Source organism: Parabacteroides sp. ASF519, assembly GCF_000364265.2.
GTDB lineage: Bacteria > Bacteroidota > Bacteroidia > Bacteroidales > Tannerellaceae > Parabacteroides > Parabacteroides goldsteinii.
Window position 1 is genome coordinate 2537544 of the sequence record NZ_AQFV02000006.1, and the last position, 57671, is coordinate 2595214.

At 46.1% G+C, this 57671-nt stretch carries 39 protein-coding genes, 1 tRNA gene and 3 pseudogenes (2 of these 43 cut by a window edge); 24 read left to right on the top strand and 19 right to left on the bottom strand.

All coding sequences use genetic code 11. The features are described from left to right. From C825_RS09835 to C825_RS09845, 3 genes are all read left to right on the top strand, one after another. Window positions 1-1522, top strand: the 3' portion of a protein-coding gene (locus tag C825_RS09835; RefSeq protein ID WP_010802351.1) for a T9SS type A sorting domain-containing protein. 3971 nt of this gene lie to the left of the window's left edge; the window shows 1522 of its 5493 coding nt (coding positions 3972-5493); its start codon lies off the left edge, out of view; its stop codon occupies window positions 1520-1522. A gap of 169 nt (window positions 1523-1691) precedes the next feature. After that, window positions 1692-4043, top strand: a complete 2352-nt coding sequence (gene tamL, locus C825_RS09840) for a translocation and assembly module lipoprotein TamL (protein WP_007657531.1) — start codon at window positions 1692-1694, stop codon at window positions 4041-4043. Between the two features lie 67 nt (window positions 4044-4110). Continuing rightward, window positions 4111-4184, top strand: a tRNA-Arg gene (locus tag C825_RS09845). 47 nt (window positions 4185-4231) lie between these two features. Here C825_RS09845 and C825_RS09850 read toward each other — a convergent pair. The 10 genes and pseudogenes from C825_RS09850 to C825_RS09900 all read right to left on the bottom strand — a co-directional run bounded on the left by C825_RS09850 (window position 4232) and on the right by C825_RS09900 (window position 16650). Continuing rightward, window positions 4232-5113, bottom strand: a complete 882-nt coding sequence (locus C825_RS09850; protein WP_010802352.1) for an aryl-sulfate sulfotransferase — start codon at window positions 5111-5113, stop codon at window positions 4232-4234. Window positions 5114-5126: 13 nt separating this feature from the next. Next, window positions 5127-6928: pseudogene (locus tag C825_RS27845) on the bottom strand (c-type cytochrome). Next, window positions 6928-9417, bottom strand: coding sequence for an HzsA-related protein (locus tag C825_RS09865; protein ID WP_010802354.1), 2490 nt, complete (start codon window positions 9415-9417; stop codon window positions 6928-6930). The pseudogene C825_RS27845 and the gene C825_RS09865 overlap by 1 nt, the downstream one beginning before the upstream one ends. 157 nt (window positions 9418-9574) lie before the next feature. Further along, window positions 9575-10270 carry a deoxyribose-phosphate aldolase gene (gene deoC, locus C825_RS09870; RefSeq protein ID WP_010802355.1) on the bottom strand — a complete coding sequence of 232 codons (696 nt, stop codon included), beginning with the start codon at window positions 10268-10270 and terminating at the stop codon, window positions 9575-9577. A 12-nt stretch (window positions 10271-10282) separates the two neighbouring features. After that, window positions 10283-11317, bottom strand: a complete 1035-nt coding sequence (locus C825_RS09875; RefSeq protein WP_086004296.1) for a zinc-dependent alcohol dehydrogenase — start codon at window positions 11315-11317, stop codon at window positions 10283-10285. A gap of 20 nt (window positions 11318-11337) precedes the next feature. Beyond that, on the bottom strand, window positions 11338-12861 hold the full coding sequence (xylB, locus tag C825_RS09880; RefSeq protein WP_010802357.1) for a xylulokinase: 1524 nt from the start codon (window positions 12859-12861) through the stop codon (window positions 11338-11340). Window positions 12862-12877: 16 nt separating this feature from the next. Beyond that, window positions 12878-13357, bottom strand: a complete 480-nt coding sequence (locus C825_RS09885) for a Lin0368 family putative glycerol transporter subunit (RefSeq protein WP_007657547.1) — start codon at window positions 13355-13357, stop codon at window positions 12878-12880. Next, window positions 13354-13737: a Lin0368 family putative glycerol transporter subunit gene (locus C825_RS09890; protein ID WP_010802358.1), complete on the bottom strand. Its 384-nt coding sequence runs from the start codon at window positions 13735-13737 to the stop codon at window positions 13354-13356. The genes C825_RS09885 and C825_RS09890 overlap by 4 nt, the downstream gene beginning before the upstream one ends. A gap of 21 nt (window positions 13738-13758) precedes the next feature. Then, complete coding sequence (locus C825_RS09895) at window positions 13759-14808, bottom strand: SMP-30/gluconolactonase/LRE family protein (protein ID WP_010802359.1); 1050 nt, start codon at window positions 14806-14808, stop codon at window positions 13759-13761. Window positions 14809-15003: 195 nt separating this feature from the next. After that, the gene (locus C825_RS09900; protein WP_010802360.1) at window positions 15004-16650 is read right to left on the bottom strand and encodes an alpha-L-rhamnosidase-related protein; all 1647 of its coding nucleotides are present in this window, start codon (window positions 16648-16650) and stop codon (window positions 15004-15006) included. 200 nt (window positions 16651-16850) lie between these two features. On the opposite strand from C825_RS09900, the gene C825_RS09905 reads away from it, so the two are divergent. Beyond that, window positions 16851-17408 carry a glycosyl hydrolase gene (locus tag C825_RS09905; RefSeq protein WP_232434133.1) on the top strand — a complete coding sequence of 186 codons (558 nt, stop codon included), beginning with the start codon at window positions 16851-16853 and terminating at the stop codon, window positions 17406-17408. Next, on the top strand, window positions 17374-18051 hold the full coding sequence (locus tag C825_RS09910) for a hypothetical protein (RefSeq protein WP_010802362.1): 678 nt from the start codon (window positions 17374-17376) through the stop codon (window positions 18049-18051). The genes C825_RS09905 and C825_RS09910 overlap by 35 nt, the downstream gene beginning before the upstream one ends. Before the next feature lie 244 nt (window positions 18052-18295). Here the strand turns inward: C825_RS09910 and C825_RS09915 are convergent, their stop codons facing one another. After that, window positions 18296-18571, bottom strand: a complete 276-nt coding sequence (locus C825_RS09915) for an HU family DNA-binding protein (RefSeq protein WP_007657564.1) — start codon at window positions 18569-18571, stop codon at window positions 18296-18298. Window positions 18572-19305: 734 nt separating this feature from the next. Here C825_RS09915 and C825_RS09920 point away from each other — a divergent pair. From C825_RS09920 to C825_RS09990, 16 genes and pseudogenes are all read left to right on the top strand, one after another. Further along, a complete protein-coding gene (locus C825_RS09920) occupies window positions 19306-20790 on the top strand; it encodes a TolC family protein (RefSeq protein WP_007657565.1) in 1485 nt (494 codons plus the stop codon). Between the two features lie 43 nt (window positions 20791-20833). Further along, window positions 20834-21203 (top strand): annotated as a pseudogene (locus C825_RS27850) (response regulator); the annotation flags it as partial. A 125-nt stretch (window positions 21204-21328) separates the two neighbouring features. After that, window positions 21329-21966, top strand: a pseudogene (locus C825_RS27855) (sigma 54-interacting transcriptional regulator); the annotation flags it as partial. A gap of 96 nt (window positions 21967-22062) precedes the next feature. After that, window positions 22063-22212, top strand: a complete 150-nt coding sequence (locus tag C825_RS09930) for a helix-turn-helix domain-containing protein (RefSeq protein ID WP_250690631.1) — start codon at window positions 22063-22065, stop codon at window positions 22210-22212. Window positions 22213-22223: 11 nt separating this feature from the next. Continuing rightward, window positions 22224-23525 (top strand): sensor histidine kinase, encoded by a 1302-nt coding sequence (locus tag C825_RS09935; RefSeq protein WP_010802365.1) that lies wholly within the window; start codon window positions 22224-22226, stop codon window positions 23523-23525. Window positions 23526-23590: 65 nt separating this feature from the next. Beyond that, window positions 23591-24829 carry a site-specific integrase gene (locus tag C825_RS09940; protein WP_010802366.1) on the top strand — a complete coding sequence of 413 codons (1239 nt, stop codon included), beginning with the start codon at window positions 23591-23593 and terminating at the stop codon, window positions 24827-24829. 522 nt (window positions 24830-25351) lie between these two features. Continuing rightward, window positions 25352-25918 carry a DUF3575 domain-containing protein gene (locus C825_RS09945; RefSeq protein ID WP_044214856.1) on the top strand — a complete coding sequence of 189 codons (567 nt, stop codon included), beginning with the start codon at window positions 25352-25354 and terminating at the stop codon, window positions 25916-25918. Between the two features lie 13 nt (window positions 25919-25931). Beyond that, entirely contained in the window at window positions 25932-27542 is a 1611-nt protein-coding gene (locus C825_RS09950) for a DUF3868 domain-containing protein (protein WP_010802368.1), read from the top strand. Beyond that, complete coding sequence (locus C825_RS09955) at window positions 27535-28494, top strand: FimB/Mfa2 family fimbrial subunit (RefSeq protein WP_010802369.1); 960 nt, start codon at window positions 27535-27537, stop codon at window positions 28492-28494. The genes C825_RS09950 and C825_RS09955 overlap by 8 nt, the downstream gene beginning before the upstream one ends. Window positions 28495-28661: 167 nt before the next feature. Next, window positions 28662-29510, top strand: a complete 849-nt coding sequence (locus tag C825_RS09960) for a KilA-N domain-containing protein (protein ID WP_010802370.1) — start codon at window positions 28662-28664, stop codon at window positions 29508-29510. Between the two features lie 159 nt (window positions 29511-29669). Further along, complete coding sequence (locus C825_RS09965; RefSeq protein ID WP_010802371.1) at window positions 29670-32468, top strand: hypothetical protein; 2799 nt, start codon at window positions 29670-29672, stop codon at window positions 32466-32468. A gap of 25 nt (window positions 32469-32493) precedes the next feature. Further along, the gene (locus C825_RS09970; RefSeq protein WP_010802372.1) at window positions 32494-34377 is read left to right on the top strand and encodes a hypothetical protein; all 1884 of its coding nucleotides are present in this window, start codon (window positions 32494-32496) and stop codon (window positions 34375-34377) included. Beyond that, a complete protein-coding gene (locus C825_RS09975; protein ID WP_007659123.1) occupies window positions 34377-34700 on the top strand; it encodes an HU family DNA-binding protein in 324 nt (107 codons plus the stop codon). The genes C825_RS09970 and C825_RS09975 overlap by 1 nt, the downstream gene beginning before the upstream one ends. Continuing rightward, a complete protein-coding gene (locus C825_RS09980; protein ID WP_010802373.1) occupies window positions 34687-37623 on the top strand; it encodes a fimbrial protein in 2937 nt (978 codons plus the stop codon). Before C825_RS09975 ends, C825_RS09980 begins: the two co-directional genes overlap by 14 nt. 25 nt (window positions 37624-37648) lie before the next feature. Further along, window positions 37649-38422 carry a DNA-binding domain-containing protein gene (locus tag C825_RS09985; RefSeq protein ID WP_007659121.1) on the top strand — a complete coding sequence of 258 codons (774 nt, stop codon included), beginning with the start codon at window positions 37649-37651 and terminating at the stop codon, window positions 38420-38422. A 186-nt stretch (window positions 38423-38608) separates the two neighbouring features. Then, complete coding sequence (locus C825_RS09990; protein ID WP_010802374.1) at window positions 38609-39925, top strand: PD-(D/E)XK nuclease domain-containing ATP-binding protein; 1317 nt, start codon at window positions 38609-38611, stop codon at window positions 39923-39925. 16 nt (window positions 39926-39941) lie between these two features. Here the strand turns inward: C825_RS09990 and C825_RS09995 are convergent, their stop codons facing one another. Next, window positions 39942-40829, bottom strand: coding sequence for a beta-propeller domain-containing protein (locus C825_RS09995; protein ID WP_010802375.1), 888 nt, complete (start codon window positions 40827-40829; stop codon window positions 39942-39944). Next, complete coding sequence (locus C825_RS10000) at window positions 40826-44152, bottom strand: SUMF1/EgtB/PvdO family nonheme iron enzyme (protein WP_010802376.1); 3327 nt, start codon at window positions 44150-44152, stop codon at window positions 40826-40828. The genes C825_RS09995 and C825_RS10000 overlap by 4 nt, the downstream gene beginning before the upstream one ends. Before the next feature lie 164 nt (window positions 44153-44316). Between C825_RS10000 and C825_RS10005 the strand changes: the two genes are divergently transcribed. Then, window positions 44317-45219 (top strand): AraC family transcriptional regulator, encoded by a 903-nt coding sequence (locus C825_RS10005; protein WP_007659116.1) that lies wholly within the window; start codon window positions 44317-44319, stop codon window positions 45217-45219. Window positions 45220-45295: 76 nt separating this feature from the next. Here the strand turns inward: C825_RS10005 and C825_RS10010 are convergent, their stop codons facing one another. The 4 genes from C825_RS10010 to C825_RS10025 all read right to left on the bottom strand — a co-directional run bounded on the left by C825_RS10010 (window position 45296) and on the right by C825_RS10025 (window position 52339). After that, window positions 45296-47713, bottom strand: a complete 2418-nt coding sequence (locus C825_RS10010) for a hypothetical protein (RefSeq protein WP_010802377.1) — start codon at window positions 47711-47713, stop codon at window positions 45296-45298. A gap of 12 nt (window positions 47714-47725) precedes the next feature. After that, window positions 47726-50527: a glycoside hydrolase family 2 gene (locus C825_RS10015; protein ID WP_010802378.1), complete on the bottom strand. Its 2802-nt coding sequence runs from the start codon at window positions 50525-50527 to the stop codon at window positions 47726-47728. A gap of 280 nt (window positions 50528-50807) precedes the next feature. Then, window positions 50808-51905 (bottom strand): phosphotransferase enzyme family protein, encoded by a 1098-nt coding sequence (locus tag C825_RS10020; protein WP_010802379.1) that lies wholly within the window; start codon window positions 51903-51905, stop codon window positions 50808-50810. Between the two features lie 179 nt (window positions 51906-52084). Beyond that, on the bottom strand, window positions 52085-52339 hold the full coding sequence (locus C825_RS10025) for a type B 50S ribosomal protein L31 (protein ID WP_007659112.1): 255 nt from the start codon (window positions 52337-52339) through the stop codon (window positions 52085-52087). Between the two features lie 220 nt (window positions 52340-52559). Between C825_RS10025 and C825_RS10030 the strand changes: the two genes are divergently transcribed. Then, a complete protein-coding gene (locus C825_RS10030) occupies window positions 52560-53558 on the top strand; it encodes a class II fructose-bisphosphate aldolase (RefSeq protein WP_044214855.1) in 999 nt (332 codons plus the stop codon). A 161-nt stretch (window positions 53559-53719) separates the two neighbouring features. Next, complete coding sequence (locus C825_RS10035) at window positions 53720-54262, top strand: RNA polymerase sigma factor (protein WP_010802380.1); 543 nt, start codon at window positions 53720-53722, stop codon at window positions 54260-54262. Between the two features lie 80 nt (window positions 54263-54342). Here C825_RS10035 and C825_RS10040 read toward each other — a convergent pair whose 3' ends face one another. Together C825_RS10040 and C825_RS10045 are read right to left on the bottom strand one after the other, a co-directional pair. Further along, entirely contained in the window at window positions 54343-56301 is a 1959-nt protein-coding gene (locus C825_RS10040) for a RagB/SusD family nutrient uptake outer membrane protein (RefSeq protein WP_010802381.1), read from the bottom strand. Window positions 56302-56330: 29 nt separating this feature from the next. Beyond that, window positions 56331-57671, bottom strand: partial view of a TonB-dependent receptor gene (locus C825_RS10045; protein ID WP_154292099.1) — the end only. It continues 1857 nt past the right edge of the window; 1341 of the gene's 3198 nt are visible here — the last part of the coding sequence; its start codon lies beyond the right edge, outside the window — the gene reads right to left on this strand; it ends in the stop codon at window positions 56331-56333.

Genomic DNA, 57671 nt, shown 5'->3' on the forward strand with positions numbered 1-57671 from the left:
TATCAAACCCGAGTCGGAAATCCTGCATACGGAATACCTGACCTACAACAAAGCTCATGTAGACTACGAAATGGATCCGAACCGTTGGTATATGCTTGCTTCACCTTTGAAAGGTGTTGTTTCGGGAGATATGTATTTGCCGACAGAAGAGAGCAATATCGGTAAATATGCACGGCAAGAGACTCCGGCGTTTGGAGAGATTTATTATAACAATATAGATTATACCCGTTGGACTCCAGCTGTTTATATGCGTGGTTGGAATAATAGTTCTGTGAATGTTATTTATCCGAACAATGTAGCTCAATATGGAGTATCAGCCAATTGGTCAAATTTGTATAATGATGTGGATGTATCGTTTGCTCCGGGAATCGGATTTTCTATCGGGACAAAGACAACAACAGATGATAAAGTGTTATTCCGTCTGCCCAAAGCAGATACAAAGTATAGTTATTATAACGGTGCAGGGGGCAGCGAAGACAGTAAGACTCTAATTACAAAGAATCGACAGGGTAATGGTCGTTTCTATTTTAGTCCGAATGAGAAAGGAGAAGGAGAGGTTACTTCTTTGGAAACTAATACAACTGGTATGGTAGGAAATCCGTTTATGTCGCATTTAGATATGAAAGAGTTTTTCGATATCAATCCTCGGAGTAATGATACCTATTATATTTTGGATGGCAATACCACAATTACAAATATCGCAGGTGAAAAGTATGAGTTATCTACAGATAGTGATTACGATCCAAACTATGTAGCTCCTCTTCAATCATTTATTAAAAATGATTTGGATAATAAAGTTGTATTTACTACTGCTATGATAGCCAAGGCCCCCACTTCAGGAAAGAAAGTCGGCTTGCGTTCCGCTACTGCTGCGGCATCAGAAAAGACATTGCCTCAATTGCGTATCACTGCCAGCCGTGGTGGTGTACATAACACTGCGCTTGTGGCAGGTCTTGTTACAGCATCAGACAGCTATATAGAAGGTGAAGATGCAGCCTTGCTGATCAATGAGGAAGTCGCCGCTCCGCAAGTGTATACACTTGCCGGTAATCAGATGACGGCTATCAACGTGACGCCGGAACTGAAAGATATTCCGGTCGGTATCTATGGTAAAGATGCTTCTCCGGTAGAACTGAGTTTCAAGCTGTCGGGAGATATGCAGAATGTTACATTAGTAGACAAGCAGAGTGGCAAGGTTTATCCGGTGACTGACGGTTTGACCCTGACTGTCTCCGGCAATACTTCCGGACGCTACTTCCTGAATGGCTCGATCGCTACGTCGAACGAGGTGATCGCTCGCAACGAGATTGTATGTTATGCCAATGGAAACGGTCAGATTGTGGTTTCATCGGTTGATCCGCTTACCCGGATCTCCGTCTATAGCGTCTCCGGACAGCGTTTGCGCTATTTGGATAATCTGAATATGCAGACGGTCTATGTCAAAGACTTGGCTCCCGGTATTTATATCGTTAAAGCTGAAAGTGTAACACAGGTATGTTCGGAAAAAATGGAGGTTAAGTAATTGTGGATACAATATAAATCTTCATAGATATTTGTAACTGAATGGCGGTCATATTATTAATGGCCGCCATTTTTTTATTCAAAAAGGCATTCCCTTTATTGTATCTTGTATCGACTAGTTGCCTTTCTGAATAATTTCAGCTACATTTGCGTGCGTAAAAGCTCGAATAATGAAGGGAATCCTCCATATACTATATTTCATATGCCTTGTTTGGATGCTGGCCGCCTGTAGTACGACGAAATATGTCGGTGACGGTGAATATCTGCTGGATAAAGTAGAGATTGTCTCCGATAATAAATCTTATAAAACAAATGAGCTGAAGCCATATCTTAGACAGCAACCGAACTTTAAAGTGTTCGGATTGATGAAATGGCAACTTTTTGTTTATGACTGGTCGGGCCGGAATGAAAAACGTTGGCTCAGTAAGCAGCTTCGCCGGATCGGGGAGCCGCCTGTCATTCTGGATACTACATTGGTAGAGCAATCGACGGATGAGTTGAGGCGGTTCTTTATCAATAAAGGATACGTGAATGCGGAGGTCTCGGCCGAGATAGATACTTCGCGGCAGAAGAAGGCGGTTGTCATTTATAAGATTAATTCGAATGAGCCTTACCGGATACATAATTATACGATGGAACTGGATGATTCGAAGATTGACAGTATTGCCCATTTGAAAGCCCCCAAGCGTTCGGCTGCCTCTTCGGCTTTTCGGGTATATCCGGAAGACTATACCTCTTTGGTGAAAGACAGTTCCCTGTTTGACAGGGATATACTGGATAAGGAGCGGCAACGCATCACGACATTGCTCCGTAGAAGAGGATATTATGCATTTAACCGTGATTACCTGGCTTATCTGGCAGATAGTTCCTACAATAGGAATATTGTGGATTTGGATATGGTTCTTAAACCTTACCGTAAATTAAAGCCGGACGGTTCTGTTGTCGATACCCTGCATCGCCAATATTACATCAAAGATGTAACGATTGTGACAGATTATGATCCGCTGAATCAGACGCAGAGTGACTTGTCGTTTGCTTCTGCCGATACGGTGAAAGCAGGAGATTTACAGATTCTCTACGGAGAGAATGGTAGAACTATCCGCCCAAATGTTTTACGTAGAAGTACTTATATAACTCCCGGCAGGTTATTTAACGAACGGGCTGTTGAACAAACTTACTCTTCGTTTGCCGCTCTCCGCGCATTGAGGAATGTAAATATACGTTTTACGGAAGTGGAAGAACGCGACACGATGATGTTGAATTGTACCATCCTGACTTCTCCGGCAAAGTTACAAGGTTTTGGTGTTGACCTGGAAGGAACGAACTCGGCTGGTGATTTCGGTTTTGCTTCCAGTGTGAGTTACCAACACAGGAATCTGTTCAGAGGCTCGGAGATTTTATCAACGAAAGTGCGTGGAGCCTATGAGGCTTTATCCAAGAGTTCGGCGGGCGGCAGTTATTGGGAAGTTGGAGCGGAAGCGTCTGTTTTGTTTCCCCGTTTTCTGTTTCCCTTTGTCAATGAAAGTTTCAAACGAAGGGTGCGTGCTTCTACGGAGTTGAAGGTCAGTTACGGTATTCAGACACGTCCGGAGTACAGACGTGCGATCCTTTCCGGCGGATGGAGTTATATCTGGCAGGAACGCTCGAATACACAAGCACGGCATGTTTTTAAATTGCTGGATATCGATTATGTGCATTTGCCGAAGATCGATCATGATTTTGAAGAGAGTTTGCCAAACTCTACCCGGATATATAATTTTACGGACCAGTTTGTCGTTGGTTCCGGTTATACCTATTCATTTACGAATTATAATCCTCAGAACCGTTTGAGGAATACACATTCTTTGCGTGTATCCTTTGAGATGGCCGGAAATCTGTTGTATGCGTTTTCCAAGATAACGAATGCAAAGAAAGATAAAGACGGATTGTATAATCTGTTTGGAATTAACTATTCACAGTTTGTAAAGGGGGATGTTGATTTCAGTAAAAGTTATGTATTGGATAGCCGTAATAAGATCGCATTTCATGTGGGAGTAGGTGTCGGTTATCCTTATGGAAATGCGAAGATGCTGCCTTTTGAGCGGCGTTATTTTTCCGGTGGAGCGAACAGTGTCCGCGGATGGTCTGTCCGGTCATTGGGACCGGGAGGAATGCTGGCAGACTCTGTTACATCGTTTGCCGACCAGGTCGGGGATATCCGTTTGGACTTGAATCTGGAATACCGGACCAAGATGTTCTGGAAATTTGAACTGGCGGCTTATGTCGATGCAGGAAATGTCTGGATGATGAAGCCGGATAAGGATCATAAAGATGGAAACTTCGATTTCTCCCGTTTCTATAAAGAAATAGCCGTATCTTATGGTTTGGGATTGCGTCTGGATTTCGATTTCTTCCTGATCCGTTTCGATACAGGTATGAAAGCTTATAATCCACAGGTACGTGGAAAAGATCGGTGGGCTATTCTGAATCCCAATTTAAAGAATAATTTTGCCTGGCATTTTGCAGTAGGATATCCCTTCTGATGAAAAAAAAGACTTTCCTGTTTGCAAATATAAATATTAATGCTACCTTTGCACCGCAAATAAGGATGGTCAGGTAGCTCAGCTGGATAGAGCAACAGCCTTCTAAGCTGTGGGTCCTGGGTTCGAATCCCAGCCCGATCACATAAAAACAGGCGGTTATCAGTGATTGATGACCGCCTGTTTTTGTGTTAATGGTACGATTTCCCGTTCTCATCGAGGCTGAATACAGATGACATGGTTTGTATTCCTTCCCGGTTCTCTACTGTACAAAGAATATTTTTCTCCCTGTCTACCAGAAACAGATGGTTCCGTTGTTCTGGGTTGACATGTCCTACCCAGTTGGTAAACAACAGACGCCCGTCCAGGAAATATTGCATGCCTCCCAGAAACTTCAACGGTTTACCGGGAATATCCTTGTTGGATATTTCCCAAACGGTTTTACCTTGTTTGTCTAGCTCCACGATGCGGGGGTTTTGTGTCTTATCAGCAACAGCGACCAATGTGTGTCCATCCGGCAGCCGGATTACGGAATGAGGGCCACCGGGTATCCGTACCTGCCAGACAACTTTACCTGCCTGGTTATATTCTTTAACACATTCATCGCCGTAATGAGCAACCAGATAATGTCCGTTATCCAGTTTCCGGGCATTGCGCATAAAAGCAAATGTCCCGTCTGAAACGCCTTCCGGTAAAATGCATATATCACTGACGATATTCCCATCGGGAGATACTTCCAGCAGACGTCCGGCATTACATTCTCCGATAAACGTATTTCCATTCTTCAACCGCTGGCAGGCAAAGATCGGACTTTCGGAAGTATAATGAAAAATGGTATCGTTCTGACGGGTGATTTCCAGTACCCCTTTGCCGGTTGAAAATAACAGGTTGCCGTTGGGTAATACCCAGATGTCATTCGATTCCGGAGCTTTATGCTGCCAGACGATCCGGTTGTTTTCCATAATGAACACTATCCCTTGCGAATAGTCTGCTCCAACAAAATTCCCGCACTGGGCCACGGTTGCCAGGCAACAGATACAAGAAAGAATGAGTGTATAAATAATGGTTCTCATGATCTTTTATTGATTATAAAGATAATACGTATTCTGCCAGGTCATTCAGTTCGTTTTCAGATAATACTTCTGCCGGAGCATGTATTTTCAGCATTTCCTGCATTGTGTAAGCACGTCCGTCGTATAAATAGGGGGCTGTTCTCCATACTTCGTTCAGGGCGGGAACATCCATTTTGACATGCTCGTCCGGTCCGTTGGTCCAGCTCACTTTATATTGTTTCATATCTGTGTAGTAGGTTTCGGAATGGCAGGAAGAACAATCTTTCTCAAAATGAGCTTTGCCTCTCTTTGCCGCTTCCGACAGGTTGCCGTTCACCAGCCGGGGACTGGGAACCGGAGCTAACGATTTCAGATAGGCATCGATAGCCGGAGCCACTTCTTCGGTTGAAGCTGAGAATAAAATATATTTGATTCCCGAAACAACTGCGGTTTCTGCATCTTTACGGATTCCGGTGACCATACAGGGCGGTGTCTGATGGGAGAGGACTAACGTCTTGGTGTTCTTAGGATTCCCCATTCCATCATTCAGCAAGTCCCAGTTCAGTCCGTCCATCCGGGCATCATTCGGATGACAACTGGCGCAACTCTGCCATCCCTGGAAACCGATCGATGCGTCATGGAAATACATGTCGCCTTTGCCTGTTTGAGTGGAAGCGAGAGGAGTACCCAATGAAGAAGAAGTCATCTCTTTTCCACTCTGATTGAAGGCTACAAGTTCACCGGTGTAGTAATTTGCCGTATATACTTTATCCGAAGTGACGTGTAAGGCCCGGGGACCTTTCCCCTGTGTTTTGTAAAAATCGCGGATACCGTATAAGAAGCCGGCATCATCCCGGATATGTGCATAATCTTTTGTCGAAGGAGTTACTTTTCCCCTTCTTTTACCTGTGCCAGACGGTTATGCAGCATCGCTCTGTCTATACAGGCCAGTTCATGGGTACCGGAAATTGCCACCCATATTTTGCTGTCGTCCGGTGAAACAACGACATTCCAGGGATTTGAGGCTCCTTTCTGGGGAGTATCTAGCAGAACAGTATTTTCCACTTCCTGTGAGTGCAGGTTGATGACAGATAAAACGTTGGTACTCATCCATCCACGATCCACCTGATTGGTCGGGAGCTGGTAGCGTGCCAGCAAATGGACGGCATATGCATAGTTGCCTTTACTGTCTGTAGCCAGGGCTTTTACATCAGTCGAACCGTTCGGGAGTTGTAATCGTTTCACAACCTTTTTGTGGTTCACATCCACAATATCCAACTGACAGGCAACCGGATAAGCAAGCGACGACATTTCCGGCAGGTTATTGGCTACCAGCAGCATGCTGTCGTTTGCAAATGAGACGAGGTCTACCGGTTCACGTCCAACGGGAATCCGATTCAGTACTTCTTTTGTTTTCGGAGAGACTTCCCAAAGTTCATTATTGAAACGTTGCGTAGTCCACAAGGATGCGGTTTGTTTATTGAATAACAGGGCGGAGGGCGTATGTCCCAATCGGGTATCCGATATGACGGACAAATCTTTTCCGTTCAATTCGCACAGAGAGCCGTCTGCACCGTTACACACTACCCAGATATGCTGGTCAGGTGTTTCCGCCAGATCGTTTGCTGGGGCGGGCAGTACCGCTTTTGTCCCGGTTTTATTGAAATTGGCGTCGATGAGGTATATTTCTTTTTTATCCCGGTTTGTCACCAGGAGTCCGCCTTGCTTTCCGGCACTCCAGATATGGTCCGGAGCAAAAATATCATCTCCGCTGCATCCGGTCAGGATGGTCAGGGAGAGACAGGCTATGTAGGTCCAGTTTATTTTCATGATCATTACTTCTTAGCTTTTAATGATTGAAGATACTGGCGGATATTTTCTTTTTCCGCAGCACGGGATGTCTCCCGTTTCTTCTCATAATAAGTATAATACTCTTTTTCTTCCTGTGTCCAGTTATTCGCTTCCCGGTAATCGCCGATGAACGGTACACACAGGTCGATCCATAAAGCGATCGTTTCTATTTCCTCCTTGCTCAGTTTGCAGCCGCCATGCCCGTTTTCAAGTCGCTTGATCAGATTACTTGTATTGGAACCTGCAAAATAAGGGGCAAGTAAAGTCGGCTCGGATAAATTGCTGATCCAGTTCACTTCTGGATGATGGGCGTCTCCCTGCCAAGAGTCGTTATCTCTGGTCATTTGACGGGCATGAGTCAGGTTCAGGTAAGAGTCTGAGAATTTACGCTTCGTCTGCTGGTCTACTACTTTTAATTCGCCTTTCAGGCTTAGCTTGCTTTTTACCCCGTCGTGGCAGGAAATGCAATGAGCGTCCCAGATGGGCTGCACTTCTTTGATATAACTGAAACAGCGGTCGCCGATACCTTCCGGCTCGATCTTTTGGATACCGGTGTTCATCGCCATAGATACCGGATGCGAGGCTATCGGAACGGTGTTTTTATGTTCATGGCAGCCCACGCAACTCTGCGTTTCTCCCGGTTGCAGCGTCGACCAGCTGCGCATGGTTTGCACAACCCGGTTGTTTTCGTCTAATGCCTGAAAATAAAGCGGAGTACGGCAAGGAACTTTAAAGAAAGCCGAACCGTCGGGATTAACATCGACAGTTCCCAATATCCGTTTTACATCCCAGCTGGCGTTGCCGACACCTACCGGAGAGAAAGCATGTCCGGCACCACCCGCATCAAAACCGAAAGCAGCACCGATACTGGCTACCCGGTAGATGGGTTCTACAATTCTCAGTTTTTTGATCGTTCCGGGCTGAACACCTTTCAAGCCGTTGCCTTCATAGATATTTTGCATATAGTAGACACCTTCCTCTTTTGTGTAATCCACATTGTCTACGCGCTGGAAAGGACGTTCACGTTCGGACAACAAGACCGGTTGGTTGCAAGATATACTGGCGTCTGAAACCAGCAGTTCCCGTTCACCGGACGGTGTCATCCAGTAAATACTGAATTCCATCGGATGACCTACATGGTAACCTAATGGGGTATAGGATATTAAAAACTCCTTTTCATTCAATGGGTAAGGATGCTGGAACTGGTCGGCGAACTGCCCGTAGGCGTCGATTTTTACGGCTTCCGGTTTCCGGAGAGGGGCAACCAGCATGACGCCTTCATTCTCGTCACGTCCGGCTTCCGGGTCGATGATACATAGTTTGCCATGCTGGGGAGTGTGATGTCCCAGGGTTGTCGCCATCACTTTCCGTGTTCCGGGGATTTGCCGGGTGTGGGTGAGTGTGGTTGGGAAAAAACTGTTCCCGCCATAGTATTCCGCTTGTCCGGTACCGTCCGGATTCATCTGGCAAAGCGGTTGCATGAATACCTGGCCACGGTCATTGTATTCCCAGCGGGTATAGACCACCCGTCCGTCATCGAGCAGTGTCGGGTTTGATGTATGTACCTGGTCGAAACCAACCTGGCGCATATAACGTCCTTCACGGTCGCAGAGATAGAGGTTGCTGACTTCGACAGTCCAGCAATCCACTGCACTTCCGTTGCGGGTCGAATTGAACAGAATGTTTTCGTCGGGCAGATAGATCGGCTCTATGTCGGCAAATCCCAGACCTGAAGTGATTTGTTTCAGTTTCCGCGACGGCATCTCCATTTCATAGAGATGAAAATCATCCTCCTTTTGTGATTTCTTCCAGGCAAAGAGAATATGTTTACCGTCGAAATGAACATCCGGATCCCGGAAGACACCGGCTGTATCTTTTAATAAAGTTTCTTCCTTTGCCCAGATCCCGTCCATTTTGAAATAAGCCAGCTCGCCACCAGCAAAGAAGTTGCATTCTGCGCGGGCATCCGACAGACCTTCCGTATAAGCGAAAAAGGAAGGGCGAAGTGTGCGGAATTTGGTAAACACGACTTCGGGAGTGTTTTTTATAAAGGATGCCAGCCGTTGTTCCCTTCTTGCTTTACAGGCATCCAGATAGGCGGATAAAGCCTGTGTTATGCTTTCCGGCGTGTTGGTTACTTTGGTTTCCTGCTGTAATTTTTGCAAACGCTCTGAAATTTGTTCGGGCAATGTTTTGTCAAACCATTTTACATCGCTTCCATCCTGTAACCACCAGTCGTAGTAAACCGGATAGTGGTGATAGAAATGCAGATGTGCCTCCCGGATCAGGGTGGCAGTACTGTCTTTTGAAACAAGACCTTCGGTTGCCTTTATTTTATTAAACCGGTCTTGTATGTCTGTTATAAATTCCTGTTTGTCGGCGGGATAGTGGTCCTTATATGCTTTTTCCTTGTTCTGGCAAGCTGCCAGAATGAGGAGCATAAGTCCTAATCCTATTTTGTGTAAGTTATTCATATATATTACTCCCTTCTTTGTTATTATTGGTTTGCCGGAATTGGCAAACGGAAGTCATTTTTCCCCACTTATTTTTTCTTTGTGGGGAAAAAGTCCCACTAGTGTGGGGAATAATCCCCTTTGCAATGGGGAATTATCCCCATACTAGTGGGGATTTTTACTTAATAGCACTTTTATAAGCCTCCACAATAGTAACTCCACTGGATGTGCCGATGCGGGTTGCTCCTGCCTTGATCATGGCTAAAGCAGTATCGAGGTCGCGGATACCGCCAGCCGCTTTTACTCCGATTTCCGGACCAACAACACGGCGCATCAGGGCTACATCTTCTACAGTCGCACCGGCTGTTCCAAAACCAGTCGAGGTCTTAACAAAGTCAACTCCAGCCTCTTTAGCTATCCGGCAGACTGTTTCCTTTTCGGCATCCGACAGATAGCAGGTTTCCAGAATCACTTTGCAGATAACGCCCGCCGGTCTACAGATAGCAACCATCTCTTCGATTTCTTTCTTTACAATATCCAGGCGGCCTTTTTGTAACGCGCGTACATTTATTACTGTATCTATTTCCGTCGCGCCTTTAGCGATGGCGTCGCGTGTTTCGAAAGCCTTGCATTCGGTCGTGGTCTGTCCTAACGGAAAGCCGATGGCTGCACCGACACGGACGGGCGAACCTTCCAGCAGTTTGACGCAGGTTTCTACTTCCGCCGGATTGATGGCAACCATGGCGAATTCGTATTTGCGTGCTTCGTCACATAGTTTCTCAATGTTTTCTGCTGTGCCGAAAGGTTTCAGGAAAGTATGGTCGATCATTCCTGCCAATTGTTTTACTGATAAGTTCGCTATTATTTCGTTCATGATAAATGATGTTTAGAATGTTAAAACTGTTTTTATTACTTCGTTACGTTTTACGGCTTCCAGGGCCTCGTTGATTTGTTCTATTTTAAAGCGGTGGGAGATGAAGTCGGATGCGGACAGCCGGCCTTCGCGTATCCATTCGGTCAGCGCTATCATTGCTCGTTTCTCTTCCGAACGGGTCGGCCAGCGGTGGATGAACAGGTTGAAATTGTAAGGAGCCTGGTCCAGGTCGATCGTCGGATTCTTTGTCATTACGCCATATACACAAATATCTCCGGCCATTTTTATAAGGGGTAGGGCCGAATGAACGATGGAAGGCAGGCCGACAGCGTCGATGACCGTATCGTATGAACGATTTGCGGCAGCGATAAATTCGGGTGTCGCAATCTCAGCCGGCGTATAGCCATTATCAGCACCCATTTGTCTGGCTAGTTCCAGTTTGGCAGGTAGCATGTCGACAATATCCACTTGTCCGAGACCGAATAGTTTGCCGAGTTTCACAAAACTCAACCCGACAGGACCGGCACCGAATACCATCACTTTCTTTCCCGGTTCCAGGCGGAAGTCTTTGAATGCACCCACTATTTCACGCCAGGTACAGGCAATGACTGCTTCTTCCGGCTGTATATCGGCCGGTATTGCATTCTGTATTTCGAAGCTGTCCCAGCAGCCTTGTTCCTGAGTGGCAAGGCCTTCTTCCTGCAAAACTTCGAAATCGTTTACTACGACATATTCACAGAAACCGCCCCAGGCACTGTTCAGCCCCGGTGTCGTAAAGGAGGCATTCAATCCGCCGATTACCCTGTCGCCTACCTTGAAATTTCGAACTTTACTTCCGACTTCTATTACAATGCCGACATTTTCATGGCCTAAAGCCATCGGGAACTGATCTGCCCCCGGAAAATGTCCGGCTATCAATTTGCTGTCGGTGGCATTGCACAAAGCGACCATTTCTGTTTTTACGAGGGCCTGGTACGGAGTGATAACAGGCATATCTATTTCCCGGATTTCTACTACGCCGGGAGCTGTTGCGATTACGCTTTTCATTTTTCCTTTCATATTCATTCTTATAGATTTAAATCCGACAGGTCTGTATAAACATCTTTCAAATGCTCGTACGTCCGGTCGAAAACAGCTATTAATTCTTTGTATTTCTCTACATTGGCGGGGATAGGACTGATCTTTTTGTCGATATGGATAAACCGGTCGGTTACACTGAAATCTTTGAATAAGCCGGCTCCGATTCCTGCCAGGATGGCGGCGCCCATGGAGGTCGCTTCTTCCAGATAGTTCGGGATTTTTATTTCAGTCTGATAAATATCGGCCATCATCTGCTGCCAGATCGGATTTTTAGCACAGCCTCCTATTACCGTCATATTTTCTACGGGGACGTGGTTGCGGAATATATTGACGATAAGTCCCAGGTTCAGGGTGATGCCTTCCATGACGGAACGAAGCATATCGCCATGCGTGTGTCCTACCGTCAATCCGATAAAAGCGCCTTTGGCATTTACGTTCCAGCGGGGAGAACGTTCGCCCATCAGGTAAGGCAGGAACAATAGTTTGTTGGAGCCTACCGGAGATTTCCGTATCTGTTCGTCAATCAGTTCGTACACATTCCCTTTCCTGATTCTGGCTTCTTCCTGTTCAAACAGGCAGAGTTGCTGCACCATCCAGTTATAGGAAGCGCCTGCCGTCTGCATAGTTCCCGACGGATGCAGCATGCCCGGTACGACATGCGCCCAGTTCATGGTACGGCGTTGTTCGTCTACAACCGGCTTTTCTACTGTCAGGGCAACCCATGAGGAGGAGCCCAGATAATTGTAGGATGTTCCCGGGGCTACACAACCTACGCCGACTCCGGCACAACTGCCGTCGCCTCCTCCGCAGATAACCGGTGTACCTTTACGGAGTCCGGTGGCTTTGGCTGCTTCCTCCGTTACTTCTCCTATAACATCAATAGAAGAACGGACTTCCGGGAAGAGGGAGATATCCAGTCCTGCTGCTTCTATGATCTCTTCGCTCCATGACCATCTGTTCAGGTCGTAGGCGTTTGTTCCGGAAGCATCTGACGGGTCGGTGGCGATCGTACCGCAAAGGCGGAAATTGATGTAGTCTTTTGCATTAAGCATTTTGTACGTTTTTGCAAAAACTTCCGGCATATGTTTTCGTATCCACATTAATTTTTCTATTGAATAGGAAGCACTGATACGGTGTCCTGTTATTTCATAGAAATGAAGCGGGTCCATTTTTTCATACAGGAAAGCTTCTTCCTCCTGTGAACGCTGGTCGCAGTACAGCAGGTGTGGAGAAAGCGGATTCCCTTTTTTATCGATACATAAGCATCCCATCATCTGGCCGCTCAGGGCAACTCCGGCGATCTCTTCGGGTGATACGAGTTGAAGTAATGCATTTGTTGTTTCTGTTATGGCTTTCCACCAGTCGGACGGATCCTGTTCCGCGCGGTTACCGGCGGCATAAACAGTCTGGTAGGAGGCGACACGGGATGCAACCAGCATGCCTTCTTCATTGAATAAAGTGGCTTTGTTGCCACTTGTTCCTAAATCGTGTGCAATGACGTATTTAGCCATGGTCTTTGAATTTTATTTATAATGCAGCATTCGTATATCCGGTCAGTCCGACCAGGATGCCTCCTGCTATCCCGCCGGCAATAATAACGGCCCAACGTGGGAAAGCCTCTTTCAATAATCCCAAACGTGTCCCTCTGGGAGCACAGAGTGTATCACATACGACAAATCCCATAGCGATGGCCCAGCCCATATCCACCCAGGGGGCACTTCCTCGGGCTCCCTGATGAATGAGGCTGAATTGCATGGGTAATCCGTTTACATCGGTAGCTAAACCGGTGGAGAAACCGAAACCGGGCAATTTGTGATTCACCAGCCAGAATGTTCCTATAATTAAGGCGGCCGCAATAAATCCTCCTTTTGCTCCAAAATCTTTCACCAGTTTGGGCCAGCAGAATATAACTGTAAAAGTGACGGCGAAAGAACCGAATATACTGGTTATGATACCGGCATTGTACATGCCGAACAATTCATTGTAAGTTTGTAACCATTCGCTCATACTGCATCCTCCTCTTTTGACAGGCGATTACCGCATGAACGCATTATCCAGATGGTTATTCCGGCTAAAGCACCTCCGATCAGACAACAAAACAAAGTGGGGGCAGCCAGGAAAAACTGAGTGAAATCACCCTGGAAACGGACGATTCCCCAGGCTATGCCGGCAGAGCCGATACACCATCCCTGGTCCAGCCATATTTTTCCTTCCGGATTTAATATGGCTCCGTTATAATGGTTCATGTACCACATGATCCCGATAATAAGGGTAGCAGCCAGCCATCCTCCCATTAAACCGTATGTTTTCCAAAGTTCCGGCCAGATGCCGAAAGCAAATCCTCCGCATATTGCCGAACCGGCAAATGTAGATAAGTAGTGTTTCATGATATTTAGGTTTATGATCTGTTAGTTCAATTGTAATTTAGCCAGTGTAAAAGGCTTGTCGTGTTTGGTATTTACTTTGTCGGGACCTGTCACGATGTCGAAGCAGGATACAATCACCTGGCCGTTCCAGACGATCGGTTCTCCCGGCTGGTCCAGACCACCGTCGCTGCCGTCGCAATCCGGACTTTGGGCGATACGCTGAATGCGGCCGTTCTTGTCTATACGGGCCACTGCATTTTCAGAAAAGTCGGCTACCCAGATATTTCCGTCGTCATCCATGCACATTCCGTCGGTGGTGCGTAGTTGTGACGGGTCTTGTGCCCATATCTCATTTCCGATAACGTTGCCTTTGGGATCCATGGTTATTCGGTGAATGGTGCCGTCTCCAAAATTTCCTACATATAAATTGTCTTTTTTATCGAATACGATTCCGTCAAGTCCGTACTGAACTGCTTTGTTTTTCGTAATGACGGTTGTGAGCAGGTTCTTATCTGCTTTTGTATTGGTTACTTTTATATTCTTATCGTTCTTGTCGAAGCAATAGACTCCGCTTACCAGTAGTCCGGACGGATCCTGGATGGAGGAGAGGGAGCTTTGTGTTACATATAATTTCCCATTTCTGAAGCGGATGCCGTTGGGGTGTTCCATACCGGTGGCTACTTCGATAACTTCTTTCAGTTCGTAGCCATCTAATTTTAAGCATAAGATTCGGCCTTTGTTCCTGGCCTTTTCTGCTCCGCTCCATCCCTGGTTGTCACAAATAAATAAGTTTCCTTCATCATCGAAGGTGATTCCCATGGGAGCAGCCCAACCTGTTTCTTCTAATATGGGTACATTCATCCATTTGCTGATTTTCCCGTCTTTAGTAATCCGCATCAGGCAGGCTGGTTTCGACAAATCGGCAAAGTTCGGACAAGCCAGGATCAGGTCACCATTTGGGGCAATTGCCATTCCGTCGGGTGTCGGACAATCATCCGGCAATTCCATGAATAGTTCACTTTTTTGCATTGCCGGTGTACAAGCTCCCAGGAATGCAGATAATAAAACTGATATTAAAAACACGTTCTTCATGATATATAGATTTTTCATTGGCAAAGAAATATAATTCTGCCCTGAAAGAGTTTCATCTATCGGTCAAAAGCTTTCAATATTCGGTCAGTGAATGATTTGTGTTGTTGTAAGGTGTTGATATTTAGTAGCCTGATTGTATGAGGCTTTTATATGCCGGAATAAATCTAGATGAACTTTTTCAACGTGTATTTGAACTTATTCCTGAAATATTTCCGGATATTTCCGGATGAAATACGTCGGTGTACAACTCCAGGCATGGCAATAGCTATTGACCGGGAAAAAGTTGTATGGAGATAAAAACTCATTTTTAGGATCATAAACTTCCCAGAATGTATCAGCACCTTTGTGGATCATTCCTCCCCAGTATTCTGCTACTTCATTTCGGGCTTCTTGCGGCATTCCGCTTTTGATCAGGGCCTCTATATAATAATGGAACAGGTAAGGGGTTCCCGGAGTGCAGACATTCTCTGTTGTTTTCAAGGCTTTTAAAGATCGTTGGGCTTCTTTTTGTGTAGGTATTTCTCCCAGTATCATCCATATTTGGGAAGCATAAGAAACCTGATCATTCAATTTGCCTGTGAATAAACCCGTTTTTGGATTGTAGAAATGTTTTCGGGCAGCTTTTTTCATCTTTTTGATGAGTCCCGGAAGTTGGGTGACCTCATTTTCTTTGTTCAGTAATTTTGCCAGTTCATAGGTCTCTTTGAAAGCAAAAACAGTAACGCCATGAAAAGCTACTTCTCTATGTAATCCGTCTTTCCAGTCGAAGAATATCCACCATTCACGGGATGCCCGTTCGTAATTCATTGTTCCGTCATCCTGTAGGTATTGGTAAGCAGATTCTAATTGTTTTTTTGCAACGGGCCAAAGATCCTCAGCCGTTTCTCTGTCTCCCGTTTCCTGCAAATAGTCTTTGAGGGTAACGCCAAACAGGAAAGAATAATCATATAAATGTTGTTTTGCCTGGGGCTTGGGCTCCTGGGTTTCAAAAACAGTTGCGTTTAGTTTTCCGTTATGCTCGCTTAGTCCGGCCAGCAGGTAGAGGCAGCGTTTGGTCAGATTGTATTGTTTGAAGGAATAGTTGTTAGCCAATGCTTCCAGATATAAGTCGCCCAACCACAGACGCTGATCCCTTTTGGGACCGTCTTCGTAAACGGTTTGCATACATTCTTTCAGGGTATTTAAACTAACCCGGTCTATGTCTTTAAATATCTGTGGCGTGGCAGCCGATAATTCTCCGGGCGTATTGACGGCAGAAGTAACAGCGTCGCATTTCATTCCGGAAATACAGAAGTCATATCCGGGAGGAGTCGCGATAAGTTCTATTTTTACATATCTGAAAGATACACGGCGTGGAATGGTGATCGTTGACGGCATTGTCATCATGGTGACTATTTCATCTTGTAACCACGCACGGCTGAGTCCTCCCTGATAAGGATCGAAAGGTGTTACCAGTTCAGAAGGAACTTCTCCGAATGTCAGTTTGAAGCGTGCCGGTGCGTCTGCCTCGGCTTTTAGTAACTCCGTGCTGAAACTGAAACTACCTGTTATGTGCTCTCCGAAATCGACAATGACGGCTTTTGTCTCCTTAAAAGAGTTATCGTAGAGTGTATTTATAGGTGCTGTTTGCTCTGCTTTGTATTGCTGGAAAGCATTTTCATCTTTTATTATATGTACTAAACCGACCGGCTTTTTTTCTGTAACGGTCAGTTGAGGAATGCTTTCTTTTGCTTTTTGTAACCAGGATGCCCGCTGGCTGGCATAAAAATCTTGTCCGTGGACTGTTATAAAACAACTGGCAAGTAAACAGTTTAATATAAGTGTTTTTAAGGTCGTTTTCATGTTTCTATAAAATATGAATAAGTGTTTTATCAAAAGTATTCTTTCTTATAAATAGTTGATAAAATTACTATTTACCGGGTGGATGTATGTTGTATTATTGATATTAAATGTTACAAAAATGACACAATGGTAAGGGTTGAATTATTTTATCTTTTTCGTGTTGGGAATTCCTTTTATGCAAGGATACCGGTTTATTGACAGTGGAGAAAATAAAGATGACGGGCGACCAGAGTAACCTTTCCGGTGTGACCCATTCGATCCTGCACGGTTTTAATTATAGTCCGCTGGAAGTGCCGTTCCCCGGTTGGATCATGTACGGCGCATTTCTGAACGAACGGAATAGCTGGTGGCCTTATTTCAATTTGTGGGCGACCTGTAAAAGCCGGGTGTCGACTGTCCTTCAGGAATCCGATTTCTTTGCTGATATTGCCGTGATGCATCCGCTGGCTGATATGTGGACGATACACGGACCACAGCGTGATCCGTTCCCCAGCTTGCATTATCCGTCTTATCAATATCATGTGTGGGAAGCAATTCATCAGAACGGAAATAGTTGTGACTACATAAGTGAGAATATCATTCAGCAAAGTAGTTTCAAGAAAGGCAATCTTGTTTTCAATAACAGGAAATATAATACATTGATGCTGCTGGAAGTTGAGTCGATGATGCCGACGACAGCAGAAACACTGGTTGAATTCGTTAAAGCCGGAGGTAAACTGATCTTTGTCGGTAAAGAACCATTTTATTACGAATTGTAATCCGGAGGATGAAATACGGATACAGGCAACATTTGAGGCGAATGGCAGAACACCTTGGTTATGGAATCCGGAAACAGGCGAACGGACACCTTATCCGGTCTCTTCCGGTTCCACTTTACAGATCGACCTGGGGCCGGCCGCATCCAAACTGATTGTTTTTGAGGAAACGAAAGGCGCGAAGATCTCCATTCCGGCTTTGCCGCTTCAGAGTTCGTCTCCGGTCGAACTGAACGGATGGACGGTCAGAATGGCGCATGTCAATGGCGAGTCGGCCAAACGTGAGCTGGATACGTTGGTGGATTTCTCTGCAAACCCGGAAACACAATCGTTTTCCGGCGACCTGTATTATGAAAAGACGGTCGATAATGCAGCCGGATTCAATTACCTGGATTTAGGGAAAGTATATGGCGTTTCGGAAGTAACCCTGAATGGGGAAAAACTGGGATGCAAATGGTATGGAAACCGTGTGTATCAACTGCCGGAACATTTAGCTAAGGCACCGGTCAAATCATTGCAGATAAAGATCACGACAACTGTCGGTAATTATCTGAAGGGTACGCCTGAAAACAAAATAGGGCAGGCATGGACCCATCATCAGAAATGGGCACCGACAGGTATGCTGGGCCCCGTTAAATTAATGTAACATCAGGAATAAACGGATAATGTCTTTTTTTGTCAACTGAAAAATGTTTCTCTTTTATTTTCTTGGCATTCTCTCATCCCTCATTGCTGCATTATAGGCAGACCAGGCTACGATCACTGCATTATGACGTATATCGTCTAACACCAGACGGTCGGAGATATTCTGTTCGCAGGGGACGGGACCGGCTTCTTCCAGTTTATGGAAATTCAGTCCCGGAACGCTGTAACTACCGGAATGTGCAAAATTATTTGTTCAGTGCCTTTATCAGGTCTGAGCCGGCGCGGAACTTGACGGAGGTACGCGGCTTGATCATCACCGGCTCTCCGGTCTGTGGATTCCGGGCGGGACGTTCGGTTTGCTCCCAGGGCAGGAAGGTGCCGAATCCCTGGAATACGACCGTATCTCCCTCTTGCAGGGCTTCGGTGGTATTGTCGATGAAGGAGTTGAGTACCGCCTTTATCGCTGCTCTCGTCATGCCGGTGTCTGCGGCTATTTGTCCGATCAATTTACTTTTATTCATATACTACAGGTTTAAATCGTTTTTAGAACAAGTGTTCGGGATACTTGGCCGGAGACGTAGTTCTGCGGTAGAAGCAGGGTATAACTTTTCAGCATAATATCCTTTAAATCGGTATAAATACTCCGTTTTCAGGAGTATGGTTTACTTCTTTTTGTTCTCTGATATTAGTTAATATAAATTGTTCACTTTCTGTTCTTCGCCCTCAATCAGTGGATTAACTACCGTATTACCGGAAATACAGCGTATTCGATAATTTGTAGTAGGCCATTTTCTCTGATTTAATGGAGTTCGTTAAGAACTTTGTTATTATGGAGACAAAGATATAAATACAGAGGATAAGCAATCAAACATGCGATAAAATTCATCTTTTTCTTCTTTTTCACCCAATCCATTGAATGAAAATGCGATAAAGCCGGGTTCTGTTAAAGTACCACAAGGGAATTGGCAGGGAGGAAACAAGGAGAATCTTGCGGAAATAAGCAGTTTTAATCAAGTGCTTGCTGTTACAGGTTTATTGCAACAATTAATCTTTCTGTTTATGGATAACTCCATTATTTCTATAGCGCCCCTAATTCCTGAGTTCTTAACGAACTCTGTCCATTTTCCCTTCATAACTCCATTATCGGACATACTGTTCATTATCGGACACTATTCTTTTATGTTATGCTCAGAAAATCAATGATATATGTTTTTGGCATACCTTTTGCCTGTAGCATGGCAAAACATATATTACGATGAAAAAGATCTATATAGCCATTACTTATTTATTGCTGACATGCTTTGGTTTACAGGCCGAAGAACAAGATAATGTAGTCCGTCTGACTTTGAAAGATGCCATTACGCTGGCACAACACCAGTCTGTCGATGCGGCTGTGGCCCTGAACGAATTAAAGACGTCTTACTGGGAATACCGTACCCATGTCGCCGACCAGTTACCGGAGGTTAATTTTAAAGGAACGCTCCCCAGTTACAGCAAGCAATATTCACGTTACCAACAATCGGACGGAACCTATGCTTTTGTGCAGGACAATAACCTGTCGATGGACGGAGCGATCTCTATCGACCAGAATATCGCTCTGACAGGCGGTAAGATCTCATTGAACTCTTCTCTTAATTTCTCCCGCCAGTTAGGGCATGGTGCCTTCAATGAATATATGAGTGTCCCGGTCGGTCTGACCCTGACGCAACCTATCTTCGGCGTGAACGACCAGAAATGGAACCGCCGGATCGAACCTGTTCGCTACCAGGAAGCAAAAGCCGCTTATATTGAAAGCGTAGAGGGAGTAACCATCTCGACGATCGCTTACTTCTTCAATCTTCTGCTGGCAAAAGAAAACCTGGCAACGTCTGTGCAGAATCTGGATAACGCAAATAAACTGTATGATATCGCTATCGCGAAACGCAAGATCGGTCATATCTCTGAAAGTGAACTGATGCAATTGAAATTATCCGCTTTACAGGCGAAAGGTAAGTTGACGGAAGCGCAGTCGAACCTGAACGCCAAAATGTTCCAGTTACGTTCTTTCCTGGGATTGAGCGAGGAAGATGTGATAGAACCGGTCATCCCCGAATCTGTCCCCGACATGCGGCTGGTCTATCAAGAAGTATTGGAGAAAGCCCAGGAAAACAACTCGTTTGCCAAACGCATACTACGCGAACAACTCGAAGCCGATTATGCAGTAGCGACGGCCAAAGGAAAACGCCGCGATATCAACCTGTTTGCTTCCGTGGGATATACAGGGAAAGACCGTGATTTCAGTGGCGCTTACAATCCGCTGAAAGATAACCAGGTGGTGGAAGTCGGTTTCAGCATCCCTTTGCTGGACTGGGGAAAACGGAAGGGAAAGGTTAAGGTTGCCGAATCCAACCGCGAAGTGGTTCTCTCCAAAAACCGTCAGGACCAGATGACATTCAACCAGAATATCTTCTTGCTGGTGGAGAACTTCAATAACCAGGCTGCCCAGTTGGAAATCGCGGAAGAAGCCGATGAAATCGCCCAGAAACGTTATCAGACATCTATCGAAACATTCATGATCGGCAAGATCAATATTCTCGATCTGAATGATGCCCAGCAATCGAAAGATGATGCCAAACAGAAGCATATACAGGAATTGTACGGTTTCTGGAGTTATTTCTATAATGTCCGTAGCGTGACGCTTTACGATTTTCTGAACGACCGTAATCTGGATGCCGATTTTGAGGAAATTGTCAGAAAGTAGGTAACTTATTCGTATCTTTACAAACCCAATTAAAGAAACCTATATGATATTAATTATTGATGATGACGCAGCTGTCCGTTCTTCGCTTACTTTTTTGTTGAAGCGGGCAGGCTTTGAACCGGAAGCTGTTCCGGGGCCTGAAGAAGCGTTGGTTATTGTGCGCCGGGAAGCGCCCCAACTGATTCTGATGGATATGAATTTTACCTTGACTACGACGGGAGAAGAAGGAATACAGCTATTAAAACAAGTAAAGATATTTCAGCCGGATGTTCCGGTAATCTTAATGACCGCCTGGGGTTCCATTTCGCTGGCTGTGCAGGGGATGCAGGCCGGCGCTTTCGATTTTGTGACCAAGCCCTGGAACAACCTGGTGTTGCTGAAGTCGATCCGTACGGCTCTGGAACTGAATGAGCAGAAGAAGATGCAGAAATCGCCGTTGAACCGGAACGATGCGGACAGTAAATTCCATTTCGAGAAGATTGTCGGACAGAGTGATGCGCTGATGGATGTGTTGGGAACCGTTTCCCGCATAGCACCGACCAATGCTTCGGTGCTGATTACCGGTGAAAGCGGGACAGGCAAGGAACTGATTGCGGAAGCGATCCACGCCAATAGTCCCCGTATGAAAGAGGCTTTCGTCAAGGTCAACCTGGGAGGATTGTCTCAGAGCCTTTTTGAGAGCGAGATGTTCGGTCATAAGAAAGGTGCGTTTACGGATGCCTATATAGACCGTACCGGACGTTTCGAAATGGCAAACAAAGGGACCATCTTCCTGGATGAGATAGGTGACCTGGAGTTATCCTGCCAGGTAAAACTATTGCGTGTATTGCAGGACCAGACATTTGAAGTGCTGGGCGACAGCCGTCCCGGAAAGTGGATATCCGGGTGGTGAGTGCTACCAACTGTAACCTTCCGGAAATGGTTGCCGCACGTACGTTCCGCGAAGACCTGTTCTACCGTATCAATTTGATCACGATCCATCTGCCCGCCCTTCGCGAGCGGAAAGACGATATTCCTCTGCTGGCCCGTTATTTTGCCGATAAGCAGTCGGAAGTCAACGGTTTGCCTAAAGTCACTTTTTCTTCGGATGCCGTAAGTTACCTGCAACGTCTTCCGTATCCCGGAAATATCCGTGAATTGAAGAACCTGGTGGAAAGAACGATGCTGGTATCCGGTAAATCGTTGTTGGATGTGTCCGATTTTGAAGGGCAATGCCTGAATCTGGGGAACAAACAGGCCGTGAGAAAAGGCGGAGCCGTCAGTTTCGAGGGTATGACGCTGGACGAGATTGAAAGGCGGACTATCCTTCAGGCTTTGGATACACATGAGGGAAATCTCTCGCATGTCGCATCCGCATTGGGAATCAGCCGGGCAGCCTTATACCGCCGGTTAGAGAAATACGGAATACCTACCGATAAATAAATGATATTCGAATGAGGATAAAAGGATTGTTCTGGATCTTGACCGGGTTGCTGCTGACTATTCTGGCAGTTATCACTTACCATGTCTTCTATAATTATTCTTCCTTCATGTTCTTTATTGTGGAAGGTGTTGTCCTGGTTACGATCTTGTACCTTTTCCTTTTTTACCGCCGAATCATCAAGCCGTTGGATATTATCGGCAATGGTATGGAACTGCTGAAAGAGCAGGACTTCAGTTCCCGCCTGAGCCGTGTCGGGCAGAAGGAGGCCGACCGCATCGTGGACATCTTCAATAAGATGATGGAACAGTTGAAAAACGAACGTCTGCATCTGAGGGAACAGAATCATTTCCTGGATTTGCTGATCAATGCTTCTCCGATGGGAGTGATTATGCTGAATCTGGATAACGAGATCATATCGCTGAATCCCGCTGCCCGCAAGATGTTCGGACAACCTTTGTCGGTCGATTTCGCCGGAAAATCCTTTACAGAGATAGATTCCCCGTTGGCGGTGGAGTTGGCGCGTATTCCCTTGTATGAATCGCAGACTGTTCGCCTGAACGATGCCAATATATATAAATGTACGCATTCCTCTTTTGTCGACCGGGGATTCCATCACTCGTTCTATCTGGTGGAAATACTGACGCAGGAAGTCTTTAAGGCTGAAAAGAAAGCCTATGAAAAGGTGATCCGCATGATTGCCCATGAGGTAAATAATACAACTGCCGGTATTACATCTACATTGGATACGTTGGAATCCACTTTCAGCGAGATGGAAAATACGGAAGATATATGCGACGTGTTGCGTGTTTCCATCGAACGCTGTTACAGCATGAGTCATTTTATTACAAACTTTGCCGATGTGGTGCGCATCCCGGAACCGCAAATACGTAACCATGAATTGAATATGGTGGTGACTTCCTGCAAGCGGTTTATGGAGACGGTTTGCCAGAACCGCAACATCCAAATCATTATGGAGCTGGATGAAGTGTCTCCTGTCGTGTGGCTGGATAGTTCGCTTTTTGAACAGGTGCTTGTCAATATTATAAAGAACGCCGCCGAGTCGATCGAGCGCGACGGTAAGATTTACATACGTACTTCACGCAACCCTGTTTGTCTGGAAATAGCAGATACCGGCAAAGGAATAGACAAAGAAACTGAAAAGAAATTATTCAGTCCTTTCTTCTCCACCAAACCGAACGGGCAGGGGATCGGCCTGATCTTTATACGCGAAGTACTGCAGAAACAGAACTGCTCTTTTTCCCTGCGTACTTATACGGACGGTTTGACAAGGTTCCGTATATTGTTTGAATAAGTCTGAAATACAGTAGGCTATAGTTGTTTTCATTTTGTTATATTGTGTAACAAAATGAAAACAGTATGTATAATGTATCAGTAAAAGTAAAAAGGCGTAAGTCGATAGAGGCTGGGAAGCGGATGCCGCTCTATGTGCAGATTATTTATCGCCGTGAGGTCCGGAAGATGGCTTTGCCGTACCAGTTATCCGAAGAAGAGTGGGACGGAGGCAGGGAGGAAATCAATATCCCGGGTGAAAGCACTTCTGAACGGTCAAAAGAATTGTATGCCATTCGTGAGCAGTTTTCCCGCGATTGCCGGACAGTCCGGTCCGTAATCTATTTGAAGGAGAAAAAGGGTTCCTTTACTCCGGATGAAATAGTGGAGGCGTGTAAGGAACGTTTTGCGGTAGCCAACCTGACAAAATATGTGGAGAAACAGATCTGTGTGCTGCAAGGGGAGGGCAAGGATGAAACGGCCAGGCATTACCAGAGTACGCTGAATGCCTTTATGCATTTCCGGGGTGGCTGCGAACTCAGGCTGGACGAGATCGACGCGCCGCTTTTGAAAGAGTTTGAGACCTACCTGTTCAGTTCCGGAGTTTGTGCCAATACCGTTTCTTTCTATCTTCGCGTGCTCCGGGCTATCCGTAACCGGGCGGTAAGGGATAACCTTGTCGAAGCCATCCCGCAGCTTTTCAGTAATGTCCATACCGGTATTGAAAAGACGCGCAAACGTGCGGTTCAGGAGAATGTGATCCTGGGTCTTGTCGCTTTGCAGCTTCTGTCGCCTGCGTTGCAGCTGGCACGCGACCTGTTCCTGTTCTCTTATTATGCCCGTGGAATGGCCTTTGTGGATCTGGCTCATCTGACGCGGAAGAATATCGTGGGGGATAAGATCGTCTATATCCGGCGCAAGACCGGGCAGGAGTTGCAGATACGTCTGCTACCCGAAATGAGGAAACTGATTGCCCGTTACCAATATGTATCCGGCCCTTTCCTGTTCCCAGTCCTTACGGGTTCCCGCCCGGACTATATCGGTTATCAGAGTGCGCTGCGTGTTCAGAACAAGCGTTTGAAGAAACTGGGAAAGCTGGTCGGGGCCGACCTTTCGACTTATATTGCCCGTCATACCTGGGCCAGCGTTGCCGCACAGAAAGGGATACCGGAAGAACTTATCTCACAGGGTATGGGACATGAGTCTGTTAAAACGACCCGTATCTATATGGCGCTCCTGGATACCTCGCGGGTGGATCGTGCCAATGAAATCGTGATACATAAGAGGGCTTGTAAATCAAAGCCTGTTTATAAAGTCGTATTGTGAGGTGTGTTCTGTCTCTTAGGAAGAGACGGTCCGTCGGTGACAGTCAGTGTTAAAACTTTGCAAATGTACTAACTCTTTTTTATACTTGCACCATTTAGTACGGTGTTTTTCCATATGACTAGCCTTAATATTCATGTATTTACTGAATATTGTTACATCTTTTAAGAAAGAAGGCCTGTTGTTCATGCCTCTCTCCGGTTTTTCTATGTCTGTCTTTTTGCTTCTTTTTTGTTTGTTATCTATTGATTATCTGTTGTTTACTGTTTGTTTTCCTGTTGTGTCTCTCTTTTCCGGCAGGGATGCTAAATGATAAAACTTGAAAAACAAGCACTTTTCTACTTTTCCTTTTTTTCATCTTCCCGTTTTGTTTTCCGGATGTTGTCCCTGAGTGTTCTGCTCTTGCAGTATGGCACCATAAAACAGTTTGAAATCCCTGATTCTTGTGCCTTTTGTGTATCCCTGTTCCGTCTCTTCCTAAGAGACAGAATCCCTCTGACGGTTACCAAATCTAGTATTAATATAATGTATAGGGTTCTTTACTTATCGCTGCTGTATACCGGTTGTTTGTTGCTAACGACAAATATGTATGGACAACAAACCGCACTGAAAACGAATCTCCTGTTCTGGGCGACCACCACTCCGAATACCGGTGTGGAGTTCGGGATGGGACGTCAATTCACCATGGATATCTGGGGTGCCTATAACGCCTGGAAGTATCCGGATGATATGCGTCTGAATCTGTACCTGATACAGCCGGAAGTCCGTTTCTGGCCGTGCCGCAAGTTTGAAGGGCATTTCTTCGGGTTACACGGTCATTACGGTCATTTCAATGTCGGCATGATTCCGTTTATCTCCGGCCTGAAAGACCATGTGTTGAGAGGTGACCTTTACGGCGGCGGCGTAACCTATGGCTACCACTGGGCGGTCGGCAACCGCTGGGGATTGGAGGCGATGATCGGCGGCGGTTATGTTTCGATGAAATATACCAAATATAAATGTGCCGAATGCGCGGAGGCATCCGGTTCTTACAGCCGTAGCTATTTCGGCCCGACGCGTATCGGTTTTTCAGTCATCTATTTTCTACGCTAAAATAACTTGTCCGATGAAACATACCTTCTTCTATAATATATATGTATGGGCCGTTTGCCTGGTGCTTTTTGCGTTGCCTGCCGGCGCGCAGCATATCCGTGTCGTGCCGCAGCAGGTCTCTGTGCGTAACGACAGCCTGCAACTTCAGCTCGATATGGACCTGGAGGCAGTGAATGTGTCCGCAAGCACAGCCGTTATTTTTACCCCTCAATTGCTTGGACCGTCCAAACAACTTCTTTCTTTGCCCCCTGTCATTATCAGCGGCCGTATCCGTGAGCGTCAGGACCGTCGCGAACGGTATCTGTCTGCCAGCAAAGAATCTTCCGTCCCTTATATGCGCATCCGCGATACCCGGCATACGGGATCAAAGAAAATAACTTACCGGATGTCCGTCCCTTACACCTCGTGGATGCAGCAGGCTTCTTTATTACTCTGCCAGGAGGTGAAAGATTGCTGTGACCTCCAACTGCTGGGAGTGGATACGCTGGTGGGTAAACTCAGCTTAAACCATGTGCCGCAACCGATTGGTGAGGCTCCCGTTCCCGTGCCTGATACGGGATCGCAGAAGAAGCGTCCTCTTTCCCGGGCGAATATGACAAAAAATACGAAGGATCGGGCCGTTGCCCCTGCGATCCCGCATCGGGTGCGGGAACAGTCCGTCGATGTGACCGCTTACGAGTCGATGGTATCCTATCTGCATCCTGAAACCGGTCGGTCCGGCAAACGCCATACCGAGAGTGCCGTGCTCTATTTCGATTACCCGATCGGCAAGGACGATATTTATCCTGATTATAAAAACAACCGTGAAGAGATCGATAAGATCGACCGTATCATGGTGCCTTTGCAGGATAACCGCTTTACCTCAGTGGAGCGTATCCGTATCTGCGGCTATTCTTCCCCCGACGGTCCTTACGGCGACAATGAACGGCTGGCAAAAGCGCGTTCGGGGCTTTTTGCCTATTACCTGCGGAATGCATACGGCATTCCCCGCAACCTGGTGGAAGTTTCTTCGGTGGCAGAGGACTGGGAAGGACTGTCCGATCTTATGAGGCAGGAAAAACCTTCGTGGCAGGATGCCGTGCTCCGGGTGATCCGCCGTTACGGCATTTTCAACGGGCGTGAAAAGCAATTGATGGATTTAGAGGGCGGGACGCCCTACAGGGAGATGATGCGCCGTTACTTTCCGAAACTGCGGCGTATAGAGGTTGTCGTTCAATACGATGTCCGCAAAGTGGAGGGCGACGAAGCGGCAAAACTGATCTATACGCATCCCGACCTGCTGAGCCTGGAGGAGATATATGCCGTGGCACGCTATTACCGTCCCGGGACGGAACAATACCGTGAAGTCTACGAGATAGCCGCCTTTCATTTTCCGGATGATGTGGTGGCGAATGTGAATGCGGCCTCGGCTGTTATGCTGACGGGCGACCTTACATCGGCCTGGGATTATCTGCGCAAGGTGGAGGCGGACCCGCGTGCCTGGAACAACCTGGGCGTGCTGACGCTGATGGAAGGCGACCCGTCCGGTGCGGCGGTGTGGTTCCGTAAGGCGGTGGGTGTGGAACCCCGCAAGGCGCGGAAGAATCTGGAGATAGCTGAAAGTTATTTGGAAAGCGATGAATAGGAAACGGTCCCGGACATATTTCAAGCATTTGATTTTTATGATACTGACAGTACTGCAATCAAGCTGCACTTTCGGAGATGAACCCGGCGTTTGTCCCTACAATACCCGCCTGGACTATTGGTATGCAGGCAGCGGTAGCGAGAACCAGCTACCGGTCTACGTCGACAACCTCCGGCAGTACCTGTTCGACAGCGAGGGTGAACTGCTGGGCGTCGAACCCCTCCGTGGCGACAGTATCCGCGGCTGGCAGGGCAACCTGGCGGCGGGTGAATATACGGTCGTCCTCTGGGGCAACCTGGCGGACGACGGCAGTGACGGCCTGGCTATAGAGCCGGAATCCGGACAGAGGCTGGCCGATATGGAGCTGAGCGCCGTCACATCCGGTGCCCCTCCGGGATACCGGACGAACACCGGTCGGCTGTATTACGGTAACCTGACGTTTCGCGTGGAGGAAGGCCGGAGCTTCCGGCGCCGTGTTTACCTCTCGCATGCCCATGCCTCGCTGCATGTCACGGTGCAATGGATGGCGGATGCGCCGGCGGAAGGCGGTACCTACCGGATGCGGATGAAGGGGATCGCCTCGGAATACGGCTTTGTGAAAGGCTGGGAGAGTGAGGAACAGCCGGGGGGCGGTTCGTATGCGGTTCCATACATCGGCACCTCACGTACCAATCACGAGACACGTGCCTCGATGAATTACGACGGCGAAGTGACGGGCGAGTTCGTCACTTTCCGCTATACCTCAGGCACGCACCAGTTATGGAGCCTGTGGCGTAACGACGAACGTATCGTCGGCGATCTGGACCTGTACCGCTTTTTTGCCAAAAAACCGATGGATATGGACCGGAACATCGAGCAGGAGTTCGAAATCCTGGTCACGGTCTATGCCGATAAGATCATCGTCACGGAAGTTACGGAATCGGATTGGGACGAAGGCGGTGCGATCGGCTAACAGATAATTAATCCGGTACGGGAGCGTAGCGGATAGATATAAGCGTTCTTTGACATGGTGTAATTAATGGGAATTTTTAGGTAAGACTTGAAATATATTCTTTCATGGTTTGTGAAGAATATATATTTCCTTATATTTGCGCATTATCAATCAAAACAATTTAGTCTATGAAAAAAGAAAAATGTGTAAAAGCGGAAATCAATGCTGATGGCAGACAAGTTTCAATCTTATCATTAGGAAGAAATAATGATTACATTTCTTTGACGGATATTGCCCGTTATAAAAGTGATGATCCCAACGATGTAATAAAAAACTGGATGAGAGGAAAAGATGTTATCCAGTTTCTTGGCCTTTGGGAGAAATTGAATAATCCGGATTTTAAACCCGTCGAATTTGACGGGTTTAAAATGGAAGCAGGAACAAATGCTTTTACTCTTTCTCCCCAAAAATGGATTACAGCAACAAATGCAATCGGTATTATTTCAAAGGCAGGTCGTTATGGAGGGACTTTTGCCCATACTGATATTGCTTTTGAATTTGCATCCTGGATTTCAGCCGAATTTAAGTTGTATATTATTAAAGATTATCAGCGGCTGAAAAATGACGAAAATAGTAACTCCTCTTTAGGATGGAACTTAAATCGTGAACTGGTAAAAATTAATTACCGTATACATACCGATGCGATAAAGGAAAATCTTATTCCGGAATCTATGGCTAACAAATTACAGGGTATTGTTTATGCCAATGAAGCAGATATATTAAATGTGTCTCTTTTTGGAAAGACAGCCAGACAATGGAGAGATGAAAATCCCGGATTGACAGGTAATATCAGGGATTACGCTACATATCATCAATTGATCGTTCTTATAAATCTGGAGAGTATGAATGCTGAACTGATCAAGATGGGACTATCTCAAAATGAACGAGTATTGCGATTAAATAAAATGGCAATAGAACAAATGTCTTTATTGCTTCGTGATATATCTATAGAGCCAATCAAAGGGCTGAATAAGTAACCTTTCTTTTCCTATTAATTACATCCGTGTTTGAAAATGCACGGATGTACAATCGTTACATAATACTGGGTCCGGTATCATGCTGCTTTTTGTGCATCCATATGATTTTGAATTGAAAGAGATTTTTAAACATATAGTATTCACTTTAAAAGAGTAGTTATGAAAAAGACGTATTTAATGTTGCTTCTGGCCCTGTCCGGCCTGGGAAGCGGTTGTACAAACGATGACGGCACGACGGAGAGTCCGTCCGGTGCCGGCGGTGAGATCCAGCTGGTGTTCAGCGGGAGCGGTGAGAGCGAGGAATATACGAAGGCCATCGCTTCCAACAGTGAGAATGAGATAAAGAACCTGAAGGTTTATCTTTTTGCCTCGTCGTCGGCAGAAGCGGGTGATGACGAGTATTATTACATGGAAACCTGGTCGAAGACGGATGCAACCCCTACCGGAAACCAGTTCCTCCTTCAATCGTCGGGTTCTTCGTATAAGGCCTCGATCAAACCCGGAGAGTTGAAAGGCCTTCCGTATCTGACATTGGTCTGTGTGGCGAACCAGGACGACCTGTTTAAAGGTGACGGCAATGCTTTTGGCGGCCTGACCGCCGTAACGGTCGATGCCAACGGTGCGCCCCAGAATGCCGCTGCGGCAACCGACCTGGCCGATTTCAAAGCCGCCTATACGGCCAGTCTGGCAGCGGACGGTATCATCAAAACTCCCCTGGTCATGACGGGAATGGAGAAAACGAAGATCAGCGGGAGCGTCTCTAAAGTCGCCATTACGCTGAAACGTGTCGTTGCCCGTTTCGACATCGACAATACGACGGCGACCTCCCGTTTGACCATCACGCATATCGCTTTGGGACAGGGCCGTCCGAACGCCTCCCTGTTTGGTGCGGCACTGGCGGAGGTAACGCCTCCTGCGGGTGTGATGACCTATGCCGACGTCGAATACAAAGGAGAGAACGCCAACCAGGGAACCCTTGAAAGTGCCCTTTACGTTTATCCGAACCTGGCCACGGATAAGAGCTTTTTGATCATTAAGGGTACCTACAGCAGCCCGTCTACAGGCCAGCCGATAGATGTGACCTATAACATCCCTATCGTCAAAACCCCTGAAGACGCCACCCCTACAGAGCCTGCCAATTACATCGCCATCAACGCCAACAGTCGTTACAAGCTGCACATCACGGACGTGACCGAATCAAACATCTTCTCCACCTTCGAAGTGGAAGACTGGACTTCGGGCGGTGGTGTGATAGTCAAACCGGGTAACGATGCACCTGTATTCGATGCAGCCACCGGATTTACCGCTGCCGACGGAGGCAATATCGCGGATATCCCGGTCGCAGTAACCTATGCCGGGGGAGCAACTTCCACCACTGAATTTAAGGTAGTGGATGGAAAATCCTTTAAGACAACCCTCGCTGCCACCGGTAAAATCCGTGCAGAGAAAGCCCCGGCAACCAAAGCCGATGTGGCACCCGATGCCTGGCTGACCTTCGATGCCCCGACTTACGAAGAGAAGGACGGCATATGGTATACGACATTCGTATTCAAATCTACCGACGCAACGGGAAAACAACCTGTAAACGTTACTTTCATCAACGACGCCGCCTCTTACGATCCCGACCTGTGGACCACGCTGACATTCTACGGCCCGCTGGCCGCCCCGTCCCTGAAAGAGGTGGCAAACGGACACAGTACCGGAAACGCGGTGGATATCGCAGCGTCTACCGCCACGATGTATAAGCTCAATAACAGCCTTATCAAAGTGGAAGCCATGTGTATCGAAGGGGTAACGGTGGAAGTCCCTGCCGGATTCAGCGCGGAGGCCGGTGAAACGAATGGTTATACGACTGTTTATACGGTAAAGATCAATAAAGTATCAGAACTGGTAGGTAACGAACAGAAAATCACGTTCAAGAACAAGGAAGCGGGTGACGTTAAAACCGAATTGACCGTAACCCTGGCCGAACCGGGCATGACCATGGAAGAAGGAACCGATACGAACAATGCCGCTGATGTGACCGGCAATACGATCAAGGTCGACCTGGACGTTCTGGCCACCGGAAACTTCACCTTCAAGGTAAATGCCCCGCAAGGCCTTACAGCGGGAAGCCTGGAGTGTCCGTGGCTGACAATCACCGAAAGCCATGCCTGGGCGGATACCGACGGTAACCGTTATGCCGAATATACGGTTGCAGCCAAAGGCGGCACTCCAGCCAACTTCGATGACTTCGACATCCTCTTTACCAATGCCCTGGCGGGAGCAGCCAACCTGACCGTCACGCTGAACAAGGCCGCCAGCAAACCCAAACTGGAAGCCGCCACAGCAGGAACAGCCAGCGACTTCAACGGAACGGTCTCATTCCCTGACGCAAGCACAGCAACAGTCGACATGTATAAAGCTAACGGCAGTAAGGTGTATGTAAAAATGACCTGTGATGAAGCAGCCGCCTTTGCCAGTGTCACCGGTCTGAGTATGACTAAAGAATCTGACGATAATTACGAGGTCAAAGTAACGGATGCCACCCAGTTTACAGCCGGAGCCACAACGGTTATCACCGCTAAAAACAGCAGTGATGAAACCCGTACGGCAACACTGACTATAACCTGGTTGGATCCGGCGATAACATTTGAGAAAACGTTGGATACAGCCAGTGCAGGAACGATAGTGGGTGATGATATTAATGTAAATGGGACAACCTTTAAAGATTCATACGGAACAATCAAAGTAAAAATCAAAGGTTATAAAGGTTCCGTTATTGCTGTCTCGGATGTCAGCAGTGCTTGGGTCGGCATTGCGAATCCTCCTTCTGTTATAGCGGAAGATGGTACGGCAGAAATTACGATTTCTGCAGCAACGGCTGTAAATGCAGATGCTACAAATGATATAACAATCACTGTAACGAATGCGATTACCGGCGGAGGTGATAAAACGATTACGTTGAAGAAACAATAAACTGTAAATAACAAAAAAAAGAATCATGAACATAAAATATAAACTATCCAGCATCGCCGCCAGCTTCCTGCTGGCCGCCTGCACCAGTGAAAACACACTGGAACCCCCGACGCCTCCCGACGAAGGCACGGCATCGGCAAACAACACCCGTGAAGTCCTGTTATCCCTTAAAAACAAACTGAAAGTCAGCCCTGTCGGAACGAAAGCCGGCGATGTGATCGCCACGGTGGAGGAAAACCATATCTACAGTCTCGACGTCTACGTTTTCGGTTCCAAGACGGAGGGAGGCGACTACACCTTCCTGCAACAGTTTTATTACCGTGAAGACGCCCGCCAGATTGTCGACGGCGAATACGCCACCAGCTTCACCCTGAATACGGGAGCCGACAACTCGACCGCCCTGCTGAAAATGCAGAAAGGTCTTTTCGTCAAAGTCTACTGTATTGCCAACAGCACCAAACTGATCGATGCTGCCGGTGCAGAGTTCGCCGGCTTCCAGCCATTGGTACAGACGAAACCCGGCCAGCCGGATAACGTTGTCACTCCCGGTGTGCCTACCGAGACAGCCTTCAAGGCGCTCCATACCGCAGTCCTGAAAGCCGACGAGCCGACCGATATCCTGAAAACCCCGCTGCCTATGACCGGCGCCTACACCACGCCGCTCGACCTGACCGATTTCTCCGTCTCCGCCCGTACGCAACTGGGCTTCAAGCTGACCCGTATGGTCGCCCGTTTCGATGTGGAGAACGATGCGTCGAAATCGATGTTCACCATCGAATCGGTGAGTATGGGCAACGGACGTACCGGCGCCACCTATTTTCCGGTGAAGGTCCTGGGAACCGAGCCGGCTGCCGACGGTGACCTGATCACCTATCCGGTCCGCGACTATGTAGCCGACCAGACAACCGCGAGTCCCAAAGGAACAGGTGTTTTCTATTCCTATCCGAGTCCGGTGGGCGACGGCGGTTACCTGATCTTGAGCGGTACTTATGCCGCCAACAAGACCGACAATATCCCGGTCACCTACAGGGTCCCCTTCAAACCCGCAGGCAACGAGACGGGTAACTATATCGAAGTGGCGCATAACCACCGTTACATGGTCAAGATCACCGATGCCGACGAATACCATCTGGACTTCACGCTGAATGTGGCTGACTGGGCGGACGAGGGCACAGTCGACAATTACAAGCCGGATAACGACTTTTCCAAAGATGCGTTGGCCCTGGCCGATGTAGGTAATAGCCCGGAAGTGAAACTGCTCGCAGACGGCAGGGTGATGATGACTACCGAAGCTGCGAAAACACTGGCCTTTACCATCGCATCGAACAATGTGAAGGTGGAGGGCATCACCGAAAAACTGGATTATGCCGGTGGTGACGAATGGCTGGTCGTAGATGGTGAGAGGACGAACACGACGAAAGCCTCCATGCTTACCACATTTACGTATAAGACGGCGGACGGTATCGGCAGCATGAGCAATTTCCGCCCGGTAACCATCCAGCTTACCAATGTAGCCAGCGGCAAGACATTGGATGTAATCGTTGTACCGAAAGACCAGACAGGTCCGGAGATCAGCCTGGTGGAAGAAGAAAGTAACGACAATACCTACAATGCGGCCACCCGGACGGTGACGCTCCTGAATGAAGACGGGCAGGCCATCCAGCTGAAAGCGACTGCCGTTGCCATACCGGGCGAATCGCCCGAGACCGGAAGCAGTACTGTTTCGGCGGACAACTGGATTCAGGTATCTCCCGCCAGCTCTGCGGAAGCCGAAGGTGTCTATACGATAACGTTGCCGACGGCAAAGGATAATGCGACGTACACGACTACGCTGACGTTTACCTCTACGGCAACAGGTGCGAAAACAACAGTGAATGTGAAACTAAAAGAAGCCTCCCCATCCATCTGATGAATAAGCGCGATTTAGTAGTATCCCTATCCGAACGCCTCTCCCTGACCCAATCCCAATCCGTTGAGATTGTGAACGCCTGGGAGGGCGTTCTCACGGACGCATTGCAGTCCGGTGAACGGCTCACGCTGCAAGGCTTCGGTACTTTTTTTGCCTGGAGCCAGACCGAGCGGACAGGACGCAATCCCCGAACGGGTGAGACCTGCCGCATCGAGGCGCGTGTCAGTGTGAAGTTCAAGCCCGGCAAATTCCTGCTGGCCGCATTGAACGAGAAAAAGAATGATTGTCAATCAACAAATGAAAATAAAGATGAGACTATTTAATAAGTTATATGGAATCAGCCTGTTTACCCTGCTTCTCTCTGTGGCGTCCTGCACCAGCGAGACGGAGGAACAGCACCGGACGTCTGCCCCGGACCCCTCCGGAAGCGAGGCCCGCCGTGAAGTGATACTAACGCTTAAAAACAAATTGTCGGTCGTAAAGACCAAGGCCGGTGATGCGATCGCCACAACCGATGAGAACAAAATCTCGTCGCTCGACATCTACGTCTTCGGCAGTACGACCGAGAATGGAACCTACACCTATCAGGAACGTTTCAGCTATCGTGAAAGCAGTGCGGAGATGCCGTCGGGCAATGATGTGACGCCTCTCGATCTGACGGCAGTCGGTAGCGACGGCAAACAGACGAATGCCCTTTTATCCCTGAAAAAAGGCTTGTTTGTCAAAATCTACTGCATCGCCAACCAAAGCAAGTTGATCGATCCGGCCACTGATACCGTGTTTAATGGCTTTATTCCGCTCGTGCAATCGAATCCGGGACAACCGGGTAACACTGTCACGGAAGGAACTCCGACCGAGTCCGATTTCCTGCTCTTCAAAAGTATCCAACTCGACCCCGCATCGGCAACCGATATCCTGAAAACCCCGCTGCCCATGACCGGGGCCTATGCTACGCCGCTCGACCTGACCGATTTCTCAGTCTCGGCACGTTTGCAACTGGGTTTCCGCCTGACCCGTTCGGTGGCTCGTTTCGATATCGTGAATGATGCTGCCACCTCTAAGTTCACGATCCAATCGGTCAGCATGGCGAATGGCCGTCGGGGAGTAAGTTTCTTTCCTTTAAAAGTTACGGGTACTTTGCCGACAGCCGCTAGCGGCGATCTGATCACCTATCCCGCCCGCCCGTTCGATGGAGAGAAAGCAAATGCAGGTAACTGCCTTGGCGCTTTCTATACCTGGCCCAGTCCAATGGGAGATGGCGGTTACCTGATCTTATCGGGGACTTATGCCACTAACCAGACCGAAAATGTCCCTGTCACCTATAAAGTGCCTTTCAAACCCGAAGGAGATGGCAACTATATAGAAGTATCCCAGAATCACCGCTACACGGTCAATATTACTAAAGCCGACGAATATCATCTTGACTTCACGATCAACGTGGAAGACTGGACGGACGAAGGTAATATAGATGATTATGAGCCGGGTGGGGAAGCGGGTGGAGAAGGACTCATTGTTGGAACAGCAACAGGAGTAGAATATAATAAAACACAACGTACCATAACAGTCGCTTTGGATGAGATTACTGATTTTAAAATATCCGGCAGTTCAGCCGCAGGATATTTTGTATCCAAATATTATATAGATAATGATAAAGATCATGACTGGTTAAAGATTACCGGACCTGATGGTGTGATAAATACAAAAGCCGAAAACAGTGCAAGTGAATATACAATTTCTCTAAACACAGATTATCATGGTACCGATTTTCCCCTTGCATATCTCCGTTTTACCGACAAAATATCGGCGAAAGAAAGCATTATGATGGTTCAGGCTATATCCGCTCCTAGATTTGATCGGGTTGTAAGTTCTTCAACAGGTGCATCCTATGCTGATGAGGTTATTACTTTTGATGTAAAGAAGGCCGTACAAACTTTTGATATTGAAATGGAAGTCTTTTCCGCAATTGGTTCAATGGTAGACAATCTACCTGACTGGTTAACGGTTTCACCCGCTACAATTGCAGAGACAAGTGGAAACTACAAATTTACGTTAACCTCTTTGCCGGATCCTTTTCCCAAAGCTGCGTTTGATGAAACAAAATTAGAAATGATCAATTTGTCTGACGAAAGTAAGATAACAGAAATAGCAGTAAAAATGGTTGCCAATAATCCGGAGATCATAACAGCTCAACCCACTATCGCAACTTCATCTGGAAGTTTGTCTTATTACGATGCAGCCAATAAAAAGATGTATTTGTTTAATGATAATTCCACTGTGAAATTGACTGTATTTTCTTTAGGAGGTTGTAAGGTAGTTAATGCACCAAGCTGGATGACTGTAATTCCCGGAACGACAAATAATACAATGGAGATTACATTTAAACAGGCTTCTAGTACTAGTACCGAAAATATTTCTGCAACAATAAAAATACAGAACTTACTGGATGAAACCAAAAGTATATCTCTAACAGTTTATCAGAAACTACAAGGTCTTCGTTTACAGGATTTCTACGGAAGCAATAGTTATAGCTATTTAGAAAACTCTATAACGGCTACAACTCCCAGTGTCGTTTATTTTCCTACTCAAAGAAATTATTTTGAATTTAAAGTACGCTCGCCTTTTGGCATAACGGCATCAGATAATACCAGCTGGATAAATACTCCGTCACAGACTGCGACACAAACACTTTCAAATGGAGATATATTAACGACAGTCAAAGTGACAATGTATAATTATATATCTGCCGATATGTGTAATACAAGACGTAAAACAGGAGTAATAACTCTTACTGCTGCAAAGTCTGCCCAAACAAAAAAAATGAATATAAAAACGGAACATATAACTGTAAATATTCTAGGACATGATGCTCCTCCCTCTTTATTAACAATAGACCCCGGCGATAGATCTACTTGGATGTGGATGTCACAAAATGTAGGAGTGGGAAATGCTGTTGTGAATTATTCGACATGGAAAAGTAAGTGCCCGTCAGGTTGGACATCAATGAATGCGGGTACATTAAGTAGAGCTATGTCCGGACAAACCTTTGGAGCGAATACGGGTGAACATCCTTATAAATCAACTGCAGTTAGGAATTATATGCAAGGGGCAGGTCTTCCTTATCTGGCAATTGATGGGGCAGGGAATTTTATGTATGTATCATATGGAGATAGCTATGTATTGGGTTATACAACAAATGATTTAGCTTTTCGTTGTGTGAGAACTTATAATTCTTCTACAGATAATTAATTTTTTATTCATTAAATTGTTTATTATGGCAAATTACACCAAATTCTGGAAGGTCTGGCTCCGCCTGAACCTCCTGACAAAAGATGTGGATAACGACTACACAGCCGAAGTATCCACCATGAAAAACTCGTTGCGTAACGAAGACATTGCGCAGCGGATAGTAAATGAAGGTTCGGAATACAAGTACGATACCTTGTTATCAATCATTAACCAGCATGACCGCATCATCCGTGAAGCGGTTATGGACGGTTACAGTGTATTAACGAAAACGTGCCAATACACCCCGCGTGTGCTAGGTCCATGGATCGGCTCGAGTGCTAAATTCGACCCGGAGAAACATAAGGTGACGCTCGATATCACGCTCTCTTCTGAAATGCGCGAAGCTTTGAGTCATGTCGGAGTAGAAGTTCTGACGGTGAAGGATAGCGGTGCCAATATCGGCTTAGTTATCGATACGGTCACCGGCCTCTCCAATGATACCATCACTCCCGGCGACGATATCCGTATTGAAGGCGAAAAGATCCGTGTATCCGGTGAAGCCGCAGGTGTCGGTGTCTTCTTCATCGCCAGCGACGGCACGGAGCATCCCGTCACTCGCCGCCTGACAACGAACGATCCGAAATGCCTCCTGGCCCGTGTCCCATCAGACTTGGCAGACGGTCAGTACACCTTACGTATCGTCACCCAGTTCTCCAACACAACCACCCTGTTGAAAGAGCCCCGTACCATCGAGTACGAACGCCCTCTCACCGTAGGCACGGGTGGAAGTGGCGATGGTGACCGCCCCGAAATCGAATAACCTCCCCGCGTCGCATCGAGGCGCCGCCTTACGTCTCTCCGCGACGCACCCCATCGTCTCCCCTAAACGCAACGTTACGTCTCATCGAGACGCCGCACGGCGTTTAAGGGAGACGGTAATTTTACATCTCTAATTAATCTATTACGTGATATAATATCCTATATTTATATGAGAAAAAATAAAGTTATGAATGCAGCCGTAAGAAAATTACCGATAGGCATACAAAGTTTTGAAGATATAAGGAACCAGGGTTTTTTATATGTTGATAAAACAGCCTTGATTTATAAAATGGCAACTATGGGAAAGCCTTATTTCCTGAGCCGTCCCCGCCGTTTTGGTAAAAGTCTGTTGTTGTCTACCATTGAAGCCTATTTTCAGGGGAAAAGAGAGTTGTTTAAAGGACTGGCTATCGAGAAACTGGAAACGGATTGGCTGGAATATCCTGTGTTGCATCTGGATCTGAATGCAGAAAAATATACTTCTATTGAAGCATTAACATATATACTGGAACGTCATATCAACGGATGGGAAGATACTTGGGGTAAAGATACGCGAGAGAATAGTTTGTCTGACCGTTTTATAGGTGTGATAACACGTGCTTACGAAAAGACAGGACGTCAGGTCGTTGTTTTGATAGATGAATATGATAAGCCTTTGTTACAGGTATTTAATGATGAAAAGCTGCAAACGGAATACCTAAAGACTCTGAAAGCGTTTTATGGCGTATTGAAAAGTGCGGACCGTTATTTGCGGTTTGTTTTTAATCCGTTTAGCTTATTGAATACGTTGAGTTTTAGCCGGTTTGGAAGTTACTGGTTTCAAACCGGTACACCGACATTTTTGGTGGAATTATTAAAGCAGAGCGAATACGATTTGCGGACGTTAATCGATGGTGTGGAGATGAAAGAGTCTGCTTTCTCTGAATATAGGGTAGCCGAAAATAATCCGATCCCATTGATTTATCAAAGCGGTTATCTGACGATAAAGGATTATGATGAGCGTTTCCATCTTTATACTTTGCGATTTCCCAATGATGAGGTAAAATATGGTTTTCTTGATTTCATAACTCCGTTTTACACATCCGTCGGCGATGAAGACAATGGTTTTTATATCGGTAAATTTGTTCGTGAGTTGGAAAGTGGCGATGTGGACTCTTTCCTTACACGTTTGAAAGCATTCTTTGCTGATTTTCCGTATGAGTTGAATGATAAGACTGAACGTCATTATCAAGTTGTTTTTTATCTGGTATTTAAACAGATGGGGCAGTTTTGTGATGCGGAAGTACGGAGTGCCCGGGGGTGTGCGGATGCTGTAGTTAAAACACAAGATTCTATCTATATTTTTGAATTTAAACTGAATGGTTCTGCTGAAGCGGCTTTAAAACAAATCAATGATAAAGGATACCTGATACCCTATATGGCTGATAACCGTAAACAGATAAAAGTCGGCGTTATGTTCGACGCCTCCGAACGTAATATCGGACAATGGCTTATTGAAGAATAAAAAAGGAATAGCCGTCTTATTCCCTGAATGAATAGACGGCTGAGATATTGATAATGTCCTGATGTAGCGGAAGCGCCCAGACAACTGTATTATCCGGAGTTATTTCTACCAGTAGTGGTTGCGATTTATCTTTACTATGTCCGTTCCAGTTACTTATCAGCGTGTTTCCGTTGTCATACCGGACCAGTTCGGCAACAAACAACAAAGAGATGTTCTGTAAGTCGTCGCTTCCGACTTTTCTGACAATCTGTTTGCCGGCGGGGTCTATCTCCACGAAATTATGTGCATCGCCGCAGGATACCAGCCAGTTTCCGTTTTTCAGTATCTGGATGGCGAAGGGATTGCCACCGCATTCGACTCTATTGATAATTTCCTTTTCTTTAGTCATTTCAACTACTTCCCCTTTCTCCATCAGTGGTATCAGGTAAGTGTTTTGCGGTGTCTTTATAATCTGGCGGAACTGGTCGTGCACACCTGTGATGCTGGTGTCAAACTTAATCTCTTCGACAGGATGGCCTTGCGGGTCGAGTTCGATGATGCGGGAAGGGGTGCCGCAGATTGCCAGCATGTAATGGCCGGAAGGTAGCTGGGTTGCGGTGAATAATTCTTCCCCTTTCTTTGCTTTGAAGTCCCACACCGTCTGTTGGTCACGGGTAATCATCCGGGCACCGGAAGTGTAGGCATACAGGATATTTCCTTCCCTGGTTATTTCAACATCGTTGCAGTCTTCCCCTTTGTTAAGCGGGTGACTCCATTCTATCTCTCCTGTTTTTTTGTCGAGAATTGCTACCTGTTTCCAGCCACAGCCGGAAACAAGCAACTTTTCTCTGGTATTGCTGCACGAGCAACAAGTGCTAATTACTACTACAATGCAAAACAGATATTTAAAATAGCGTTCTATCATTCTTCAGTCATTACTACACGGAATCCAACATTATATACTTTCTGATATTCACGGTACGGCAGGCGGAAAGAAGATGTCGAACGGTAAGGACGGTCGTACCAGGAACCTCCGCGTACAACCCGTTTGCCGTTTTCCGAAGACAATTCGTTTCGTCCGTCATTTTCGTTGTACGGGTAAGGCAGATAGGAAGACAAGGTCCATTCCCATACATTTCCGTGCATATCGAACAAGTCCCATGGATTGCGGACGTAACGTCCTACCGGTTCGGAGATGAAACCTCCGTCGTTGTAAGTCGTGTCGCGCGGAATCCAGTCGTCGTATTTATTGGGATTCTCTATCACCATGGCGCTTTCGTAGAATTTATAAGCGGTACAGGCGGCAAATTCTTTCAGCTTGATGTCTCCCAGGTTGGCATAGCGTGAGAAATCAGCCGACATGTCACCATACCAGAAAGGCGTATCGCTTCCGGCACGGCAAGCCCATTCCCATTGCGCTTCGGTAGGAAGCGAGAACTTCATGCCTGTCTTTTCGGATAACCATTTACAGTAATCCATCGCTTCCTGCCAGGAGATGCGTACGGCCGGCTGGTCGGGGTGGTTCATGGAATAGCCTTTGCGTCCGAACTGGTAGCCGTGGCGGTGTTCGTCGCGACTATCGTGTGCCGGGTTGTAGGCCCTGAACTGTGCGTTAGTGATTTCGAAACGCCCCATCCAGAAAGGTTTGTCTACCTGTACGATTGTTTGGGGCAATTCGTCCGGATGCCGGTCGCTACCCATGATGAAGGAACCTGCCGGGATTTTCACCAATTCCAGAGTAATACCGTTACCCAGCGGGATGCTTTTCTGGAAGTTGCCTAATGCCAATTGTTTCCATTGCGTGTTGTCCCATTGTGCGTATGATTTTTCGGTCGGGTCATAAAGAGGCCATTTAGCCAGCAGGGTATCGCCTAACGGTTTCTGTTCCTTTTCAAATCTGACGGGTTCTATATTCTGCGGGATTTCCGGTAACCATTCGGCTGTCGATTCCGGGGCACCGAACATTTCGCGGTATAGCTCACGAAGTTCATTACTCTTTTCTGCATCTTCAAACTTCGGAATGTCAGAACGGCGTCCGTGGAAAGGTGCATTGAAGTCTATCCAGCAGGCTAGCTTCTCCATAGACTCTTTATCCAGTTTAACGCCGTAATGCCCTTTCTGGAGAATCTGCATCAGTTCGGTCTGATCGGCATGTACGTCCATCGGAACCAGCATGTGCATATCGCTTTCGATACCCGGCCGACGCACGTAACGGTGCAGGTTGGCATACGAAAGTGTAAAATGTCCGCCGTTTTTCCAGGCTCTTCCCGATATGTTTGAAGTCCAGTCATTAATCCATTTGTCCCCTTTCAGGTACGGTTTTCCGGGTTTGTCCTGATTGTGGCAGGAGATACAATATTTATCCAAAACGGGTTGTACTTCGTGACGGTAGCTGAATCCTCTCTCTTTCCCGTACCATTCTTTGATGGCCTGCGGTTTTTGCAGGGATGCTTTTGTCCGCTTCGGAATGGCTATTGTTGATTTTTCTTCATGGCAACCGATACAAGAAACCGTTTCGCCCGGCATTCCGGTAAACCAGCTTCTCATAACCTGTAATGCTTTTCCCTCTGCATCCAGCGGTTGTACGAATATGGCCGTATTGGCCGGGATTGTGAACATGGCCGAGCCGTCTTCTTCGACATCCACTTCGCCCAGGATTCGCTTGATATCCCATGGGCCGTCCATACCGATGGTGCCCAGCAATCCGCCTTGACCCCACGGGCTGAAGCTGAAAGAACCGATGCGTAGTTTCTTTACTGTACCACGCGGAATACCTTTTAGTCCTTCACCTTCATAAATATCTTGCAGGAAAACAGTGGAAGTTGAAGATGCCAGGTTGATACGGTCGGGGATTACATTCGGTGATTTACGACTGTCCATTAGTACCGGTTCAAGGTAGGCAACGTTTTCCTCTTCGGCAATCAGAGTACGGTTATCGAACGTGTCGACCAGATAAAGTCCCCACAAGCTTTCCGGGTTTTCCTTCATGGAAACCAGATAGTATGTATCGTTCAATGGATACGGTTGCAGGAACTGCGGCCATATACCGTCGGGCAGGCGGTCGCGAACGACAGCTTCCACTTTTCTGCCGGCATACGGGATTTCGGCAACAACTCCGTCCGCTTCGTGGCGGCCTTTATTGGTATCGATGATCAGCATGCGTCCGCTGCGCGAAACGCTGTGATGACCGGAGGCTATGCCAACCACGGCTGATGGTCGTCCCGGTATGGGGCGGGCATTGAAGAATGAAGTCGGGAAGTAGGAGTTGGAACCATAGAAAGCCGATTGTGTGGTGCCGTCCGGATTCATGGTAAACAGCAGGCGCGAATTGGAATGGGGCAGGTCGGCATACTCCCAACGCTGGTAGAGCACAGTACCGTTGTCCATCATGACCGGTCCCCAATTGCTGTCCTGGTCGTATGTCAACTGACGGGTTTGTTTTGTTTTTGGATCATACAGGAATAATCCGCACATTTTATTTCCTCCATCTGTACAAGGCAGTCCGAGGAAGGTACCTGTCGAACAGAAGATGTATCGTCCGTCCGGTGTATAACATCCGTCGAAGCTGTCGAAATCTTTATATGTATCCGGGGTTAGTTGATGGGCTTTACCTGTGGTCAGGTCGAGTTCGAACAGATGCCAGCGGTCGGAGGTACCAATGGAAGAAAACATAAGTTTTTTCCCGTCGAAGTGTGGTTCCGGATCGGTGATGATTTTTCCGTCTTCCGGTTTGTACAGGAGAGATTGTTTTATTTTATCAGGGTTGACGGTTAATGAAACAAACTCGTTGGTCCAGCCTGCTTTCGGATTTCCAATCTCCGAATTATTCTGGAAATTGGAAGGGGCGATGCCCAGTTGCCCGCTCATGGCTGTACGGGCCTTATCGCCCAGCGTCCGGCGGATAGCTACCACCTGTTTGTCCGCCAGCAAAGGATTGGCCAGCAGGGCGGCATCCAGTTGTTTCAACAGTTTCTTTGCCTGTTTTTCCGCTTTGGGGTCCTTGGCTTTCAAACCGCTGATAAGTGTTTCCTTATCGGTTTTCAGTTCGCTGAGCGCTTTCTCCCAATCTTTATCGGGGTGGTAACTGTCAGGATATTTCTTTTTCAGGTTATCTATTGCCGATTTGTATTTTTCCGGTGAGTAATAGGTAAGCCTGTTAATCAGGCTTTGCCAGGAGTCCTGCGCCGAAAGGAGGAACGGACTACATAGTCCGGACACGATAAGTAATGCTGTTATAAGCCGTTTCATAGCGTAATTAGAATTATGTGATAAGATGAAGTTTAGTAATTACAAAAGTAAAGGCTATCCGGCTATAATCTTTGACAAAATAAGATGAATACTTTGCATAATCCGATATTGTACATTTAAATATTATTCCTACATTTACACCGGTTAACTAATAAATGTCTGATATGCTTGTCTCTTATTCTCCTTACGACCTGTCGTTACCCTTACTTTATGCTGACTATTCCCGGGTTGAAACCTGGTGGAATTATCAGGATGTCATCAGTCCGTTTTACCGGCTTTACCTGATTACGAAAGGGAAAGGAAAAGTCTATATTAATCAGAAAGGATACGAACTATTGCCTGGACAACTCTTCCTTATACCCAAGTTTGCTTTCCATAGTTATGAATGCGATGACTTTATGGAACATTATTATATCTGTTTTTTCGATGAGACGAAAGGAGGGAAAGGTATCAGCAATCCGATGAAAATGGATTTGCAGATAGAGGCTACTCCGATGGATTATTCCCTGATGGAACGTTTTTTGGCGCTGAACCCGTATAAGTCGTTGCCAACGTCCGACCCGAAGCATTATGATAACGACAGGAATATTTATACCCGGGAGGATGAGGTTTCGGTTTCGACATTCTCCAATCTGGTAGAGAGTAGCGGTATCCTGCTGCAACTGTTTTCTCGCTTTATAACGGAAGAGTGTTTGCTTTCACCGGAGGCGAACAGCTTGTATGAAAAACTGGATGTGGCTATACAATATATAAATAAGCATCTGGACAAGCGTATCTCTGTCTCGGTTCTGGCTGATTTAATGTGTATTACTCCCGACCATTTTTCCAAAGTCTTTAAACGGATTATTGGCATGCCTCCCTGCGAATATATCCAGATGAAACGAATCGAACGGGCACAGACTTTACTGCTTACTTCCCATATGTCGATTATCGAAATTGCGGAAAAAGTAGGCATCACCAACCTTTCCCAGTTTTCCCGCCTGTTCTCAAAGATGGTCCGTTGTTCCCCGAGAGAGTATCGTGTAAAACAATTCAATGAATTGAAGTCGGATAATCATTCTATATAATAAAAATATCTCCCTACTGAAACAAATGCTTCAATAAGGAGATACCTGTGATGCTATCCGGCAGGCCGAGGATTTGTTACTTCTTCAGTTTTATCACTTCCGGAGTTCCTTTGGTAATGTAACGGATGATTACTTCGGGAGCGTCTTCACTGGTCTGTTCACAGGAGAAGGCTACGGCTGATAAGCCTGCGGGAAGTACGGCATTTCCCTGGGGCTGCACTTCGCTGATTACATTATAGTTCTTATCGGTTACTACGGCCTTGCCGTCGAATGTGTAAAGCAGATACTGGCGGTCTGAAATCTCGCAGGGGAACTTAATCACCCCCTGAGGCGTGGTGAATGACGGGTCTTTGATGGTTCCGTCTCCATCTACTTTCAGGCGGATGGCATATGTGCTTTCGTAGGGACTGCTCCATGACCAGTCGGCACCGCCCGGTTGTCCCGGTTGCATTTCGGACAGGTTGCAACGGAAATGTTTGGATATATAGAGCGGATACAGGTTGTAGTTCTGTTCGTCTGTTTTTTCCAAGTGCCATTCTGTTTGCGGATCTCTCAGACGGGCTTTCTGCTCGTCCGTGAATGCTTCTGCTTCGCGCAGCTTATCCCAGTTTTTGATCGCTTCCAGTAATTTATCGATCTGTCCGTGACGGCGCAGTGTGTTGCTGTTGATCGTCATCGCATAACCGGCATCGAAACCAGCTGATTCGGATAAAGCCCATTCCAGGTCTTCGAGAGAAGAACATTCGAAATTACGGTCGGCCAAACGGATCAGGAACCAACCCAGCATGCGTGGGAAAAGATTACGTTTGAAGAATGCCTGGTTTTTGATACGATTTTCAACCTGACCGGTGCGCATCGCTTCGCCCCAGGGTTCACCCCAGTTCATACGAGTGTGGATGTGCCATAAGTTATGGCTGAGGCGGCTGGCATCGTTAAGCACATTCTGGTCGAGCTGATTGTAGAAGCGATAGACGAAACGGTTGTTTGCATATTCGTCCTGACCGGTGTAGGAACATCCTTCCAGACCGTCGAAGGATATCTGGCGGATACCTGTTTTATTCATTATCTCAGCCAGGCGGTCAGCGTATTTATCTTGCAGGACCAGATCAGGGAAGAGGGTTTTGTAAGGGTAGTCCCAGAGTTTGTACAGCGGTGTTTTCTGTGAATGGCTGGCGGCTGTTGTTCCCCAGGCACCTCTTTTACAGTTTTTCAGCAGGATGTTTTCTCCCTGCTCTTCTGTTGTGCCGTAAGTAATCAGCTCTTTGTCGATCTGAAGGGTGTTGAGCGTCATCGGCATGGAGAACAGGTCTGACTTTTTGATTGTAATGTCGGTCTGGTCTTTGTTCAGATCGGCTGTCAGGGTGAGTATGCCTTGTTTCAGCAAGTGGTCGGAAGGAACCGGTGTTACATAGGCGTCGTTTGTAGTCGTGAAGTTACTGAGGGTATGGACACCGACAGCGATACCCTGTGCCTTTGCCTTGTCTACCATCTTCTTTACGCCTTCATCCCCGCCTTTGGTGAATTTGGGGTCCCAGTTGAAATGTCCCCAGTCCAGGAACGGGCCACTATGGTAAACGTATTCGAAACCGGCAATCTTAGCCTTGTCCAGGATCATATCAAAATTGTCTTCCGAGAAATCAGAGATCAGATATGATTTCATGGCTGCGCGAGCTGTTTTCCCCCATTCGCCGTCGAACATCGGGTGGGGAAGTCCCTGCTCGATTTCAATCTCGCCGATACGGGCTAAAGCATCTGTATTCTTACAGCCGAAGAGAGCGATTTTTGAACCTTTTATCAGTCCGTCTTCCCCTTCGACCGGAAGGACCAGTGATTTCTGTATTTGCTGTACTTTGCGATATTCCTGTTTGTTTCTTCTGCGGGCGGAGAAATGGAATACCGTCCCGTCAGAAATATCGGCGGCTGCCAGTTTGAAGTCCGGGATGCTGGCAACCGACAGTTCAGCAGATTTTCCTTTATAATCGTATGTGCTGGTAATCAATTGTCCGTATTCCTCAGGGATACCGGCATTCGTTTTAATGTTCAGTGCCTGTATACCGAAGGCAACGCCGTTACCCTGTGCGACACCGACCACGTCTCCAACAACTTCATTGATCGTAACAGCTAACGGGCCGAACAGTAATACGTCGTATTTTTCCGGGATATTTGCTACCTCCAATGTGATGCAGACATCGCTTTCCTTATGTTTCAGTGTGATTGTGCCGCCGTCGGACATCGTTAGTTTAAGTTGGTTTCCGCTGGCGCTCATTTTGGACGGTGTTATGAGTTTGTTGTCCGTGCAGGCCGTTACGAGCGGATATTTACCCGTATGAAGAATGTCCTTGCCTTCTACCAGGATAGAAGAAAAGTAACCTTCATTGTTTATCCCTATTTGGGTGGAACGGGTTTTCAGATTTACATGCTGGGCCCTGGCCTGAAAAACCAGCGCGAAGGCAAAAAGCAGCACTAGTCTGCCAATTACAGAGAGTCGTTTCATGTTTGTTTTAAATTATTTGTATAATGATTTGATTAGTGTCGGATCAAGTGATACAGACGGATTGAAGCGGTCGGATGCCATATATTGCAAGATGCTTTGCCTGAACTGGCGGGCAGCCGGACGTTTATCCAATTCCGTTTGCAGATCGGCACTGCATACCATCAGTTTGCCGTTACCGACTTTACCTTCCAACAGGATTCCCAACTTCCGGTTTGTGAACCAGTCGTCGATCAGATGTACAACCGGGCGGTAATCTGCTGGGAAGTCGTCCAGTACCATCGCATTGCAATGGCTTACCAGGTCCCACCATTGATAATCGCTATATTTCTCTGTGGGGAAAGCTGCCAGTGCCGGGTGTTTGGGATCACAGAGGATACCGAGCGTATGAGGCGGTTGTTTGTTGGTCCAAGCCGTGTTCCAGAAAATAGAGGAGAAGCCGACACTGATATTTCCTCCCTTTTCCGGCAGGATGCTTCCGGGTGACAACAGGAGCAGGACGTTTTCTCCTTTTTCCAGTTGTGCCATGGCTTGGTTATCCAATGCCGAAGTTATATAAGGTTGTTTATCTACCGTTTCTTGTTTTGCCGGATATACCCAGATATTCCATTGGTTTTTACTGCCGGTTTCTTTCACTTCCGCACTGACAACCAATTGTGTCGGTTTTTCTATGCCGGAGAATGGATATTCGATATTTCCGGCAGGAATGCAATTGGTTACGGGCAGGTCTTTCACGAAGTTGCCCTGTGCAATCTTTTCTCCTGCCTGGTTGCTGATCTCCCAGGTGATATTGGCTGCTTGTAACGGTTTTTCTCCGAAATGTGCCACTTCGAGGGGAACGTTCAATGTCTCGTTGTTCAGCCAGACCATTTTCGGGAAACGGACAAGAGGAACTGTTTTGTTACAGAAAGTACTATACTCTTCCGGTGTTACATAACCTTTTTCTTCCCAGAAGGGATCAAGAACGCCGACAAGGGCTGTTCCTTGTCCCGGAAAATCATGCAGGTCGAGTAATTGGAAGCCGGCAAAACCGGGCGTACGGAGAGCCCCTTCAATGTCTGCTTTGTAGCAAAGTGTTTGCAGGCGTCCGGATGCAAACAGGAAATCGTCTGCTAAGTCAGCCATATGATGTTCTTTCAAGGTTTCCTGAAATATCTCGAAGTTTTTAGCTTTCAGTACTCCTGTGTATTTTTCTATTTCTTTGAAATTCGGATAGACACACCACTGTCCGATTTCGTGGCTGACAGTCGGCATATTTTTTCGGATAATGTCGGCAAAGTCAAAGTCAGTACGGGGTTGTTGTGCGTTGATGATACTGTTCATACCTTCTCCCCAACGTTGGATGCGTGGTTCCATAGGATCCCAATAGTCGGCGTTTTCAACATAAGGCCAGCCACCGGCACTTGTATAGACGCGGCGGAGGTCTTTTGATTTCCAATAATCTATCAGGCCTGACAAATATGTAGCCTGATTGGCTCCTCCTGGCTCGTTACCGTAAGCCATCATACAGAAAGAAGGATGATTACCGTACTCTTTCAGGATGCGGTCGCTTTCGTCACGGAACCATTGGTCGGAGTAACCTCCGTCACCAACTGTTGCCCAGCCTGCGCATTCGACTTGTAGGTAAATACCCATGCTGTCTGCTACTGCGAAAGCTGCTTCCGGTGGACACCAGGAATGGAAACGGACATGATTTAGACCGTGTGCTTTGCATTGGTTATATATTTTTGCCCAGTAAGTATTGTCCATTGCCGGATAGCCTGTTAGTGGGAATATACAACATTCCAGAGTCCCGCGAAGGAATACTGGTTGTCCGTTTATTTCGAAACGCGTACCGTTCGCCTTAAACTCCCGGAGACCGAATGTGCGGCATTGTTCTTCTTTATTTTCGCCGTTTTTGATAACTGCACGTAAGGTGTAAAGGTTCGGAGTGTGTTCAGACCAGAGCTGAGCGTCATCACCCATTGCTAGAGTGGCCTCCTGTATTATACCGGAACCAGAAGTGATCTCTATTTTGTAAGGTTTGCCAACGATACTTCCATTTTTCTTCTCTATCTGAAGAAGTAGGGAAGAACCGTTCGTTCCGATTGTTCCGTCCAACGAAACTATAGCTTTGATCGTTTTGTTTGTGATATTCGGGTAAATCTGTATATCGTCTATGTAGAGGGACGGTTTGGCTGTCAGGCTGATTGTCCCGATGACACCATTCCAGTTCGATTGGGTATGGTCGGATACACTGTGTGCGTTTGTGCCCACTTCTATATTTACCCGGTTATCTACGCGGAGAGTTAACGTGTGTTTTCCGGGGGACAATTCATTAAAAGTGTGTCTGTACGGAGTGGACAGTGATTCGTGTTTCCCCATTTCCATGCCATCCAGAAAGAGCGTTGTTTCCCAGTGCGTGCGTTCCAGTTCGAGTTCTATCGGGCGGCCGTTCCATGAAGCGGGTATCTCTACTTCCTTCTGATACCATGCAACTCCTACATAATGCTTGTCCGGGTTCAGCCAGAAAGGAACTTTGATATTTCCCGGCTGACGGAATTTCTCATATTGGGGAGCGTCATACCATGATCTGTCGACGATTTGTCCGGTCCAGGGTGTTTCTATTCCGACATTGTCGCCATATCCTTGTTCCTGTAATGAACCGGGCAGATGAATTGTGTCATTTAAAGATTTATTATACCATTGTTCTGTTAATCCGATGTCATTAGGATCGAGGGCAAATAGCCATTTCCCTTGCAGGGATTGTTTGTCATCAACCTGACGGCAGGCCATTAGGGTTAAAAAGATAAATAGGACTGATAAGTACTTTTTCATGAGTATTTAATAATATGTGAAATTATGATGCAAAGGAATCGTGTTCTCGATAAAAAATCAATAGATAATATACTCTTATAGATGGATTATATTCTGATTTGGTGATTTTATTTCTTTATTTTTCTCTTTTATTGGTTGCTCGGGTAAATGGTTGTTTATACATTAAAAATATAGAGGTTGGTCTAAATAGTAAAGAGGTACATCCAATCTTGATTTACACTTGGTATAAACCGATTAAGAAGTACCTCTTAATTTATAAATTATTTGAATATACGACTGTTTACAGCCATTCCTTCATGAAGTTATCCATTTCTTCCGCATGTTCTTCCAAGCTTTGCAGCAGTTTGAACTGGGCTTTTGTACGGATCAGATTATGTTTCGGGTTGTGGATCTTATAATATGTATCACCGTTGATATAGTCTGTCAGGAAGCGTACGGTCTGCATGTAAGTCAGCAGGCGCCCACCATAAGGAAGTAGGCTGATTTCGAGCGGAGAAAGGAATGCCTTGGCTGTTTCCATGTAACCACGGGTATAAGCCTTAAAGATATCCATGTTTACATTTACATTGTCCAGGTTTTCATCATCTTCGGCACCTGTATTGGCACCTGTACGGATAAAGTCACCGATATCGGACAATACGAATCCCGGCATTACCGTATCCAGGTCGATTACGCAAAGTACCTTGTCGGTATCGGCATCGAACATCATGTTATTAACCTTCGTGTCGCAATGGTTGGTACGTTTCTGCAACTTGCCTTCACGATACAGACGTTCCTGAATGCACATTGCTTCGGCACGTTTTTCAATTTCTTCGATCAGATCTTTCACTTCTTCCAGACGTCCGGCAGTGTTAGCTTTTACTGCATCATGGAATTGTTCCAGACGGAATTCCATATTGTGGAAGTTAGGAATTGTTTCTCCCAGTGAACCTTCGGGCAGGTCTGCCAGCATAGACTGGAAATCACCGAAAGCCTTACCGGCTTCGTATGAGAGTTCCGGAGTTACTTCTTCGTAGCTTTTGCTGTTGGGGATGAACAAGCATACACGCCAATAGCTGTCGCCATCGAAATAATATGGTTTACCATCTTTAGTCGGAAGGAAAGTCAACACTTTGCGGTCGATATCGCTTTCGCCTTTAGCTTCCAGTTTTTTGCGGATATGATTCGTTACAATATTGATATTGTTCTGTAACATATCTACATTAGTAAAAATCAGATGGTTGATACGTTGTAATACGTATTTGATCTCGCCTTTTTCGTTTGTTACTTTCAGCGTGTCGTTAATGTGTCCGTTTCCGAAAGGTTCAGCGGAAACAACTTTTTCTGCCAGTGTGAACTGGTCGAGAATGTTCAGTAATTCTTCTTTTGTTTTTGCCATGGTATTTATTAATTGACAATTGATAATTGCTATTGAAAACAAGTTGTTGTTGTACTCTTTTCAATCATGCTTGCAAATGTAAAAATAATCTTTGACAAAATAAAAAAGGCAACGAGTCTGTTCGCTGCCTTTTTTATAAATTCATTTTGAATTGTTAATTGAACTTTGTCAATCTACAATTATTTTTTGTTGCGGTTACCGTAACGGCTCATGAACTTATCAACACGTCCTGCTGTATCCACCAGTTTAGATTTACCTGTGTAGAACGGGTGAGAAGTGTTAGAAATTTCGACTTTTACCAACGGATAAGTAACACCGTCGATTTCGATAGTTTCTTTTGCATTGATAGTTGAACGAGTGATAAATACATCTTCGTTTGACATGTCCTTGAATACTACAGGACGATAGTTTTCAGGATGAATTCCTTTTTTCATTGCTTCTTTATCTAATTTAATTTATACTCTTATTAGTTTGGTAACCGGTAAATTGGCTTGCAAAGGTATGGATTTGCTTCAAACTAACAAAGAAAATCGAACTATTTTTTCCGAAGGCGTTACTTTTGTATTATTTTATATGCTTAAAAGCATAAAGTTTTCAGAGAGTTCTTATCTTTGTGCAGAATTTTCAATCATTAACGTAATAATATATACTACAATGGTAAATTACAAAGATTTAGGTTTGGTGAACACAAAAGAAATGTTCGCTAAAGCCATCAAAGGCGGATATGCAATTCCGGCTTTCAACTTCAATAACATGGAACAGATGCAGGCTATCATCAAGGCTGCTGTTGAAACAAAATCTCCGGTTATCCTTCAGGTTTCTAAAGGTGCTCGTCAGTATGCTAATGCAACACTGTTGCGTTACATGGCTCAGGGTGCAGTTGAATATGCAAAAGAATTAGGCTGTCCGAATCCTCAGATTGTTCTGCACCTGGATCACGGTGATACATTTGAAACTTGCAAGAGTTGTATCGACTCAGGTTTCTCTTCTGTAATGATTGACGGTTCTCACCTGCCTTATGAAGAAAACGTAGCTTTGACTAAGAAAGTTGTTGACTATGCTCACCAGTTCGATGTAACAGTTGAAGGTGAACTTGGTGTATTGGCTGGTGTTGAAGACGAAGTTTCTTCAGATCATCACACATATACTGACCCTGAAGAAGTAATCGATTTCGCTACTCGCACAGGTTGCGATTCTTTGGCTATCTCAATCGGTACTTCTCACGGTGCTTACAAATTTACTCCGGAACAGTGCCACATCGACCCGAAGACTGGCAAAATGGTTCCTCCTCCATTGGCATTCGAAGTATTGGATGCAGTAATGGAAAAACTTCCGGGATTCCCTATCGTTCTTCACGGTTCTTCTTCTGTTCCTGAAGAAGAAGTTGAAACAATCAACAAATTCGGTGGTGCTTTGAAGGCTGCTATCGGTATTCCTGAAGAAGAATTGCGTAAGGCAGCTAAATCTGCTGTTTGCAAGATCAACATCGACTCAGACTCTCGTCTGGCTATGACTGCTGCAATCCGTAAGACTTTCGCTGAAAAACCGGCTGAATTCGACCCACGTAAATATCTGGGCCCGGCTCGCGATAACATGGAAAAACTGTACAAGCACAAAATTCTTAATGTACTTGGTTCAGACAACAAACTTTAATCAGATAACGGATTAAATATATTAGGAAGCCATCCCGTGTTTGCGGGGTGGCTTTTTGTTTTTTCTCCTTTTTTATTGTATAAATATAAAATTAAATATTTTATTATTTGTAAGTTTGTAATTGAATTTTAAGCTTTCTCATGATAACTGGCAAAGTATAAATGGAGCAGAAAATAAGAGAGTTCGATAAGTGGTATGAACAATATGTTGATGAATTGTTTTCGTATGGAATGGCATTCGGTATGGAGAAAGAATATGTGCTGGATGTCATACATGATGTTTTTTTACATTTATACGAATCGGTAAATAAAATAGAAATGCCTGATAATCCCAAGTTTTATTTACTCCGTTCTCTTAAAAACAGAATTATATCCTCTAAACAAAAGAATTTCAATTTATTAAGTCTTGATGACAATATGGAATATGAGTTCCAGATTAAGGTTGATGCACTTGCATTACTGGAAGATGAGGAGGAACGGTTGGCTTATGAAGAACAACTGGATAATTTATTCCGTTTATTGACCAATAAACAGCGTGAGGTTGTTTACTTGCATTTTATGCAGGAACTGAGTTATCAGGAAGTAGCGGAAATTCTTCATATAACGCCTAAAAGTGTACGTAAAATTATTTATCGTGCGTTGGAACGTATGCAAGGAGGAGTAGCTCCTTTATGGTTAGTCTTTATTTTTCTGGCTGAATCGTAAAAAAGGAAAAGGGTAACCCCATATGGAATTACCCTCCCGAATTAAAAACTCATCTGTAGTATTAATCTATTTATTGGTCTTTATTTGTCCCAGAATGGTGCCTGAACAAGCGTCGGGTCCTTATCTATCTCTTCCTGATAAATTGGATACCAATAGAATTTACGTTCATAAACCCGTTTGATGTATTGTGTACGGACGAAGAAAGCTTTGGGGTTATTCGGGTCATCAGACAATTCTGTTCCGCTGAAATTCATGCCATACATTGGCTGGTCCAAGACTTCTTCCGCTTTTTTCCATCGGCGCAGATCAAAATAGCGGATACCATTTTCACAACACAATTCTACACGGCGTTCATGATAAATAGCCTGTCTGACTTCTTCCTGGCCGTTTAAAGGAATCTTGTTGAAACCATTGCTGTCAATTCCGGTTCCATATTGCGGAACACCTGCACGTTCACGAATCAGGTTCAGGTATTTTAAAATGTCCGCGTTACCCGGATCACATTCATTTAATGCTTCGGCATAATTCAGGTAAGCTTCCCCTAAACGATAAAGTATTCCCGGGCGATATGGATGTATATTATCACGCTGGTTTTGTTCCAAAGAAACTTTTTTACGATTCAGATAACCATTTTGAGGAGCATCGTGTGTGGGGCCACCGTCTTGTTCGTTAGACATCATTTGTACTTCGCGGTTGGCTTGATGGTACCATTGCCGGTTCCACATAACGGTCAGATAGAAACGAGGTTCCCGGTTGATATACATATTATATGTGCCAGTAGCTGCAACCTGATTGTAAGTATTGCCGTCTGTACCGACAGAATCGACTGTTGCTCCCGGGCAATTGCGATACAGGTTGTATTTGGTTTTGCGAATATCTGGCTGGTCGGAGAAACCACGCTCTGTATAACCTGACTTTTCATTGATAACCGGCGAACCATAGTTACTTTTATAACCGGTAATGGGTAATGAACCGTCTTTCATGGAGAAGGCATCGACTAATGTCTGATAAATACCTAATCCTCCGTTACCGGATGCTCCGCGTGGAGTAGCATGTTTTTCAAATTCACTGAAGTTGCTGTCTGAACGAACGAATAATGCTTCCGGATTCACATCTCCACGCAGGAATAGCATGTTATAGCAGGACATGAAAGGATCGATGCTCCCGTCTGCATTATATTCGCGTACCAAGTCGTGACCGGCAGCATGGGCTGCCTCTATCAATTCCTTGCAGGCATCTGCCGCGCGGTTCCATTTGCTGGCGTCATAAGTCTGGCTAAAACGATCTTTACCGTCATAGTTTTTAAATCCATTATACCATTCATTGCCGTTGACCAGCGGGCTGGCTGCAAACAATAACATACGGGCACGGACTGCGAGGCACATAATGGATGTGGCACGTCCATAGAACTGTGTCGATTCGCTTAGCCAGGAAGTCGGCAGTTTTTTTGATAGGCTGACTAATTGTCCGTCAATCCAGTCAACCATTTCGTCGAAAGGTATCTGCCCACGCATTAAATTGGGATCATTGACATCTGCCAATCCGTCGAAGAAAGGAACACTGCCGTATGCTTCAATCATCATCCAGTAATAATAGGCAATCAGAAAGCGGCATTCATCTTTCATTCTTTCTATCTTTTCTTCTGTAACTCCCTGATCCGGAAGTGCATGAGCATTTTCAATAAACTGGTAGGCAGAACGGATACGTACAGGGCATTGACTCCATACCGCTCCGTCCCAGGAGGAACTTGTAAACCATTGTCCAATTACGAAATTCAGTGTATTACCCCACCACTGATACCAACGTTGGGAAGGATCGAGGTCATCTCCCATACTGTCATAACCATAATCTCTCAACAGACTCCAGTAAGGGTCAGGAACCCTGTTATAAACCCCGGAGAGCCAGTCCTCGGTTCTGGTTTTATCGTTAAATACCATTTCCATTGTTAGTGTATCATCCGGTGCATTATCCAGATAATCCGTACAACTATTGAGGGATAAGCCTAAAAATGATAAGCCAATATATTTGAGTAGTTTCATTTTCTATATGTTTTATATTTATTACTCTGTTAGAAATTAATATCCAGTCCGAAAGAGAAGGATTTCATGATCGGGTATTTAGCTCCGTTTGCCGTGTCCAACTCCGGGTCCCAAAGATCGAAGGAGGAGAAAGTGAAGAGGTTGGAACCTTTGGCATAGAGGCGGATATTGGCAAGGCCGACCGAATTAATCCAGTGTTTGGGAAATGTGTAACCGATTTCTATATCTTTCATCCGGAGCATACTCATGTTATGCAACCACCAGGTCGAATTTTGGCTGTTGTTGGCGTTTGTTCCGTAACTTAAACGCGGGTAGAAGGCATCCTGTTTCGGGTTTTCCTGGGTCCAACGATCGTTGTAGTTGGTCAGGATGTTACCCATAGATCCCTGGGAAGCTCCTGGTAAGAAATTGGAAACAACGCCTCCGATAAAACGATAAGTCTGTCCGTTCCCCTGAAAGAAGATATTGAAGTCTATATTTTTATAACGAGCTGTTGCTCCGAAGCCATAGACAATTTCTGGATTGACGGTTCCGCCCATTGCCTTCTCATCCTTATTAGTGATAACGCCATCACCGTCGATGTCCATATATTTAATATCTCCCGGACGGATAGCGCTGAAAGTTTGTGCCGGTATACCTTCTTTTAAAACCAGGTCCCCTTTTTCATTTGTAGTGAAATCATCTTCTGTGAATAATCTTTCGGCAACGAGGCCAAATAATTCATTGACAGCTCTTCCGGTGCGTTGACGATTTGTTCCGATAACTCCCATCGCTTCATCCATTTCAATAATTTCGTTGTGTGCATAAGTGAAAGTTCCGCGAAAACCCACGTGCAGGTCTTTATTGAACTGTTTATTGTAAGTTAATGAAAGATCTATACCTGTGTTGTTCACTTTACCGTAGTTAGCCCATGGTGTTTTACGGAAACCTGCAGATGTCGGGATATTATTACGTTGCATGAAAATATCACGGCGCTGTTCCTTGAACCAGTCTGCCTGTAATTCCAGAGCGTTCCAAAGACCTAATTCTATACCGACATTTAGTTTTTCTACGGTTTCCCATTTCAAATCTGTCACACCAAATTCTCCCTCAAAGCGGGAGGAACGGTTGTAATCGTTGTTTACACCCCATTTATATGATCCATCCGTGTCTATTGTTGGTAGGAAAGCGAAGCGGCGTCCGTCCAATTGGTCGTTACCGGTCAACCCCCATGATGCGCGGAATTTGATTTTAGAGAAAGTCTCTTTGAATTGTTCCATGAATTTTTCTTCCGAAAGCATATAGCCGACGGCGACAGAAGGGAAGAATCCGTAACGATGTCCTTTTGTGAAATTCTCCGAACCATTATAACCGAAATTGAATTCGGCGAT

Excerpts from the sequence above, each read along its gene's own strand:
- C825_RS09920 (WP_007657565.1), top strand. The coding sequence starts at position 19,306 with ATGAAAAAGATCTATATAGCCATTACTTATTTATTGCTGACATGCTTT.
- C825_RS09980 (WP_010802373.1), top strand. The coding sequence starts at position 34,687 with ATGAGACTATTTAATAAGTTATATGGAATCAGCCTGTTTACCCTGCTT.
- C825_RS09985 (WP_007659121.1), top strand. The coding sequence starts at position 37,649 with ATGGCAAATTACACCAAATTCTGGAAGGTCTGGCTCCGCCTGAACCTC.
- C825_RS09995 (WP_010802375.1), bottom strand. The coding sequence starts at position 40,829 with ATGATAGAACGCTATTTTAAATATCTGTTTTGCATTGTAGTAGTAATT.
- C825_RS09945 (WP_044214856.1), top strand. The coding sequence starts at position 25,352 with ATGTATAGGGTTCTTTACTTATCGCTGCTGTATACCGGTTGTTTGTTG.
- C825_RS09915 (WP_007657564.1), bottom strand. The coding sequence starts at position 18,571 with ATGAATAAAAGTAAATTGATCGGACAAATAGCCGCAGACACCGGCATG.
- C825_RS09875 (WP_086004296.1), bottom strand. The coding sequence starts at position 11,317 with ATGAAAAGCGTAATCGCAACAGCTCCCGGCGTAGTAGAAATCCGGGAA.
- C825_RS09955 (WP_010802369.1), top strand. The coding sequence starts at position 27,535 with ATGAATAGGAAACGGTCCCGGACATATTTCAAGCATTTGATTTTTATG.
- C825_RS10015 (WP_010802378.1), bottom strand. The coding sequence starts at position 50,527 with ATGAAAAAGTACTTATCAGTCCTATTTATCTTTTTAACCCTAATGGCC.
- C825_RS10020 (WP_010802379.1), bottom strand. The coding sequence starts at position 51,905 with ATGGCAAAAACAAAAGAAGAATTACTGAACATTCTCGACCAGTTCACA.
- C825_RS10005 (WP_007659116.1), top strand. The coding sequence starts at position 44,317 with ATGCTTGTCTCTTATTCTCCTTACGACCTGTCGTTACCCTTACTTTAT.
- C825_RS09975 (WP_007659123.1), top strand. The coding sequence starts at position 34,377 with ATGAATAAGCGCGATTTAGTAGTATCCCTATCCGAACGCCTCTCCCTG.
- C825_RS10040 (WP_010802381.1), bottom strand. The coding sequence starts at position 56,301 with ATGAAACTACTCAAATATATTGGCTTATCATTTTTAGGCTTATCCCTC.
- tamL (WP_007657531.1), top strand. The coding sequence starts at position 1,692 with ATGAAGGGAATCCTCCATATACTATATTTCATATGCCTTGTTTGGATG.
- C825_RS10035 (WP_010802380.1), top strand. The coding sequence starts at position 53,720 with ATGGAGCAGAAAATAAGAGAGTTCGATAAGTGGTATGAACAATATGTT.
- xylB (WP_010802357.1), bottom strand. The coding sequence starts at position 12,861 with ATGGCTAAATACGTCATTGCACACGATTTAGGAACAAGTGGCAACAAA.
- C825_RS10010 (WP_010802377.1), bottom strand. The coding sequence starts at position 47,713 with ATGAAACGACTCTCTGTAATTGGCAGACTAGTGCTGCTTTTTGCCTTC.
- C825_RS09990 (WP_010802374.1), top strand. The coding sequence starts at position 38,609 with ATGAATGCAGCCGTAAGAAAATTACCGATAGGCATACAAAGTTTTGAA.
- C825_RS09950 (WP_010802368.1), top strand. The coding sequence starts at position 25,932 with ATGAAACATACCTTCTTCTATAATATATATGTATGGGCCGTTTGCCTG.
- C825_RS09895 (WP_010802359.1), bottom strand. The coding sequence starts at position 14,808 with ATGAAGAACGTGTTTTTAATATCAGTTTTATTATCTGCATTCCTGGGA.
- C825_RS10025 (WP_007659112.1), bottom strand. The coding sequence starts at position 52,339 with ATGAAAAAAGGAATTCATCCTGAAAACTATCGTCCTGTAGTATTCAAG.
- C825_RS09935 (WP_010802365.1), top strand. The coding sequence starts at position 22,224 with ATGAGGATAAAAGGATTGTTCTGGATCTTGACCGGGTTGCTGCTGACT.
- C825_RS09965 (WP_010802371.1), top strand. The coding sequence starts at position 29,670 with ATGAAAAAGACGTATTTAATGTTGCTTCTGGCCCTGTCCGGCCTGGGA.
- C825_RS09970 (WP_010802372.1), top strand. The coding sequence starts at position 32,494 with ATGAACATAAAATATAAACTATCCAGCATCGCCGCCAGCTTCCTGCTG.
- C825_RS09930 (WP_250690631.1), top strand. The coding sequence starts at position 22,063 with ATGACGCTGGACGAGATTGAAAGGCGGACTATCCTTCAGGCTTTGGAT.
- C825_RS10000 (WP_010802376.1), bottom strand. The coding sequence starts at position 44,152 with ATGAAACGGCTTATAACAGCATTACTTATCGTGTCCGGACTATGTAGT.
- C825_RS10030 (WP_044214855.1), top strand. The coding sequence starts at position 52,560 with ATGGTAAATTACAAAGATTTAGGTTTGGTGAACACAAAAGAAATGTTC.
- C825_RS09890 (WP_010802358.1), bottom strand. The coding sequence starts at position 13,737 with ATGAAACACTACTTATCTACATTTGCCGGTTCGGCAATATGCGGAGGA.
- C825_RS09865 (WP_010802354.1), bottom strand. The coding sequence starts at position 9,417 with ATGAATAACTTACACAAAATAGGATTAGGACTTATGCTCCTCATTCTG.
- C825_RS09960 (WP_010802370.1), top strand. The coding sequence starts at position 28,662 with ATGAAAAAAGAAAAATGTGTAAAAGCGGAAATCAATGCTGATGGCAGA.
- C825_RS09885 (WP_007657547.1), bottom strand. The coding sequence starts at position 13,357 with ATGAGCGAATGGTTACAAACTTACAATGAATTGTTCGGCATGTACAAT.
- C825_RS09940 (WP_010802366.1), top strand. The coding sequence starts at position 23,591 with ATGTATAATGTATCAGTAAAAGTAAAAAGGCGTAAGTCGATAGAGGCT.
- C825_RS09900 (WP_010802360.1), bottom strand. The coding sequence starts at position 16,650 with ATGAAAACGACCTTAAAAACACTTATATTAAACTGTTTACTTGCCAGT.
- deoC (WP_010802355.1), bottom strand. The coding sequence starts at position 10,270 with ATGAACGAAATAATAGCGAACTTATCAGTAAAACAATTGGCAGGAATG.
- C825_RS09850 (WP_010802352.1), bottom strand. The coding sequence starts at position 5,113 with ATGAGAACCATTATTTATACACTCATTCTTTCTTGTATCTGTTGCCTG.